We start from the raw sequence: 55,365 nt of genomic DNA, 5'->3' as shown, positions 1-55,365 counted from the left end.
GGGCAGGGTGCCCTTTCGCAATCGAGGAAACGAGATGACTGCTCCCAACGCTTCCGTCGCCGTCGGTTCGGTGACCTTCGCCAATTCCGCGCCGCTTGCTCTGATCGCGGGTCCCTGCCAGCTCGAGACACGCCAGCATGCCTTCGACATGGCGGGCGCGCTGAAGGAGATCACCGGGCGGCTCGGGATTGGCCTCGTCTACAAAACCTCCTTCGACAAGGCGAACCGCACCTCCCTTGGCGGCAAGCGCGGCGCCGGGCTGGAGACCGCGCTTGCCGTCTTCGCGGACCTGCGCGAGGAGTTCGGCCTGCCGCTGCTGACCGACGTGCATACCGAGGAGCAGTGCGGCCTCGTCGCCGACGTGGTCGACATCCTGCAGATCCCGGCCTTCCTTTCGCGGCAGACCGACCTTCTCGCGGCCGCTGCCGCGACCGGCAAGGTCGTCAACGTCAAGAAGGGTCAGTTTCTCGCACCTTGGGACATGAAGAACGTCGTCGCGAAGGTGACCGGCTCCGGCAATGCCAACGTGCTGGTGACCGAGCGTGGCGTTTCCTTCGGCTACAACACGCTCGTTTCCGACATGCGCGCGCTGCCGCTGATGGCGGAGATCGGCGCGCCGGTAATCTTCGATGCGACCCACTCCGTGCAGCAGCCGGGCGGGCAGGGCGGCTCGACCGGTGGCGACAGGCGTTTCGTCGAGACGCTGGCGCGCGCCGCCGTTGCGGTGGGCGTTGCCGGCGTGTTCATCGAGACGCACCAGGACCCGGACAACGCGCCTTCCGACGGGCCGAACATGGTTCGGCTGGACGACATGCCGCGCCTGATCGAGACGCTGATGGAGTTCGACCGGGTGGCGAAGAGCCGCTGAAGCCACGCACCACCTGCTCCGGAACCTCGCGCTTCCTGCGACATTGATTAAGCGGGGAGCGCAAAGAAAGGAGCAGCAGAAATGACCACTCCTTCCGGACATACAGAAGCGATCCGTGCCTCGCGCGTGATCGGCACCGCCGTCTACAATACCGAGGGCCAGAACATCGGCACGATAGAGGACGTGATGCTCGACAAATTGTCGAACAACATCATGTACGCCGTGATCGGCTTCGGCGGTTTCCTCGGCATCGGCGAGAAATATCACGCGATCCCCTGGTCGACGCTCGACTATGAGAAGGGCCGAGGCGGTTATGTCGTGCCGTTCAGCCGCGACCAGCTCGAGGCCGCACCCGTGCACAGCATCGAGGAACTGACGGGCGACGACGGCAAATCGGTACGCGACGCGTCCTACGAATATTACAAGGTGCCGCCCTACTGGTATTGAGGCATCGGGTGAAGGAATTCCCATGATCGGCCCCGCGAGCGATCGCGGGGCTTTCCGTTGGTCCCGGCTCATTGCCACTTCGGGACTGTTTCGCTAAGAGGACGCAGCCTGAAACCCAGCCTGAAGGGATGCCTCCGACATGACCGCAATCACCGACATCATCGGCCGCGAAATTCTCGACAGCCGCGGAAATCCGACCGTGGAAGTCGACGTCATCCTGGAAGACGGTTCGATGGGCCGCGCGGCCGTGCCTTCGGGCGCCTCGACGGGCGCGCATGAGGCGGTCGAGCTGCGTGACGGCGGAGCGCGCTATCTCGGCAAGGGCGTCGCGGGCGCGGTCGACGCGGTCAATGGCGAGATCTTCGAAGCCATCGGCGGCCTCGATGCCGAAAACCAGATTCAGATCGACAAGACGATGATCGAGCTCGACGGCACGCCGAACAAGGGCCGTCTCGGCGCCAACGCCATCCTCGGCGTTTCGCTCGCGGTCGCCAAGGCAGCGGCCGAGGCCGCCGGACTGCCGCTTTATCGCTATGTCGGCGGCGCCGGCGCCCATGTCCTGCCGGTGCCGATGATGAACATCGTCAATGGCGGCGCGCATGCCGACAATCCGATCGACTTCCAGGAATTCATGATCATGCCGGTGGGCGCGGAGAGCTTCCGCGAGGGCCTGCGCTGGGGTGCGGAAATCTTCCATACCCTCAAGAAGGGCCTGAAGGACGCCGGCCACAACACCAATGTCGGCGACGAAGGCGGCTTCGCGCCGAACATCAAGAGCGCGCAGGCCGCGCTCGATTTCGTCATGGCCTCGATCGAGAAGGCCGGCTACAGGCCCGGCGAGCAGGTAGCCATCGCGCTCGACTGCGCGGCGACCGAGTTCTTCAAGGACGGCAATTACGTCTATGAGGGCGAGCGGAAGACGCGTGACGGCAAGGCGCAGGCGAAGTATCTCGCCAAGCTCGCCGCCGACTATCCGATCATCTCCATCGAGGACGGCATGGCCGAGGACGACTGGGAAGGTTGGAAGATGCTGACCGACCTCGCCGGCAAGAAGGTGCAGCTCGTCGGCGACGACCTGTTCGTCACCAACTCGGCGCGGCTCAAGGACGGCATCCGAATGGGCGTCGCCAATTCCATCCTGGTCAAGGTGAATCAGATCGGCTCGCTGACCGAGACGCTCGACGCCGTCGAAACCGCCCATAAGGCAGCCTATACCGCGGTGATGTCGCATCGCTCCGGCGAGACAGAGGATTCAACCATCGCCGATCTTGCCGTCGCCACCAATTGCGGACAGATCAAGACCGGCTCGCTTGCCCGTTCCGACCGGCTGGCGAAGTACAACCAGCTCCTGCGCATCGAGGAAGACCTCGGCGCTCAGGCACGCTACGCCGGTACGTCCATCCTGCGCGGCTGATTGTTGCTTCCGCCGCCTCCTTCATGAGGTGGCGGTAACCGGCCCTTAAGCATAATCGTGCCATATGCCGTTGCACGATTTGTGGAACAGGGCCGATGTGGACACGTCAACGGAAGAAGAGAAACACCGGCGCGCTGATCGTTCCCGCGGTCGCCGCGCTGTTCCTTTCCTATTTCGGATTTCACGCTTTCCACGGTGAATACGGCATCTATTCCAAGTACCGGCTGGAAGAGCGCGTCGCGCAATTGCAGACGAATCTCGACCGGGTGAAGGGTGAGCGCATGCGGCTTGAGCGCCGCGTGCAATTGCTGCATGATGGCACGCTCGAGAAAGACATGCTGGACGAGCAGGCGCGTCGTGCCCTGAATCTCTCCCTTCCGGACGAGGTCACGATCATGCGGCCTTCCGCGCGCTGATTAACCTGAATTCGGTTAATCCTGCAAAAGACGTGCAATTATAAGAATTTAGATGCATGCGAGCCATGCATTTTCTGCATAGCGGATTGCAAGTCTGCGTGCTAGCCTCCGGTCAAATCGGGGAGGCTCCCGTCTTCCCCCTTAGTCCGCGAAGAGACGCATCAGGGAGTGATCCATGGCGACAGCCGCTAAGAAAACGTCCGCCAGAATCAAGGCGGACGGAAAATCTCTGGCCATCAAAGTGCCGCCACCGGCGAAATTCGACAAGGAGCAGGAGCTCAGGGCCTATCGCGACATGCTTCTGATCCGCCGTTTCGAGGAAAAGGCGGGCCAGCTTTACGGCATGGGGTTCATCGGCGGCTTCTGCCACCTCTACATCGGCCAGGAAGCGGTCGTTACCGGCATGAAGATGGCGCTCGTCGAGGGCGACCAGATGATCACCGCCTATCGCGATCATGGTCACATGCTCGCCATGGACATGAGCCCGCGCGGGGTGATGGCCGAACTGACCGGCCGCCGCGGGGGCTACTCCAAGGGCAAGGGCGGCTCCATGCACATGTTCTCCAAGGAGAAGAATTTCTACGGCGGACACGGTATCGTCGGCGCGCAGGTGTCGCTCGGCACGGGCCTCGCCTTCGCCAACCGCTATCGCGACAACGACAATGTCTCGATCACCTATTTCGGCGACGGCGCCGCCAACCAGGGCCAGGTCTATGAGAGCTTCAACATGGCGTCGCTGTGGAAGCTGCCGGTCGTCTATGTGATCGAGAACAACCGCTATGCGATGGGCACGTCGGTGTCGCGCTCGTCCGCCGAGACCGACTTCTCGCAGCGCGGGCTTTCCTTCAGGATCCCCGGCATCCAGGTTGACGGCATGGACGTGCGCGCCGTCAAGTCGGCTGCCGAGCTTGCCGTCGAGCACTGCCGCTCCGGCAAGGGGCCGATCATCCTCGAGATGCAGACCTACCGCTATCGCGGCCATTCCATGTCCGACCCGGCGAAATACCGTTCCAAGGACGAAGTCCAGAAGATGCGCTCCGAGCACGATCCGATCGAGCAGGTGAAGGCGCGCCTCCTGGAAGCGAAATGGGCCAGCGAGGACGATTTGAAGGCGATCGACAAGGAGGTCCGCGACATCGTCCAGGATGCCGCCGAATTCGCGCAGAACGATGCGGAGCCGGATCCGTCCGAGCTCTACACCGACATTTTGCTCTAAGGGGGAGGCGGACAATGCCGATCGAAATTCTCATGCCCGCTCTCTTGCCGACCATGGAAGAGGGCAACCTGTCGAAATGGCTCAAGAAGGAGGGCGACAAGGTTGCCCCCGGCGACGTGATCGCCGAGATCGAGACCGACAAGGCCACGATGGAAGTCGAGGCTGTGGACGAAGGCACGCTGGGCAAGCTCCTCGTCGCCGAGGGTACCGAAGGCGTCAAGGTCAACACGCCGATCGCCGTGCTGCTGCAGGAAGGCGAGAGCGCGGACGCCGCTACGGCGAAATCCGCGGCCGACGGCGCCGCCTCGAAACCTGATGCCGACACGCCCGCGGCAGCTTCCGGCGACGCCGGCGGCAAGGCCCGCGAAGCCGACGATGAGCCGAGCGTGAAAAAGGATGCCGCCAAGGCACCGGCCGCCCCCAAGGCGGAGATCGCGGCCGACCCGGACATTCCGGCCGGCACCGAGATGGTCCAGACCACCGTGCGCGAAGCGCTGCGCGATGCCATGGCCGAGGAGATGCGTCGGGACGAGGACGTCTTCGTCATGGGCGAGGAGGTCGCCGAGTATCAGGGCGCCTACAAGATCACCCAGGGCCTTCTGCAGGAATTCGGCGCAAGGCGCGTCGTCGATACGCCGATCACCGAGCACGGCTTCGCCGGCGTCGGCGTGGGCGCGGCGATGGCCGGCCTCAAGCCGATCGTCGAATTCATGACCTTCAACTTCGCCATGCAGGCGATCGACCAGATCGTGAACTCGGCCGCCAAGACCCTCTACATGGCCGGCGGCCAGATGGGCGCGCCGATCGTCTTCCGCGGCCCGAACGGCGCGGCCGCCCGCGTCGCCGCCCAGCATTCGCAGTGCTACGCCGCCTGGTACGGCCACATTCCCGGCCTGAAGGTGGTGATGCCTTACACGGCCGCCGACGCCAAGGGCCTGCTCAAGGCCGCGATCCGCGACCCGAACCCGGTGATCTTCCTCGAGAACGAAATTCTCTACGGCCAGACCTTCGACGTGCCGAAACTCGACGATTTCGTGCTGCCGATCGGCAAGGCGCGCATCCACAAGCAGGGCAAGGACGCCACCATCGTCTCGTTCGGCATCGGCATGACCTATGTGGTCAAGGCCGAGGCGGAATTGCGCGAGATGGGCCTCGACGTCGAGATCATCGACCTGCGCACCATCCGGCCGCTCGATTTCGACACGATCATCGCATCCGTCAAGAAGACCAACCGCCTGGTCGTGGTGGAAGAGGGCTTCCCGCAGTCGTCGGTCGGCGACCATATCGCCAGCCAGGTCATGCAGCGCGCATTCGACCATCTCGATGCGCCGGTGATCACGATTGCCGGCAAGGACGTGCCGATGCCTTACGCGGCCAATCTCGAAAAGCTTGCGCTGCCGAATGTCGGCGAGGTCGTCGAGGCGGTCAAAGCCGTCACCTACCGGGCCTGAGGAGGAGATCGCGATGCCAATCGAAATCACCATGCCGGCCCTTTCGCCAACCATGGAGGAGGGCAACCTCGCCAAATGGCTGGTCAAGGAAGGCGACAAGGTTTCACCGGGCGACGTGATCGCGGAGATCGAGACCGACAAGGCGACGATGGAAGTCGAGGCCGTGGACGAGGGCACCGTCGCCAAGCTCGTGGTGCCGGCCGGCACCGAGGGCGTCAAGGTCAATGCGCTGATCGCCATTCTCGCCGAGGAAGGCGAGGATGCCGATGCCGCGGCGAAGGGTGGCGGGAAAGCCGAGGCGGTGCAGGAGAAGGCCGAGGCAAAGGAAGCCTCCGCGTCCGCTCCTTCAAGCCAAGATGAGAAAAAGGAGCCTGCGCCGACAACAGCCGGAAACGGTGCGGAGGCATCCTCTCCCCAACGGGGAGAAGGTGGCGCGCGCGGCGATGGAGCCTCGAAAGACGGCCGCGTCTTCGCCTCTCCGCTCGCCCGCCGTATCGCGAAGGATGCGGGCATCGACCTCGGCTCGATAGCCGGTTCCGGTCCCAAGGGGCGCGTGGTGAAGGCTGATGTTGAAGCCGCGGTCTCCGGCGGAGCTGCAAAGGCGGCGCCCGCCGGCAAGGCGGACCTGGCCGCACCGGCAGCCACGCCGAAGCCGATGTCCGACGATGCCGTGCTGAAACTCTTCGAGGAAGGTTCCTACGAGCTCGTCCCGCACGACAACATGCGCAAGACGATCGCCCGCCGCCTGGTCGAGGCGAAGTCGACGGTTCCGCATTTCTACCTCACGCTCGATTGCGAGATCGATGCGCTGCTTGCCTTGCGCAAGCAGCTCAACGACGCCGCCCCGATGACGAAGACCGACAAGGGCGAGGTTCCCGCCTACAAGCTTTCGGTCAACGACATGATCATCAAGGCCATGGCGCTTGCCCTGCAGGCGGTGCCGGACGCCAACGCATCCTGGACCGAGGCGGCGATGGTCAAGCACAAGCACTCCGACGTCGGCGTCGCGGTCTCCATCCCCGGCGGGCTGATCACGCCGATCGTGCGCCGCGCCGAGGAGAAGACGCTGTCCGTCATTTCCAACGAGATGAAGGATCTCGCGGGCCGTGCGCGCAACCGCAAGCTCAAACCCGAGGAGTATCAGGGCGGCACGACGGCGGTGTCCAATCTCGGCATGTTCGGAATCAAGGATTTCGCGGCCGTCATCAACCCGCCTCATGCCACCATATTGGCGGTCGGCGCGGGCGAGGAGCGCGCGGTGGTGAAAAACGGCGAGATCAAGATCGCCAACATGATGTCGGTCACGCTGTCGACCGATCATCGCGCGGTGGATGGTGCATTGGGCGCCGAACTGCTGGTCGCCTTCAAGCGCTACATCGAAAATCCGATGGGGATGCTCGTTTAGACGCCGGCATGGCGCCGGCGTCAGGTCCGATCGATTGCCGGTCGGTCCTGAACGCGGAGGAAGTGCAATGGCCATTACGGAGCAAGCTTCGAAACTGCGCGGATCATGGATATGGATGGCGCTTTTCGCCGTCATCTGTCTCATCGGCGGCGTGATCGCATTGCTGAACCCCTTCGCCGCGACGCTGGCGGCCACCTTCATCGCCGGATGGACGTTCGCTTTCCTCGGCGCACTCCAGATCATACAGTCCTTCCAGGTCAAGGACTGGCCCGGTTTCGTCTGGGCCATCCTGTTCGGCATCCTCACGCTCGTCGTGGGCATAAGCCTCATCACCAATCCGCTCGCCGGCATGATCTCGCTGACCCTGCTGGTGGCGGTGCTGTTCCTCGTCATGGGCATCGTCAAGATCATGTATGCGTTCTCGCTACGCCCGATTTCCGGATGGGGCTGGGCGCTGGCGTCGGGTGTCATCTCGCTGGCCCTGGCCGCGATGATCTTCGCCAATCTGCCGGAGGCGGCGGCTTCGGTGCTCGGCATCCTCCTGGCGGTGGAACTCATTTCGAACGGCGTTCTGTTCATGCTGCTCGCGCTCGGGTTCAGGAAGATCTAGGCGGCAAGCGTCGACATGAAACTGAAAAAGGCGGTCGTGGAATGAAAACCATCCTCTGCTACGGCGATTCGCTGACCTGGGGCTATGACGCGGAAGGACCGGGGCGTCATGCGCTGGAGGATCGCTGGCCGACTGTGCTCCAGCAGGGCCTGGGCGAGGCGGTGCGTGTCATTCCGGAGGGGCTGAACGGACGCACGACCGCCTTTGACGATCATCTTTCCGGCGCCGACCGCAACGGCGCCCGTCTGCTACCGACGATCCTGACGACGCATTCCCCGCTCGACCTGGTGATCCTGCTGCTCGGCACAAACGACATGAAGCCGTTCATCTGCGGCCATGCGATCGGCGCCCGCCAGGGCGTGCAGCGGCTCGTGGAGATCATCAGGGGGCACACCTATCCGTTCGACGCCGCGGCTCCGGAAATACTGATCGTCGCGCCGCCGCCGCTGCGGGAGACGGGCGACCCGGACTTCGCGGCGCTGTTCGGCGGCGGGATCGAAGCGTCAGGCATGCTCGCGAGCCTCTATTCGGACCTCGCCGACATCACCGGCTGCGGCTTTTTCGACGCGGGTTCGATGGCAAGGACGACACCGGTCGACGGCGTTCATCTCGACGCGGCCAATACACGTGCGCTCGGCAAGGGGCTGGAGCCCATCGTGCGCATGATGCTGGGACTTTAGGAGAACAGGCGTGGCTGAAAACTACGACGTCATCATCATAGGCTCAGGCCCCGGCGGATATGTAGCCGCCGTCCGCTCGGCCCAGCTCGGCTTCAAGACCGCGATCGTCGAGCGCGAGCACCTCGGCGGCATCTGCCTCAACTGGGGCTGCATCCCGACCAAGGCGCTGCTGCGCTCGGCGGAGATCATGCACTACGCCGAACATGCGAATGATTACGGGCTCAAGCTCGAAGGCAAGGTCTCGGCCGACGTCAAGGCCGTGGTCGAGCGCTCGCGCGGCGTCTCGGCGCGCCTCAATGGCGGCGTCGGCTTCCTGATGAAGAAGAACAAGGTCGACGTCATCTGGGGAGAAGCGAAGCTCGCCAAGGGGCAGGGTGGCGCGCCGCAAGTGGTTGTCTCCAAGAGCTCGAAGAAGCCGATGGAGCCTCAGCACCCGGTCCCGAAGGGCGTGAAGGGCGAAGGCACCTACACCGCGAAGCACGTCATTCTCGCCACCGGCGCGCGACCGCGCTCGCTCCCGGGCATCGAGCCCGACGGCAAGCTGATCTGGACCTATTTCGAGGCCATGGTGCCGAAGGAAATGCCGAAATCGCTGATCGTCATGGGCTCGGGCGCGATCGGCATCGAGTTCGCCTCCTTCTACCGCACCATGGGCGTCGACGTGACCGTCGTCGAGATCATGCCGCAGGTCATGCCCGTCGAGGACGCCGAGATTTCGGCCCTCGCGAGGAAGCGGTTCGAGAAGCAGGGCATGAAGATCATGCTGGAGGCCAAGGTCGCCAAGGTCGAGAAGGGCGCGAACTCCGTCACCGCGCATGTCGAGACGAAGGACGGCAAGGTCGTGAAGATCACCGCCGACCGTTTGATCTCGGCCGTCGGCGTGCAGGGCAATATCGAGAATCTCGGCCTTGAGGAGCTCGGTGTGAAGACCGACCGCGGCATCGTCGTCACCGACGGCTACGGCAAGACCAATGTCGAAGGGCTCTACGCCATCGGCGACGTTGCGGGGCCGCCGATGCTCGCCCACAAGGCCGAGCATGAAGGCGTCATCTGCGTGGAGAAGATCGCGAACGTGCCGGGCGTGCACGCGCTCGACAAGCTGCTGGTTCCGGGCTGCACCTATTGCAATCCCCAGGTCGCTTCGGTCGGCCTGACCGAGGCGAAGGCCAAGGAGCAGGGCCACGACATCCGTGTCGGACGCTTCCAGTTCGCCGCCAACGGCAAGGCGATCGCGCTCGGCGAGGACCAGGGCCTCGTCAAGACGATCTTCGACAAGAAGACCGGCCAGCTTATCGGCGCGCACATGGTCGGTGCCGAGGTCACCGAGCTTATTCAGGGATTCGTCGTCGCGATGAACCTGGAGACCACCGAGGAGGAGCTGATGCACACCGTCTTCCCGCATCCGACGCTCTCGGAGATGATGAAGGAGAGCGTGCTCGACGCCTACGGACGCGCGCTGAACGCCTGAAGTCCTCGATGCCGAATCTCAGCTCATACATGCAAGGACGGGCCCGGACAGGCGCGGGAGAATGCGTTTTTGCAAGACCGCCATTCGCGGTGGCGGCCTTACATTCGAGTGCCGCAATCACTATAACACGGCAAAGGAGATTCAAGGTCTCCGGCCAGATTCTCGTGCGGAGTTGTGATGGTCACCGTTCTTGATACCGTTTCGACAAAGCCGCGTGTCCGCCACCCGGAAAAAGCACATCGTCCCGACCAGGAGGTGCTGCGCAAGCCGGAATGGATCCGCGTCAAGGCGCCTACCTCGAAGGGCTATCTCGAGACCCGCGAGATCGTGAAATCGCACAATCTCGTCACGGTCTGCGAGGAAGCCGGCTGCCCGAATATCGGCGAATGCTGGCAGAAGAAGCATGCCACCTTCATGATCATGGGCGAGATTTGCACGCGCGCCTGCGCCTTCTGCAACGTCGCGACCGGCATTCCGACCGCGCTCGACCCGAACGAGCCTGAGAACGTAGCCCGCGCGGTGAAGCAGATGGGCCTCAACCACGTCGTCATCACCTCCGTCGACCGCGACGACCTCGCCGATGGCGGCGCGCAGCATTTCGTCGACGTGATCCTGGCGATCCGCGCGGCTTCGCCCGAAACGACGATCGAGATCCTGACGCCCGACTTCCTGAGGAAGGACGGCGCGCTCGAGACCGTGGTCGCGGCCAGGCCCGACGTCTTCAACCACAATCTCGAGACCGTTCCCTCGAATTATCTCACCGTGCGTCCGGGCGCGCGCTATTTCCACTCGATCCGGCTGCTCCAGCGCGTCAAGGAGCTCGATCCGTCGATCTTCACCAAGTCGGGCATCATGGTGGGCCTGGGCGAGGAGCGGAACGAGGTGCTCCAGCTCATGGACGACCTGCGTTCGGCAAATGTGGATTTCATGACGATCGGCCAGTATCTGCAGCCGACGAAGAAGCATCATCCGGTGAAGAAGTTCGTCACGCCCGAGGAGTTCAAATCCTACGAGACGGTCGCCTACACCAAGGGATTCCTCGTCGTCGCGTCGAGCCCGCTGACGCGTTCGTCGCACCATGCCGGCGACGACTTCGCCAAGCTGCGCGCCGCCCGCGAGGCGAAGCTGAAGGCGTCCGCCTGACCCGATGCCCAAGCACGAAACCACGCGAAAGGTATCCCATTCGCCGGATGAGATGTTCTCGCTCGTCGCCGACGTGGAGAGCTATCCGCAATTCCTGCCCATGTGCGAGGGTTTGAGCGTGCGCTCGCGGCGCGAGCGTGACGGCATCACCGTTCTCGTCGCCGACATGACCGTCGGCTACAAGGCGATCCGCGAGACCTTCACCAGCCAGGTGGTCTTGAAACCGGCCGAAAGCCTCATCGACGTGAAATATCTCGACGGGCCGTTCAAATATCTGGTGAATCAGTGGCGTTTCGACCCGATCGATGACGGCGGCACCGAAATCCACTTCTTCATCGACTATGAGTTCAAGAGCCGGATGCTGGGCGCGCTGATGGGGGCGATGTTCGACCGCGCCTTCCGCATGTTCGCGGAAGCATTCGAGAAGCGCGCCGACGTCGTCTTCGGTCCAGTGCGGCGAAACGCACTCTGATTCTTACAAACTCAGTTCGCTGTGCGAGCCAAGTCGACGAGTTGTAGCGTTTCAGCGTCGGATTTGCGGTAGATTAGCACCAGATCAGGTCTGATATGACAGTCCCGGTGATCGCCCCACTCGCCGGTCAGCGGGTGATCACGGAATTTCGCCGGCAACGGTTCGTCAGCCGCCAGACGGGCAATGACAGATGACAGCTCCGTATCCAGCGTCGTGCGATGCTGTCCCTTTTTCTCGCGTTTGTAATCTTTCTTGAAACGACTGGTCCATTCAATCGCCCGCATTGAGTTCGTCCAGAAGACCCGCGACAGAACTGACGCGGCGCAGCTTGCCAGCGCGCGCCTCCTTCATAGCCTCGACGGTCTCCTCGTTCGGCACCAACGGATCGAACGGCAGCGCTTTGTCCGCAACGGTGCGCACAAGCATCATCCGAAAGGCGTCGGAGACGGTCAGGCCGGACGCTTCCAAAATTGCAGCAGCTTCTTCCTTGATCCGCTCGTCGATCCGAGCGCGTACAACAGCGTTGGCAGGCATGGCGATTTCCTCTTTTGTTGACGCCAATATGTGGGCTACATTGTAGCCCATCAAGCCTGAAAAGTAAGTTATCCGTTGCTGAGCGGCCTTTAGCTCTCTTTTGCCGCGTCACGCAGGAGCGTGAGTGCGAAATCCCGCGCTCCTTGCCGGATGGCGGCGCGTCCCTCGTCGGCGAAACGCTGCTCGAAAGCCTCCGGCGCCTGGTGGCGGCGCGCAATGGCGAACCAGACGAGGCCGACCGGCTTTTCGGCCGAGCCGCCCCCGGGACCTGCGACCCCCGTGATGGAAACCGCGACGTCGGCCAACGAGCGGGCGAGCGCGCCTTCGGCCATCTCCAGCGCCGTTTCGCGCGAAACGGCGCCATGGGCGGCGAGCGTGGCGCTCGACACGCCGAGCAGGTCCATCTTGGCCTCGTTGGAATAGGTGACGAAGCCGCGGTCGACCACAGCGGAAGAGCCGGCGTGATCGGTAACGGCGGCCGCGACCATGCCGCCGGTGCAGGATTCGGCGGTGGCGAGCATCAGCTTCCGGGCGAGATAGGTTTCGAAAACCTCGCGCGAGATGTCTGTCGTCATTCCGGCAATCCTCCAGGATAGACGACGGTCGCCGTGGCGATGGCCGCGATGCCTTCCTTGCGCCCTACGAAGCCCAGCTTCTCGTTGGTCGTGGCCTTCACCGACACCCTGTCGGCGGAAATGCCGAGCATGCCGCAGAGCGCGGCCGTCATCGCCTCACGATGCGGGCCGATGCGGGGCGCCTCGCAGATCAACGTGACATCGGCGTTTGCGATCCGTCCGCCGCGTTCCCTCACGATACGAACAGCCTCGGCGACGAAGATTTTCGAGGCGGCTCCTTTCCAGCGCATGTCCGAGGGCGGGAAATGGGTGCCGATATCGCCTGCTCCGCAGGTGGCCAGCAGCGCGTCGGTCAGTGCATGCAATCCGACATCGGCGTCGGAATGGCCTGAGAGGCGCTTGTCGTGAGGGATTTCCACCCCGCACAGCGTCACGTGACTGCCTTCCTCGAAGCTGTGGACGTCATAGCCATTGCCGGTTCGCACGTCCGGAAAGAAAGCGGTCTGGGTGATCATGCGTGCCTTCGCGATCTCGATGTCCCTGGCCCATGTGAGCTTGACGTTGTCCGCCGCTCCTTCGACGATGCGCACGGGGATACCCGCCCATTCGGCGATCGCGGCGTCGTCGGTGAAATCCTGCCTTCCGGCCGCATGGGCGCGCTCGTGCGCCTCCAGGATCGGCGCGAAGGGAAAGCCTTGCGGCGTCTGCGCGGCGTAGAGGCCGGCCCGCGGCACCGTCTCCGTCACCAGCTTCGCCTCGCCGGCGCGCTTCAGCGTGTCCGAAACGGGCAGGGCGGGGAGGCTGCCCCGCTCCGGCTCGACACCCTCGACCACACGGTCGATGAGGGCCGCTTCCACGAAGGGCCGGACCGCGTCGTGGATGAGCACGGCATCGAGTTCCTCGTCTCGCAATGCGAGCAGCGCGAGGCGCGTCGATGCCTGGCGCGTCGCGCCGCCGTAAACGACAATCACCTTCGAGGCGAATTCGCCGGCTGCGCTCGAGAAGAGGTCTTCGTCCTGCGGATGGATCGCCACGGCTACACTGGCAATCGCCGGATGGCCGAGAAAAGCCCGCAATGTGTGGCGGATGACGGGTTCGCTTCCAAGCAGGCGATATTGTTTCGGCCCCTCGATCGATTGGCCGGCCCGTTCGCCGCGCCCGGCCGCAACCAGAACCACGCCTATCTTTCCGTTCTTCATTACCGTGCGGCGCCTTGATTTCATGCTGAAAAGACGATTAGTGACCCGCCCTGCAAAAGGCCAGAGCAATTCCCTTTCGCCCATGGCTTTTGCCTATTTCGCAGTTGCACAATGGGAAAAAACTGGTTAGCTATTAGGCAATTGGCCTTTTTGCTTGGTTTTTGTGCATGCCTTCTCCCGCGGATTTGCTCGAACCGTTCGACCTCGGTCGAAACAGGATAGGCAATCGCCTCTTTCTAGCGCCGATGTCCGGAATAAGCGACGAGCCTTTTCGCCGCCGCGCGATCGGGCATGGCGCGGGACTCGTCGTGTCCGAAATGGTGGCGAGCTGCGAACTGGCCAAGGGCAAACAGGAATCGGCGCGTCGCATCCGCCGGCCGGACGTGCCGGTCCATGTCGTTCAGCTTGCCGGCCGCGAGGCGCAATGGATGGCGGAAGGGGCGAGAATCGCAGCGAGCGAGGGCGCGGACGTCATCGACATCAATATGGGGTGCCCGGCCAAGAAGGTGACGGGCGGCTATTGCGGCTCCGCGCTGATGCGCGATCCTGACCACGCGCTTTCGCTGATCGAGGCCGTGGTCGAGGCCGTCGACGTACCGGTCACGGTGAAGATGCGCCTCGGCTGGGACGAGGATGCGCTCAACGCCCCGCTGATCGCCCGGCGCGCGGAGCAGGCCGGGGTGCGCATGGTGACGGTGCACGGCCGCACACGCTGCCAGTTCTACAAGGGCAGGGCGGATTGGCGCGCCATCGCCTGCGTGAAGGAAGCCGTTTCCATTCCCGTCGTCGCCAATGGCGACGTTCAAAACCTTGCTGAAGCAGTTGAAATCCTTTCCCAATCCGGCGCCGACGCGGTGATGGTGGGGCGCGCGCACTACGGTGCGCCCTGGCTTGCCGGCGCGATCGCCGCCGAGGCCGCTGGCAAGAGCGCGCCCGGCGTCCCCACTGACGGGCGGAGCCTCGCAGGCTATGTCGCCTCGCACTACGAGGACATGCTCGCCCTCTACGGCATCGAATCCGGGCTGCGCCAGGCCCGCAAGCATCTCGGCTGGTACATAGACCGCCACGCGCCATCCGCCGACGCCCACGCGCGGCGGCTGATCATGACCTCGACCGATCACCGGCAGGTCATGAGCGAGCTCGCGCGCGTCCTGGTCTCGGCCTTCACGGAACCCGAATCGAAGAAAGCCGCATGAACACCCCCACCAATGCGGATGCAGCCAGCATCGTCCTCAACACCATCCGCCATCCGGTCATCATGGTCGGGCCGGATGGCAACATCACCTTCGCCAATGCCGACGCGGAGGATTTCTTCCGCTCCAGCGCCGCCATGCTCTCGCACTATACGCTCGAGCGCTTCGTCCCCTTCGGCAGCCCGCTTCTGGCCCTGGTCGAGCAGGTGCGGGAGCGCCGCGCGCCGTTCAACGAATATCGCGTCGACATCTCGTCGCCGCGGCTCGGCGCGGAGAAGATCGTCGATCTCTATGTCGCGCCGGCGCCCGAACTGCCGGGCTCGGTCGTGGTGATGTTCCAGGAGCGCTCGATGGCCGACAAGATCGATCGCCAGATGACGCATCGCGGCGCGGCGCGCTCCGTCACCGGGCTTGCGGCGATGCTTGCCCACGAAATCAAGAACCCGCTCTCCGGCATCCGCGGCGCCGCGCAACTTCTCGAAAGCGTCGTTTCGGACGAGGATCGCGCGCTCACCCGGCTGATCACCGACGAGACCGACCGCATCGTCTCCCTCGTCGACCGAATGGAGGTGTTTTCGGACGAGCGGCCGATCGAGCGCCAGCCCGTCAACATTCACGTCGTCCTCGACCATGTGAAGGCAATCGCCAAGAACGGTTTTGCAAGCAAAATCAAGGTAATGGAGGACTATGATCCATCTCTTCCTCCGGTTTACGCGAATCGCGACCAGCTCGTCCAGGTGTTCTTGAACCTCGTCAAGAACGCCGCCGAGGCGCTCGGCAACGAGCCCGGCGGCGAGATCACGCTTTCGACCGCATTCCGGCCGGGCATCAGACTCTCCGTGCCCGGAACCCAGGATCGCGTCTCGCTGCCGCTCGAATTCTGCGTCCACGACAACGGCCCGGGCGTGCCCAACGACATTCTGCCGATCCTGTTCGACCCGTTCATCACGACGAAGCCGAACGGCTCCGGCCTGGGGCTGGCCCTGGTGGCGAAGATCGTCGGCGAGCATGGCGGCGTGATCGAATGCGATTCCTCCGCGCGGGGCACGGTCTTCAGGATCCTGATGCCGACCTGGCGGGAGCCGCGCGGATATGAAGATATCTATCAGGAAGGACGTATGGCATGAGCATGCGCGGAAACATCCTCGTCGCGGATGACGATGCGGCCATCAGGACGGTGCTCAACCAGGCGCTGTCGCGCGTCGGGCACGAGGTGCGCGTGACTTCCAACGCCTCGACGTTGTGGCGCTGGGTTTCCTCTGGCGAGGGCGACCTCGTCATCACCGACGTGGTGATGCCGGACGAGAACGCCTTCGACATGCTGCCGCGCATCAAGAAGGCGCGGCCGGACCTGCCGGTCATCGTGATGAGCGCGCAGAACACGTTCATGACCGCGATCCGCGCCTCGGAGACCGGCGCCTACGAATATCTGCCCAAGCCTTTCGATCTCACCGAGCTTCTGACGATCGTCAACCGCGCGCTCTCCGAGCCGAAGCGGCATTCGCCGGAGCTGCGCGCCGAGGATCAGCCGGACCACATGCCGCTGGTCGGGCGTTCGCCCGCCATGCAGGACATCTACCGGATGCTGGCGCGGATGATGCAGACGGACCTGACGGTGATGATCACCGGCGAATCCGGGACCGGCAAGGAACTCGTCGCCCGGGCGCTGCACGAATACGGCCGCCGCCGCGGCGGTCCTTTCGTTGCGATCAATATGGCCGCCATTCCGCGCGATCTCATCGAATCGGAGCTTTTCGGCCATGAGAAGGGCGCCTTCACAGGCGCGCAGAACCGTTCCACCGGCCGTTTCGAGCAGGCCGAGGGCGGCACGCTCTTTCTCGACGAGATCGGCGACATGCCGATGGAGGCGCAGACGCGGCTGCTGCGCGTGCTTCAGCAGGGCGAATACACCACGGTCGGCGGACGTACGCCGATCCGCACGGACGTGCGCATCGTCGCCGCGACCAACAAGGACCTGCGCACGCTGATCAACCAGGGGCTCTTCCGCGAGGATTTGTTCTACCGCCTCAACGTCGTTCCGCTGCGGCTTCCAGCGTTGCGCGAGCGCTCCGAGGACGTGCCGGACCTCGTGCGGCATTTCTTCAAGCAGGGCGAGAAGGAGGGCCTGCAGGCCAAGCGCATCTCGCCGAACGGCATCGAACTGATGAAGCGCTATTCCTGGCCGGGCAATGTGCGCGAGCTGGAAAACCTCATTCGCCGGCTCGCCGCGCTCTATCCCCAGGACGAAATCTCCTCGGAGATCATCGAGGCGGAATTGCGCACCGGCGCGACGCCGCCGTCGGCGCAGGGGCCGTCGATCCTCCCCGACGATCTGTCGATCGGCCAGGCGGTGGAGCATTACCTTCAGCGCTATTTCACCGGCTTCGGCGGCGAACTGCCGCCTCCCGGCCTCTATCAGCGGATCCTGGCGGAGGTGGAATATCCGCTGGTGCTGGCGTCGATGACCGCGACGCGCGGCAACCAGATCAAGGCGGCCGAGCTTCTGGGGCTCAACCGCAATACGCTTCGCAAGAAAATCCGCGAACTTGGGGTTAACGTCTACCGCGCCTCGAAGTAGCCTTAAACGCCGTCTCAAGGAGGCCGGCGGGACGATTGAGCTTGTTGCACAATCGCCACAATGTGTTGCATACATGCAACGCGACCGAAGGCTGATTTGACCCGATGACGTTACACACCCACGCCATGCCCGCGTCGGCGCTTCCCGAGGGGAATCCCCCGGAAGCACGCCGCCTCATGGCGCTGCCGGGTATCGTCGCGGTCATCGGCGCGCTGATCGCCTCGGCGCTTTCCTTCGCGGTGCTTCTCGGCCTCACGCCGATCACGCCGGACCTGACGACCACCAACACGCTGATCGGCATCAACGCCGCCTTCATCCTGCTTCTGCTCGCGCTGATCATCCGCGAGGCGCACCGCATCTACATGGCCAGGCGGCGGGGCAGGGCTGCCTCCAGGCTTCATGTACGCATCGTCACCATGTTCTCGCTGGTGGCGGCCATTCCCGCGATTCTCGTCGCGATCGTCGCGGCGGTCACCCTCGATCTCGGTCTGGACCGCTGGTTCGAGTTGCGCACCAAGGTGATCATCAGCTCCTCGCTGTCGATCGCGGAAGCCTATGTCAATGAGAATGCCCGCAACCTGCAGGACACGACGCTGTCGATGGCCTACGTGCTCGACGCCAACCGCGCGCTTTACGGGCTCGACCGCACCGGCTTCCGCACGCTGATGTCGCAACAGGCGAAGGGCCGGGCGCTCGCCCACGCGGCGCTGATCCGTTCCGACGGCTCCTTCATCATGCAGGCCGAGACCGAGGCGGATTTCGATATCCCGACGCCGCCGATCGAAGCGGTCCACACCGCGTCGGACGGGCTTCCCGTCCTCATCCCGCCTTTGCTGCGCAACATCGTCGGCGCGATCATCAAGCTGCGCGATATCGATGACGCCTATCTCTACACGATACGCCTCGTCGACCCCGAGGTGATCAAGGCGCGCCAGATCGTGCGCGCCAATACCGACGAATATCGCGGGCTCGAGCAGAACCGGCTCTCCACGCAGGTCGCCTTCGCGCTGCTCTATCTCAGCGTTACCCTGATCATCGTTCTTGCCGCGGCCTGGACGGGCATCGCGGTCGCCGACCGTATCGTCCGGCCGATCAGGCAATTGATCGGCGCGGCCGACGAGGTCGCGACGGGAAATCTCGACGTCGCGGTGCCGGTGCGCCCGACGGATGGCGATGTCGCCTCGCTGGGCGACACTTTCAACGAGATGATCCTGCAGCTCAAGTCGCAGCGCAACGAGTTGATCACCGCCAAGGACCAGGTGGACGAGCGTCGGCGTTTCTCCGAGGCCGTCCTGGCCGGCGTCACCGCGGGCGTCATCGGCGTCGATGCCCACGGTACGGTCACGATCGTGAACCGTTCGGCCGAGGCGATGCTGGCGATCCGCGCCGATGGCTCCATCGGCCAGAATCTCGGCAACCTGCTGCCGCATGTCGGCCGCATATTCGAGAACGGCCGCCGCTCCGGCCGGGCGGTCTATCGCGAGCAGGCGACCTTCTATCGCACGGGTGCGGAGCGCACCTTCAACGTGCAGATCACGACGGAGGAGGGCAGGTCCGAGTCCCAGCCCATGTCCTATGTCGTGACGATCGACGACATCACCGACCTCGTTCAGGCTCAGCGCTCCTCGGCCTGGGCCGACGTCGCCCGCCGCATCGCGCACGAGATCAAGAACCCGCTGACGCCGATCCAGCTTTCCGCGGAACGCATCAGGCGCCGCTTCGGCAAGGTCATCACCGAAGATCGCGAGGTCTTCGACCAGTGCACCGAGACGATCATCCGCCAGGTGGGCGATATCGGCCGCATGGTCGACGAGTTCTCCGCCTTCGCGCGCATGCCGAAGCCCGACATGCAGTTGATCGACCTGCGCGACCCGCTTCGCGAAGCGTCGTTCCTCGTCGAGGTCAGTCGCAGCGACATCGAATTCATACGCGATTTCGGCGACAAGCCGCTGATGGGGACCTTCGACACGAGGCTTCTCAGCCAGGCTTTCGGCAATCTCATCAAGAACGCGGCCGAGGCCATCGAGGGCGCCGAGCGGGAAATCGGCCAGACCGGCGCCATCCTGGTGCGCGCCAGACGCGCCGGCAGCCAGATCGTCGTGGACGTGATCGACAACGGCAAGGGCCTGCCGCGCGAAAATCGGCAACGTCTGCTCGAGCCCTATATGACGACGCGGGAAAAAGGCACCGGCCTCGGTCTCGCAATCGTCAAGAAGATCGTGGAAGACCATGGCGGGCGGCTCGAACTGCACGACGCACCGGGCGATTTCCACGAGGGCCGGGGGGCCATGATCCGTATTGTGCTTCCGGCGGTCGATGCCGGATCGGCAAACGGGCCTTCGACGGCGAAGGCAGAAGAGAGGACGGAAAAGGTAAGAAATGGCGTCTGACATTCTAATCGTCGATGACGAGGAGGATATCCGCGAGCTCGTTGCCGGCATCCTCGGCGACGAGGGTCACGAGACCCGCACGGCCTTCGATGCCGACAGCGCGCTTGCCGCGATCGCCGATCGCGTGCCGCGGCTGGTTTTCCTCGACATCTGGCTCCAGGGATCGCGGCTCGACGGCCTCCAGCTTCTCGACGAGATCAAGAAGCAGCATCCCGACCTACCGGTGGTGATGATATCGGGCCACGGCAATATCGAGACGGCCGTCTCAGCCATCCGGCGCGGTGCCTATGATTTCATCGAAAAGCCTTTCAAGGCGGATCGGCTGATCCTGATCGCCGAGCGCGCGCTGGAGACCTCGAAGCTGAAACGCGAGGTTTCCGATCTCAAGAAGCGGTCCGGCGTGACCTTCGACCTCATCGGAATGTCGGCCGCCATGTCGCATCTGCGCCAGACGATCGAGCGCGTCGCGCCGACCAACAGCCGCGTCATGATCATCGGGCCATCGGGCTCCGGCAAGGAGATGGTGGCGCGGGCGATCCACGCCCTTTCGGCGCGCAAGAGCGGCCCCTTCGTCAGTGTCAACGCGGCCTCGATCACGCCCGAGCGCATGGAGATCGAGCTGTTCGGCACCGAGGCGAATGGTGGCGAGCGCAAGGTCGGCGCCCTGGAGGAAGCTCATCGCGGCATTCTCTATCTCGACGAAGTGGCCGACATGCCGCGCGAGACGCAGAACAAGATCCTGCGCGTCTTGGTCGACCAGCAATTCGAGCGCGTCGGCGGCACGAAGCGGGTGAAGGTCGATGTGCGCATCATCTCCTCCTCCGCCCAGAACATCGAGACGATGATTCAGCAAGGGCGTTTTCGCGAGGATCTCTACCACCGCCTCGCCGTGGTGCCGGTGATCGTGCCGCCGCTGTCGGAGCGGCGCGAGGACATTCCCTATCTGGTCGATCATTTCATGAAGCAGGTGGCCTCGCAGGCCGGCATCAAGATGCGGCGGATAGGCGACGACGCCATGGCGGTGCTTCAGGCGCACAACTGGCCGGGCAATATCCGCCAGTTGAAGAACAATATCGAACGTCTGATGATCCTCGCTCGCGGCGACGATGTCGAGGCGCCGATCACCGCCGACCTCCTGCCGCAAGAAATAGGCGACGTCATGCCGCGCGCGCCCAACCAGTCCGACCAGCACATCATGGCGCTGCCCCTGCGCGAGGCGCGCGAACTCTTCGAGAAGGAATATCTGCTTGCGCAGATCAACCGCTTCGGCGGCAACATCTCGCGCACGGCCGAGTTCATCGGCATGGAACGCTCGGCGCTGCACCGCAAGCTGAAGTCGCTCGGAGTTTGAGATGCGCGTCATCATATGCGGCGCCGGTCAGGTCGGTTACGGCATAGCGGAGCGGCTGGCGGCGGAACAGAACGACGTCTCCGTCATCGACACGTCGCCCGAGCTCATCCGCAGCGTCAGGGATTCGCTCGACGTGCGCGGTTTCGTCGGGCATGGCTCGCATCCCGACATTCTGGAAGCGGCCGGAGCGCAGCAGGCCGACATGATCATCGCCGTCACCCTGCACGACGAGGTCAACATGGTCGCCTGCCAGGTTGCCCACTCGCTGTTCAACGTGCCGACCAAGATCGCCCGCGTGCGTGCGCAATCCTACCTGCAGCCGCACTATATGGACCTGTTCTCGCGCGAGCACCTGCCGATCGACGTGATCATCTCGCCGGAGCTCGAAGTGGGCGAGATGGTGCTGAGGCGCATCGCCTTTCCCGGCGCGACCGACATCGTGCGCTTCGCCGACAACAAGATCATCATGATCGCCATCGAGTGCATGGAGGAATGCCCGGTCATCAACACGCCGCTGGAGCAGTTGTCGGAGCTTTTTCCCGACCTGCCGTCCACCGTCGTGGGTGTCTCGCGAGACGACACGCTCTTCGTGCCTCATTCCGGCGACCAGCTCTTTGCCGGCGATCTCGCCTATGTCGTGACGTCCAAGGAGCAGGTTCGCCGCACGCTCGGCCTGTTCGGCCACGAGGAGCAGGAAGCGACGCGGATCGTGATTGCCGGGGGCGGCAATATCGGCCTCTATGTCGCGCGCACGATCGAGAACCGCCAGAGCCGCACCAAGGTCAAGATGATCGAGAGCAACCGCGACCGCGCCGTGGCGATCGCCGACGGCCTCCGGCGCACCGTCGTCCTTCACGGCAGCGCGCTCGACCAGAAAATTCTCCAGGAGGCCGACATCCAGGAAGCCGACCTCATGGTCGCGCTGACCAATGACGACCAGGTGAACATACTCTCCGGCGTGATGGCCAAACGGCTCGGCTGCAAGGCCAACCTGGTCCTCATCAACAACCCGACCTATCACGACTTCACCGACATGCTCGGCATCGACGCGCATGTGAACCCCCGCTCGGTGACGATCTCGCGCATCCTGCAGCATGTGCGGCGAGGACGCATCCGCGCCGTGCACAGCATCCACCGTGGCGCGGCTGAAGTGATCGAGGCGGAGGCGCTGGAGACCTCGCCGCTCGTCGGTTCGCCCTTGCGCGAACTGGCGCTGCCGCCGGGCATGCGGCTCGGCGCGATCTACCGCAACGGCGAGGTGATCAAGCCCGACGGCTCGCTCGTCATCAAGCCAAAGGACCGCGTGGTGATGCTCGCCATGGCCGAATCGGTCAAACAGGTCGAGCAGATGTTCCGCGTCAGTCTCGAATTCTTCTGATCGCCGTCCGGCGACACGCAATTTCCAAGGAGAGGGATGAATGCCAAGGATAGCCTATGTCAACGGGCGCTATGTGCCGCACTCGATGGCTTCGGTGCATGTCGAGGACCGCGGCTATCAGTTCGCCGACGGCGTCTACGAGGTATGCGAGGTCGCGCGCGGCAACATCATGGACATGACGCGGCATCTCGACCGGCTGAGCCGCTCGCTGAGCGAGCTCAGGATCGACTGGCCGATGACGCGGGCGAGCCTCGAGTTGGTGATGAAGGAGGTCGTACGCCGCAATCTGGTGACGAACGGCCTCGTCTACCTGCAGGTCACCCGTGGAGTGGCGCCGCGCGACCATTTCTTTCCGGCGCAGGGCACGGCCTCGGCGATCGTCATCACCGCCAAGCGCGGCGATCCGCGCGCGGCGGCGAAGCGGGCGGAGCAGGGAATCAGGGTGATCACCGTTCCCGAAAACCGCTGGGAGAGGGTGGACATCAAGTCGGTCGGCCTCCTGCCCAACGTCCTCGCCCGCCAGCAGGCGCGCGAGGCAGGCGCCCAGGAGGCCTGGTTTGTGGATGAGGACGGGACGGTGAAGGAGGGCGCGGCGACCAATGCGTGGATCGTCACCGTGGACGGAACGCTCGTCACCCGCCCGGCGGATTTCGGCATCTTGCGCGGCGTGACCCGCACGACCGTGCTCGATATCGCCCGAAAGCTCGGCTTGAAGGTCGAGGAAAGGGGATTTTCGGTCGAGGAAGCCAAGGCCGCGAAGGAAACCTTCATCACCGCCGCGACGACCGTGGTAATGCCTGTCGTTGCAATCGACGGCGATCCGGTTGCCAACGGACATCCGGGTTCCGTCACACTTTCCCTCCGCGAAGCCTTTTTTGACGTTGCGGAAAAGACTCCAGCCTGTTAACGCCTGTGGCGAAAGGGGCCGGCGAAACGAATTCGCTTACCGCGAATGGTGGCGATAAGGCGGTAGTGTGCTTGACATGGGCCGATTAATTTGGCGCTACTAGAGGCACACCGCAGGGGATCGGCGAAAGACAAGAAAAATGGCGGAACGTACGCAAAATCTGCAGGACTTGTTCCTGAACTCAGTTCGCAAGAGCAAGAACCCTCTTACAATCTTTCTCATCAACGGCGTGAAGCTGACCGGGGTCGTGACCTCGTTCGACAATTTCTGTGTGTTGCTGCGCCGCGACGGGCATTCGCAGCTCGTCTACAAGCATGCCATTTCCACCATCATGCCGAGCCAGCCGGTTCAGATGTTTGATGGCGAGGAAAACGGCCGGGAAGGCTGATTGGCTCCATCGAAGCGGGCAGGGCGCAACGCTGACGGCGCCGAGGCGGGCGGTACCCCGCCGGCGGTCGCGTTGACGCGCGCCGTCATCATCGTTCCCGTCCTGACCAGGCAATCCAGGAATCAGGACGACGCGACCGCCGGACGGCCGCGTCTGGCGCGTTCTCCTCAGGCCCGCCTCGAGGAAGCGACCGGTCTTGCCGCCGCCATCGACCTGGAAACCGTCCATCGCGAGATCGTGACGGTCAACGACCCGCGTCCGGCGACGTTGCTTGGCGCGGGCAAGGTTGCCGAATTCGCGGAGATCATGAAGGAGCGGAAGGCGGAACTGGTCGTCGTCGACCATCCGCTGACGCCGGTCCAGCAGCGCAATCTCGAAAAGGAACTCAACGCGAAGGTTCTGGACCGCACCGGCATCATTCTCGAAATCTTCGGCAGGCGCGCGCGCACCAGGGAAGGCACGCTCCAGGTCGATCTCGCCCATCTCAATTACCAGAAGGGGCGACTGGTCAGGAGCTGGACGCACCTGGAGCGCCAGCGCGGCGGCGCCGGCTTCCTCGGTGGCCCGGGCGAAACCCAGATCGAGGCCGATCGGCGCATCCTTCAGGAGAAGATCGTCCGGCTGAAGCGCGAGCTCGAAACCGTGCGGCGTACGCGCGACCTGCATCGTGCGAAGCGCAAGAAGGTGCCTTATCCGGTCGTCGCCATCGTCGGCTACACCAATGCCGGCAAGTCGACGCTGTTCAACCGACTGACGGGTGCCTCCGTGCTTGCCGAGGACATGCTGTTCGCCACGCTCGACCCGACATTGCGCCGGGTGAGGCTGCCGCACGGGACGACGATCATCCTTTCCGACACGGTCGGCTTCATTTCCGATCTGCCGACCCATCTGGTCGCCGCCTTCCGAGCCACGCTCGAAGAAGTGGTCGAGGCCAATCTGGTCATCCATTTGCGCGACATTTCCGACCCGGACACGGCCGCGCAGGCGGAGGATGTCGAGCGCATCCTGCTGGACCTCGGCATCGACGCCGGCGATGCGTCCCGCGTGCTCGAAGTGTGGAACAAGGTCGACCGGCTCGAGCCTGCCGACCGCGAGCGTCTCGCCGAGACCGCGCGCGCCGATGGTTCTCATCCGGTCGCCATATCGGCGATCTCGGGCGAGGGGACCGATCGCCTGCTGGCGATCGTCGAGGAGCGGATTTCGGGCGAGGTCGCGACGATAACCGTGGTGCTGAAGCCCGAGGAGATCGGCGAGATCGACTGGCTCTACCGCAATGGCGAAGTGATCGAAAGGAAGGACCTGGAGGACGGCGGCGCCGAAATCCTGCTCAAGGCAACGGCCGATATCCGCCGCGAGATCGAGGAGCGGCTGGCGACGCGCAAGGGCTGAAAGCCTACTTGCGCTTCGCCTCCTGCCAAAGCGCTTCCATTTCCTCCAGCGACGCCTCTTCCAGCGTGCGTCCGGATTGTTTCAGCGCTTCCTCGACCTTGTGGAAACGCGAGCGGAATTTCTCGTTGGTGCGGCGCAGCGCCGTCTCGGCGTCGATCTTCAAATGACGGCCGAAATTGACGAGCGCGAACAGCACGTCGCCGAATTCCTCCAGCACGGCATCCTCGTCCGCTTCCGCCATCGCCTCGCGGAGCTCGCCGATTTCCTCCTCGATCTTGTCGAGGATCGGCTGCGCCTCCTGCCAGTCGAAACCGACCTTTGCCGCTTTTTCCTGCAGTTTGAGCGCCCGTGTCAGCGCCGGATGGGCGAGGGGGACGCCGTCGAGGAAACCCTTGCCGTGGTCTTCCGGGTCGAGTCCCCTGGCAAGTCGCGCGGCGCGCTTTTCCGCCTTTTCCTCGGCCTTGATCCGCTCCCACGCGCCCTTCGCCATGCCGGCTTCGCGCGCGGTTTCGTCGCCGAAGACATGCGGGTGCCGGCGGATCATCTTCCGGGTGACCGCCTCGACGACGTCGCCGAACGCGAATTCGCCGGCCTCCTCGGCCATGCGGGCGTGATAGACGGCCTGCAGCAGAAGATCGCCAAGCTCCTCGCGCAGATCGTCCATGTCGGCGCGGGCGATCGCGTCGGCAACCTCGTAGGCCTCCTCGAGCGTATAGGGCGCGATCGTCTCGAAATTCTGCTCCAGATCCCATGGGCAGCCGGTCTTCGGCGTCCGCAGCGCGGCCATGATCTCGATGAGGCGGGTGATGTCCTTGGAAGGTTTCATGGGAGGAAACTAACGGCGCGGGCCGCATTGTCCAATCGCCACGTCGCGCCGGCATCCATTATCCCCAGGCGCGAGGCTTCGGTGCGAGGGAGCCGTCGATGGACCCTTGGCCGGATATTTTGCGGCATCGACAAAGCGAGGTTAGAATGCTGCGCCCATGAATTCGGCATACGCGGACGAAAGGGCCGGCGCATCCTGGACGCCCGAAATCGCAAACATTCCGGCCACTTGATTTTAAAGGAGGCGCAGCATGGACCGATTCACCGGCGGCTGCCTGTGCGGCGACGTTCGAATTGTGGCGTCTGGACGACCATACCGGGTCGGCCTTTGCCACTGTCTCGACTGCCGCAAGCATCACGGGGCGCTTTTTCACGCTTCCGCGATATTTCCTCAGGATGCGGTGACGATCGATGGAGAAACACGCGACTATGCCGGGCGATTTTTCTGCCCTCGCTGCGGATCGACCATTTTCGGACGCACGGCGGACGAAATCGAAGTGAACCTCGGATCCTTGGACGCTCCCGACCAATTGACGCCGACCTACGAAAGCTGGACCATTCGTCGCGAGTCCTGGCTGCCGCCATTTCCGATCGAGAGGCGATACGAACGCGACCGTGATGCCACGGGTCGCTTTGAAGAGTAGGCCGCACGGATGGATGCTAGATGAAATCCGCGGCGAGGCGGCTGGACGGTCCATGGTCGAGAAAAATCATATAATATAGATTATGGAACTCGCTTGGACGAAAATGCGCTCAGGATCGGCATTAAGTTATTTTGTTCAACCGGTTACGTATGAAATTTCAATCGCCATGCCGTCGTAACCCGGCTCAACCTCGTCGGGCGTCTCCCGCGCGACCGTCGCGTAGTCGAGCGGAATGTGCATGTGCGTCAGCACGGCCCGCTTCGGCGCCAGCCGCTCGATCCAATCCAGCGCCTCGGCGAGCGAAAGATGGCTCGGATGCTGCTTGTACTGCAGCGCGTCGATCACCAGCACGTCGAGGCTCCGCAGCCGATCGGCGGTCGCGGGCGGAAAATCGCTGACGTCCGAGCAATAAGCGAGATCGCCGATGCGGAAGCCGAGCGAAATGATGTCGCCGTGGATCTGCGGCAGCGGCTCGAAAATGATCGGGCCGCCCGAACCGTCCACGGTGAAGGCCACGTCGTGGGCGATCGTGTGCGGCTTTACGATCGGCGGATAATTGCTGCCCGGCGGCGTCTCGAAGCAATAGCCGAACGCTTCCCTCAACCGCTCCAGCGTGGGCATGTCTGCGTGGATGTCGACGAGGCGCCGCTGCGCCAGGAAATACCCGCGCAGATCGTCGATCCCGTGGATATGGTCGGCATGCGGATGAGTGTAGACGACGGCGTCGAGATGGGTGACGTTTGCATCGAGCATCTGCTCGCGAAAATCAGGCCCCGTATCGATCGCCACACGCGTGATGCCCGCCGGCGATATCCGCTCGACCAGGGCTGCGGCGCGGCGGCGCCTGTTCTTCGGGTTCGACGGATCGCAGGCACCCCAATCGCCGACGATGCGCGGCGTTCCCGGTGACGAACCGCATCCCAGAATGGTCAGGCGGATCGTGTCGGCCATCTACGGCCGTTCCATCTTGCTGAAAAGCCGGAAGAAATTGTCGGTGGTGATTCGCGCGATCTCATCATCACCGACGCCGATCGTCTGGCCAAGCACATGCGCGGTGTTCGTCACGAAGGCAGGCTCGTTGCGTCTGCCGCGATGCGGCGTCGGCGCGAGATATGGCGCGTCGGTCTCCACGAGCAGCCGGTCGCGAGGAACGTCCTTGGCGATGTCCCTCAATTCCTCCGATTTGCGGAAGGTCAGTATCCCGGAAAACGAGACATAGCCGCCGAGCCTGACGCCGGTTTCGGCAAGCGTCCGGCCAGAGGAAAAGCAATGGAGAATGAACGGGAAGGGTCCCTTCCCCGTCTCCTCCTCCAGGATCGACGCCATGTCCTCGTCGGCGTCGCGCGAATGGATCACCAGCGGCAATCCGGTCGTCCGCGACGCCGCGATATGCGTTCGCAAACCCTGCGCCTGCGCATCGCGCGGCGCGTGGTCGTAAAAATAGTCGAGGCCCGCCTCGCCGATCGCCACGACCTTCGGATGCCCGGCGAGCCGCACCAGTTCCTCCGCGGTCACGTCCAGTTCCTCGGCGGCATTGTGCGGATGCGTGCCCACCGAGCAGAACACTTCCGGATAGGCCTCGGCGATCGCGCGAATCTGGTCGAACCAGCGCACCCGCGTCGAGATCGTCACCATGCGCCCCACCCCCGCGGCGAGCGCACGCGCAACGATCGCGTCGCGCTCCTCCGCGAAATCCGGAAAGTCCAGATGGCAATGGCTGTCGACGAGCATCGCCTGCAAAGCCTCAGGCCGCCGCTTCCGGCTCGACATAGCGCGGGAAGACGGCTTGCGGCGCCGGCAAGGCGTCGCCCGATGCCAGCCCGTGCTCGTCGCCCAGATGTGCGAAGTCGCGCCGTTCCTCGGGCACGGCGAGAAGATCGAGCAGCCTGTCGGCCGAGCCCGGAATGAACGGCCGGCAGAGAATGCCGATCCGCCGGATCGTCTCCGCTGTCGTCCACAGCACCGTCTCCATCCGCGCCGGGTCGGTCTTGCGCAGCGCCCAGGGCTCCTGCCCCGCGAAATAGCGATTGGCCTCGGCCACCACCGCGAAGATCGCGGCAAGCGCCTGGTGGATCGCCTGCTCCCCCATCGCCTTGCGTGCCGTGACGAGCGCGGCTGTCGCCTGGTCGAGGATTGCCCGATCGGCCTCCCGCGGCTCGCCGCGCGCCGGCACCCTGCCCTCGCAATTCTTCGCGATCATCGACAGCGAGCGCTGCGCCAGATTGCCGAGATCGTTGGCGAGATCGGCATTGGTGCGGTTGACGATCGCCTCGTGGCTGTAATTGCCGTCCTGCCCGAACGGAACCTCGCGCAACAGGAAATAGCGGAGCTGATCGAGCCCGTAATGCTCGGCGAGTTGTAGCGGATCGATGACGTTGCCCACCGATTTCGACATCTTCTCGCCGCGGTTGAACACGAAGCCGTGGCCGAAGACGCGCTTCGGGAGCTCGATGCCGGCCGAAAGCAGGAAGGCCGGCCAGTAGATCGTATGGAAGCGCGTTATGTCCTTGCCGATGACGTGCACGTCGGCGGGCCAGTACTTCCAAAGCTCAGCCTTTTCATCGGGATAGCCGACGGCCGTGATGTAGTTCGTCAAGGCATCGACCCAGACATACATCACGTGCTTCTCGTCGCCGGGAACCGGAATTCCCCAGTCGAAGGTCGTGCGTGAGATCGACAGATCCTTCAGTCCCGAACGCACGAAGCTGACGATCTCGTTGCGCCGTTCGACAGGCCCGATGAAATCGGGACGCTCCTCATAGAGCTTCAGCAGGCGATCCTGATAGGCCGAAAGCCGGAAGAAATAACTTTCCTCCTCGACCCACTCCACCGGCGTGCCCTGCGGCCCGTAGCGAACGCCGTCGTCGCGCAGCTCGATCTCTTCCTCGCCGTAATAGGCCTCGTCGCGGACGGAATACCAGCCCGCGTAACCACCCTTGTAGATGTCGCCGCTGGCCTCCATCGCCTTCCAGATCGCCTGCGAGGACCGATAGTGGCGCTCCTCGGTGGTGCGGATGAAATCGTCGTTGGAGGCATTCAGCGCCTCGGCCATGCGCTGGAACTCCGCCGCGTTGCGGTCGGCGAGCTCGCGCGGGGTGACGCCCTCCTTGCGCGCCGTCTGCAGCATCTTGATGCCGTGCTCGTCGGTGCCGGTGAGAAAGAAGACGTCCTTCCCGTCGAGCCGCTGGAAGCGCGCGAGCGCGTCCGTGGCGATCAGCTCATAGGCATGGCCGATATGCGGCTTGCCATTGGGATAGGAAATGGCGGTCGTGATGTAGAATTTTTCGCGTGACATGAATGTGCGTTTTCCGGCGGAACTCGTTGGCGGTCAGATAGCGCATCGCGTCTCGCATGGCTATCCCGGTGATCGGATTGATCAGTCGCGGAAGGACTCGCACATTCGCCGCAGCAGCCCGACGACGTGCTGCTTCTTGTCGAGATTATAGGTTTCTGTCTCGATGACGGCCTGGTTCATATCGCCCCAAAGATCGGAGAATTTGACGGCCGCGTCAAGATGGCCGGTTTTCCCTGCCGTTCCGGCGCGCGCCGAAACCATGTCCAGCACCGTCTGGTTGAATATCTGGAACTGGACCGTGCCGTCCCTGCCGGCAACGGCGTCGGCGATGCGATATGCCGCCGTGGCGTCGAACATTGCAGCGTCGACCACTTGCTCGATGGCTTCCGTGATCTCCAGGCCGCCATATTGCGTCAGGAGCAGCGCATCGCGCACGCTGCCCCCTGCCCTGGCGGCAAGCGCGGCCTTGCCTTCGGCGTCGGCGGGCACGCCGGCTTCCATGGTTTCGAGAACGGCGATGACCTCCCGCGGCTCGAGCGGCTTGAGCTTGATGACCTGGCATCGCGATCGGATGGTGGGCAGGAGCCGTCCCAGCGAATGGGCGATCAGGATGAACAGCGTGCGCGGCGGCGGCTCCTCCAGGCTCTTCAGAAGTGCGTTCGCGGCGTTGGTGTTCATGTCGTCGGCCGGATCGACGATCACGATGCGATAGGCGCCGTCGTGCGAGGTCATCGACAGAAAACGGTTGACGCGGCGGATCTCGTCGACCGTCACCACCGTCTTGAATGCCTTGGTCTTCTCGTTCATCGGCCGCGTCAGGTGCAGCACCGAAGGATGCGCGCCTTGCGCGATCAGCCGGTGGAGTTGCGACGAGGGGTCGGGCCGTACGAGTGTCGCCGGCGCATCGGCCGGGTCGGGATGCGCGAGCAGGTGATGCGCCAGATGAAAGGCGAGCGTCGCCTTGCCGATGCCCGTCGGCCCCGCGATCAGCAAGGCATGATGCAGCTTGCCCGCGGCATGGGCGCCGGCGAGCAGGCAGGCAGCCTCCTCGTGGCCGACGAGAAGCGGATTTTCCGCCGGCTCGGGAATGTCGGGCAGCGTGTCGAACTGTTCGGGCGCGATGCGTGTGAAACTCATGCCGCCCCCGCTTCCGCTTTCCGGGTCTCGCGCCTGCCGATCGCCGCCAGGGCCGCGGCCGCGATCTCGTCGGCGACCACGGCCTTGTCGCGTTCGGCATTGAACACCACGCAACGCTCCGGCTCGTTTCGTGCGATCTCCAGGAACGCCTCGCGCCGGCGTTCGTGCACATCCAGCGCTTCCTTCTCGTAACGGTCGGCGGCATCGTCCCCGCGCCTGGCGGTGGCACGGCGCAGCCCCTCGACCGGATCGAGATCGAGGATGATCGTGAGATCCGGGATCATGCCGTTCACGGAAACCTTTTCCAGCGACTTCATGAAGTCCGGGTCGATGTTTCCGGTTACACCCTGATAGACGCGCGACGAATCCATGAAGCGGTCGCAAAGCACGATCCTGCCCGTCTCGACCGCAGGCCGGATCACCTGCTCGACATGGTCGGAGCGGGCGGCGGCGAAGAGCAACGCTTCCATTTCGGGACCGAAGGGCTCCGCCGCACCCGACAGAAGCACGTGGCGCACCGCTTCCGCCCCCGGTGAGCCGCCCGGCTCGCGGGTGACGAGGACGTCATGGCCGACGTCGCGAAGCGTCTCGGCAAGCGTCCTTATCTGCGTGGACTTGCCGGCCCCCTCGCCTCCCTCGAATGTGATGAACGTTCCGCGCACCCGGATGCCTCTTGGCCGACCGCCGCCGCGCTCGACGGCGCCCGATCGGGATGAATTGACCTGACGATCTATGTGTTCGCCGCAACGGTCATATTCAACCCGCCCGGACCTGTCCACAAGCGGAGCCTGAATGCTTCAGCGCATCCAGCCGACCAGCAGTTCCTCGATCGCGTCGAGCGCGCGCTGGTGTATCTTGCCGACACCGACGGTTTCGGCCGCGTAGACGGGTGTCTGCTGGCTCAGCATGTCGCCGATCCACACGCGCAATTCGCCGATCCTGGCGCCCTCCTCGACGGGAGCTTCCACCGGCCCTTCATAGACGATACGGGCCACCAGCCTGTCGCGATTCGCCACCGGCACGAAGATCGAGACCGGCCCATCGGCGCGCAACGCCAGGCTCGACTTCGTCCCGCCATAGAGCTTCGCCTCGCCGACGATCTCGCCTTCCGAAAAGAGCTCGTTGCGCTCGAAGGCGCGCAGCCCCCATTCCAGCATCCTGCGCGCTTCCTCGGCGCGTTCCCTGTCGCTCGCCATTCCGCTCATCGCCATGAACAGGCGTTTGCCGTCGCGGTTGACGGAGCCGACGATGCCGTAGCCGGACTCCTCGGTGAAGCCGGTCTTCATCCCGTCGGCGCCGATATCCATGCGCAGAAGCGGGTTGCGGTTGCGCTGCAGGATCTTGTTCCAGGTGAAGTCGAGCTGCGAATAGTATTTGTAGAAGTCCGGATATTCCCGCCACATGTGCAGGGCGAGCTGCACCAGCTCGCGCGCGGTGACCACCTGTCCTTCGGCCGGCAGTCCGGTCGCATTCTTGAAGGTCGATTTCTCCAGGCCGAGCGCCCTCGCCCGTTCCGTCATCAGCCTCGCGAAATTCTCCTCCGACCCGGCAATGCCCTCCGCGATGATGATGCAGCCGTCATTCGCCGATTGGACGATCACGCCCTGGATCAGATCCTCCAGCCTTATCGAGGAACCGAGCTCGGCGAACATGGTGGATCCGCCCGACATCGCCCCGCCGGTGCGCCATGCGTTCTCCGATACCCTGAACTCGTCCTCCAGTGTCAACTGGCCGGATTTTAGGGCGCTAAAGACCAGCTCCATCGTCATGATCTTGGCAAGCGAGGCCGGCGGGATCGGCGCGTCGGGATCCTTGGAGAAAAGCAGCGTCCCCGTCTCGGCATCGATCATGTAGGCCGTGCGGGCCTTGGTCTCGAAGAGATCCTGCGCCACGGCCTTGTCAGGCTGCGAGGCAAACATTGTCAATAAAAACAGGGTCGTAAGAAAGAACCCTATGGTACGCATGGAACACCGCCTGCCTAATTCATAGGCAAAGTGTACCAGCTACCGGCCAGGTATCAACGGCCTCTCACAAAATATGAACGAGTGTAACGAAAAAGGCTCAGTCGCGGATGGTCATCGCATCGGCGGCACCGGCCGCCCACGCCTGGCGAAGCATGTCATCGGTGGACAGTCGGCCGTCGCCGAAGAGGCTGAGCGTATAGGCATCCGCCCCATTGCCTTCTATGCGTGCCGAACCCGCGGCCGAAAGCGAACGCGCCATTGCCTCCGCCTCGGCAAGGCTCGGATAGGTCCCAACCGCGATATATTCCGGCGAGACACTTGATGTCCCGGCCGCGGCCTGCGGATTGAGCCGTCTCCATGAATTGGCAACGTCGTCGGCGCTCATGCGCCCGCCTGCGAAGGCCGAAAGCGCCTGCGATGCGCCGCCGACGCGCTCGTCCGCGTAGGAAAGCGCCATCGACGCCTCCCGTCCGCTCGAAGCGAGAACGGCATCGGGACGTTCCGGGGCGATCGGCCCGAATGCGGGAAGCGTGATTTCGTTTCCGGCAGGCGTCGCCGGTGCCGGAACGGGCGCCCGCGCCTGACCGGGAAACGGCACCGCCGAAGCCGCCACCGGCGCCGTCGGCGTCGCGCCGTTCATGGCGATCATCACACCCGTGGGAAGCCCGTCCGAGGGATCGGGGCCTGCTCCGCCGTTGGGTCGGTAGGAAGCCACGAGGAACTGCTCGTCCTGCCCGTGCAGCGGCGCCCGGCCGAGATACTCCACTTCCACCTTGGCGACGCCATGGTGCTGATAGTCGAGCAGTTCGGCCGCGCGGCGCGACAGGTCGATGATGCGGCCGCGCTCGAACGGGCCGCGGTCGTTGACGCGCACGACCACCGAGGAACCATTGTCGACATTCGTGACGCGTGCATAGCTCGGCAGAGGCATCGTTGGATGCGCCGCGGTGAGATGCGTCATGTCGTAGACTTCGCCGTTGGCGGTCAGCCGGCCGTGGAACGCGTCACCGTACCAGGAAGCGGCGCCGACCTTTTTGTAGTCCTTGTCCTCCTTGGGATAGAACCACTGGCCCTTCACCTTGTAGGGCTTGCCGATCTGGTCGCGGCCGCCGCCGCGCGGCAGATTGCTTTTCAGGTTGCTGACGCGCGGACTGGCTTTCACGCCATAGGCGGATTCGGAGAAATATTCCTTGCTGCGCTTCTTGGAGGCAACCTGGGTGGGCGCCGTGGAACAGGCGGTAACGGCGAATGCCGACGCGGCAAGGAGCAGCACAGCGGAACTTCTTCCGGTCAGCCGGCGCGAAACTGTCATGCGCTAAAAGTCCCCGATTCCCTCGATGCGGTACGGCGAAGCCGACGGTCTCTCCGCCGCCTGCGGCTTGCCTGCATGGCCGGCTTCCCGCGCCAGATGCGCAGGAAATCCTTATTACCATGTTAACTGATTGTGACGGGAAACGGGCAAGAATATGGCATTCCACCCGGAAGGTCATTCGCCGTCCGTGGCGGATTTTTCCGTTAGGGCCAAAGAAAAACCCGCCGCGGGGAGGAGGATCGCGGCGGGTTTGATAGGAAAGCAACGAGGGAGGAGGTTCGTTGCTTTGATGCCGACGTTCTGGGAGGAGGAATGAACGTCAACAACCCTTACCTATTTCGGACTCTTCGATTTTGCAATGCAACAAATTGCATAGCTCGTATGCGGCAGCGACATGGGCCGAAGTTTCTCCCTCCCCCGTCCGGCGGTTCCGGCCCACGCATCGCCAAGATTCGATGCTTCAGTGTCGTTCAAGCAGGAGGTCGGGCTATAGAACAGCTTCGTCTAGCGCTTGCCATCGTTCTGACGCTGGCGCCGATATTGGCGGCAGCGCAGGAAAGCGGCCGCGAAGCCGTTGGCGAACGGATCGAGGAGATCGTTCGTGAAAACTTCTACGATGCGCAGCGCGCGGAGAGTTTCGCCCTGCCGGACGCCTCCCATGGTGACGCGGAATCCTTCCACGCTATCGTTGCGGAGGCGCTGGTCGGCCTCGGCGCATCCCATACCGGTCGCTACGAGCCGGACGAAATCGACTATCACGAACTGCTCGACATATTCCGTTTCGCCGTTCGAAAGGATCTCCGCCGGCTGTTTCCACCCGATGGCGAAGTCAGCTATCCCGGCATCGGCCTGATCGCGAAGGAAGTCGGCGGCAGCCTGTTCGTCACCGACGTCTATCATGCCGGGACCGCCGCGCGCGCCGGCGTGCGCGAGGGCGACGAGCTTCTCGCGGTCGACGGCGAACCCTACGGTGAGATCGCCTCCTTCGAGGGTAAGGCCGGCAAGGACGTCACCTTGCGGCTGCGGCGAGAGTCCGAAGCCGAGCCCGTGGACCTGTCAGTCGAGGTGGAGGCGATACGGCCGAACGAGATGTTCACCGCCTCGATCTCGAAAAGCATCCGCACCTTCGAACACGAAGGGGCGAAGATCGGCTATATACGCCTCTGGTCCTTCACCTCGGCGGAGACGCGTGAACTCGTCAACGAGGAGATTGGAACCGGGCGGCTTTCCGCCGCCGACGGGCTGATCCTGGACCTGCGCAGCCGCTGGGGCGGCGCGCCGCTCGATGCGGCCGAGATCTTCCTCGGCGGCACACCGCCCACGGAGTTTCGCGACCGTGAAGGCAACCGCTTCGCGGGCAACGTGCGCTGGCGCAAGCCGGTCGTCGCCATCATCGACGAAGGCACGCGAAGCGGATTGGAGGCCTTCGCCTATGCGCTGAAGACGAATGGCATCCCGCTCGTCGGAGCCCGCACGGCCCGCGCGGTGCTCGCTGGCACGGCCTTCATGCTGCCCGACGACAGCCTGCTCCTGCTGGCGGTTCGGGATGTCGTCACCGACGGCCGGCGACTGGAGGAAACCGGCGTCGAACCCGACATTCCGGTGGAACGCGACATTCGTTACGAGAACGGAGACGATCCACAATTCGACGCCGCGCTGCGGGCACTGGCGGAGAGACTGTGACAAAGGCAGCGCGCCTCGCCCCGCGGTCGGGCGTCAATTCTCGATCCAGTCCTGCATGATCCACTCGGCGAGACTGGCCCATTTGCCTTCGAACATGGCATCATGCGACCAGAGTTCCACCGTGCCATCCGGCAAAAGGCAATAATAGTCGGCGTTGTCCGAGCAGATCGGCATCCAGTCCTCGGGAACGCCGGCCTGCCTTGCTTCCTGGAGCACCTTCACGAAGCTGCCCCGGCGACCGACCCGCTCATGAGCCAGATCGACCAGCACCCGACCGAGGGATATGGTGTTTCCCGCGCGTTGAACGAAATAGCTGTAGTCGTCGCCAATCGTGAAGCCGCTGATGGATTCGGCATGTCTGATTGCAACGTCGGACGGCAGTGAAACCGCCGGCGGCAGCCGGTCGTTGCGATCGAGAAGTTCGTCCACCGCCCTGATTATTTCCAGACTCGGCATTTCCACTCCCAACGCTTAGGTTCTCTGCGAGAAGGTTCCAATAGCAGACTATTGCCTGCGCCTTTCAAAGAAACGGAATGATCCATGACGAGGAAAGACAATGCAGACCTGATTAACAGAATTGCAGGCGGCATCGCGGCAGAACCGGCGCTTTCCGCTCTGGCGTGGATCGAGGCATCCATCGTCTTCTCCTTCGAGCCGGACGGCTTTTGCTCGGGGCACTTCGGCTATGCTTACGATGCCGAGGGAATGCCGAACCCTTTTACGATCGATGACATACGGGTCGAGGAGGAGGCCGCGGCGTATCGCGAATGGCTGAAGGATGGCAAGCACGAAGGAATTTCGCAGATGCTCTTCCAGTTCAATCGTGACACCAGGCGTTACAACGTGGAATTCGCGTATGGTATGGACCCCCGCTGGCGCGTGACGCCCTCCAATATTGATGAGATCGTCAAGGCCTTGCGCCCCGGCCTCGGATAATCCGTGTCTTTCATCCGTGTCTACGGAAGCCGCCGCAATAGATCATGGTCGGCGTCGAGCGAAACGTGAAGTCGAAGCCGCCCAGCGCCCGCTCATGGACGATGATCAGCGTGTTCGATCCGGACAATGCCGCACCCCTGCATTCGGCGACATCATCGGGATCAAGGAGCGAGGCGAGATAGCGCCAGTTGACGCCGGAGCGGCCCTCGCCGTCGCCCCAGATCGTTTCAACGAAATCGCTGTCGAGATAAGTGAAGCCTAGTTCAGTCCTCATGAGCCATGACGGATTGCGATCCTCCCAGGTCGCGTATTCCTCGTCCGATGCCTCCTCGCCCGGCTCAGGCTCCCATTGCTTTTCCGTGAAGGCGACGGCGTCCGCCTCGCTTGCGAATGATGCGAGGAAAACGTGGAGACGATGAAGTTCAGCTTCCATTGGCGCGTGCCCATGCGAGCGCTTCTGTCGTCTGCTGCGGGTTTTTCAGCTTGGCGATGCGCCGCAGTTCCCTGTCCTTGAACGGATTGCCGGAAATATGAAGGCCGCACGGCCCGCTGCCCGCCCTCTCTTCGAGCTTGGTGAGCTCGCCGAGCTCCTTCGGCAGCGTTTCGAGCTTGCAGCCCTGGAGTTCGAGGCTGATCAGCTTGCCCAATCGCCCCACGCTGGGAGGGAGCGCCGTCAATGGGTTGCCCTCGAAATCGAGCTGGATGAGTTCGTTCAGGGAAAAGACCTCTTCCGGGATATTATGCCGGAACGAATGGCCGAGAAGCAGGACGCGCAGGTTGGGGAAATTGGCAAGATAGCCCTCCGGTATTTCGAGCCATTCCGTGCGATCGAAGCCGAGCGTCCTGATGCTTGTCGCCGGCCTTTCGAGGGCGGGTAGATCGACGAGCGCGCTGCGACCGAGATAGAGCCCTTCCAGACCGTTCATGAGGAAGAGCGATGCCGGAATATTGCGCAGCGGATTGGCAAACAGCGAAAGGTGCTCGAGCCGAAGCGTCTCCACGAGCCGTTCCGGTATGGTCTCGATCCTGTTGTTGTCCAGGAACAGGAACTTGATGCCTTCCGAGCGATGCAGCTCATCGGGAATCTCACGCAGTTTCAGGCCATTGAGATCCAGCGTGTCGTGGGAATGGCGGCTGAGGAGGTAGTCCAGCTCGTCGTCGTCCGGCCATTCCTCCAGCGTCGAAGGGTCGGGCCGGCCCGCCTCACGCCAGGCGATGCGGTCGAGCGCGAGCTGATGGCCCTGCGCCGGCGTCAGATCATCGGGAAGCTCGATCGCCCAGGGCGCGATGCGCTGCCGCCTCGCGGCAGACATTCTGGATGGCTCCTCCATCTTTGCCTTTCCGTGCAAAACCCTCTTGCATCATCTCATCGTGGCAGGTCGTCGGCCTTTCGAAGGGATAGACATAAAGGAAACAGATGCGGCAATGGAAGACGCCGCGCGGCTGATTGGCAAATTCGCCGGCGGCGCAAGAGCAGAAACCCGCAAGCGGCCCGCTCAGATCATCCCGCCATTGGCGCGCAGCACCTGGCCGTTGATCCATCCGCCGTCAGGGCCGGCGAGGAAGGCGACCGCGGCCGCTATGTCCTCGGGCGTGCCGAGCCGCTCGAGCGGGTTCATCTTCGACATGCGCTCGATCAACTCCGGCGACTTGCCGTCGAGGAACAAGGCCGTCGCGGTCGGTCCGGGCGCCACCGCGTTGACGGTGATCGAGCGGCCGCGAAGTTCCTTGGCGAGAATGCCGGTCAGGGCCTCGACGGCGGCCTTGGTCGCGGCATAGACGCCGTAGGTTTCGAGCTTCAGCCCGACCACGCTGGTCGAGAAGTTCACGATGCGGCCACCGTCGCGCAAGCGCTTGGCAGCCTCGCGCAGCGTGTTGATCGTGCCCTTGAGGTTGATGGCGATTTGACTGTCGATCAGGGTGTCGTCGCCGTCCGCAAGCTTCGCCAGCTTCATGATGCCGGCATTGTTGACGAGAATATCGATGCCTCCGAAGGCGGCCTCGACGCCGTCGAACATGCGGGCAACCGCCGCCGCATCGCTGACATCGGCCTGGATGGTAAGCGCCGTGCCACCGGCCTTTTCGATCTCGGTCGCGAGTTCCTCGGCCGCGCCGACCGAGCCGGCGTAATTGATGACGACCGTGTGGCCGTCGGAGGCGAGCCGGCGGGCGACAGCCGCACCGATGCCGCGCGAAGCTCCCGTGACGAGGGCGACCTTCTTGCTGTCGGTCATGATGTTTCTCCTTGATGCTTTGCGCTTGACGCGCCGGACGAGGAGGAAGATGCCTCTTTTCTCCAGGCGGATAATCGGCCATTATTCAGCATCACTATTCCAAAAATGAGAACAAACAGGCGAAAGCGCCATGGACCGGCTGGATGCGATGCGACTGTTCACGCGGGTCGTGGAGCGGCGCAGTTTCACCCAGGCCGCCCAGGATCTTGGAATCCCGCGTTCGACGGCCACGCAGGTCATCCAGCAGATGGAGAACCGGCTGGGCGTGCGTCTGCTCCAGCGCACGACGCGCACGGTGCGGCCGACGCTCGACGGCGAAGCCTACCACCGGCGCTGCATCGCAATCCTTGCCGATATCGAGGACGCGGAAGGCGCCTTTGTCGGCTCCCGGCCGAAGGGCCTGCTGCGCGTCGATGTGCATGGCACGCTCGCGCGGCATTTCCTTTTGCCGGCGCTGCCGCAATTTCTGGAAGCCTATCCGGGAATAGAGCTCCATATGAGCGAGGGAGACCGGTTGGTCGATCTGGTGCGCGAGGGCATCGACTGCGTGCTGCGCGTCGGCGTGCCGCAAGACAGCGACATGATCGCGCGTCGGGTCGCGATGCTGGAGGAAGTCACCCTTGCTGCGCCGGCCTACATCGAGAGGTTCGGGACACCGGACGACCTCGACGATCTCGCCGGCGGGCACCGGATGATCGGCTTTCACTCCGACGCGGCGGGCGGCTTGCTGCCGCTTGAATTCACCACGGGGGGCAAAATCCGCAATGTGACGCTGCCGGCCGCCATCTCGGTCAACGCAGCCGAAAGCTATGTTGCGGCGGCGAAACTGGGGTTGGGGCTAATCCAGGTGCCGCGTTATCACGTCGAGGCCGCGCTCGCCTCGCGCGAACTGGTGGAGTTGCTGCCCGGCTTTCCGCCGGCGCCCACGCCGGTTTCCCTGCTTTATCCGACGAGCCGGCAGCTTTCGCCCCGGGTGCGGCTGTTCATCGACTGGGTCATCCGGCAGTTCCGGGCTCGCACCTAGGTGGTTTGTGACCGACCTCCCCTTACGAATAACGGCGGCTCAGGTATTCTGAAGAGCCTGGGATGGAGGATTCATGGCATGGCGAAGCTCGTCTTCGGAATGAACCAGTCACTCGACGGCTATGTCGACCACGAGAAATTTGCGCCGGATCCCGCGCTCTTTCGCCATTGGATCGAGCATGTGCGCGGCCTGACGGGCAGCGTGTACGGCCGCCGCATGTACGAGGTCATGCGCTATTGGGACGAAGACCGTCCCGAGTGGACCCCTGAACTGCGCGAATTCGCGACGGCATGGCGGAGCCAGCCGAAGTGGGTCGTGTCGAGGACGCTGGAGTCGGTTGGCCCCAACGCCACGCTTGTCTCGGGTGACCTCGGAACGGCGATACGCGACCTGAAGACTCGGCTCGCCGGCGAGATCACCGTTTCCGGACCAGACCTGGCGCAAAGCCTGACCGATCTCGGTCTTGTCGATGAGTACCGACTCTACTTCCATCCCGTCGTGCTTGGTCACGGCAAGCCGTTCTTCGCCGGCCCCCGGCCGCGGCTCCGCCTCGTGGCCAGTGATTTGATCGGCGAGGACGTGATCAGGCTGACATACGTTCCTGCCTGATCACGCAAGCCGCCCGACGGATCGCGCGAGGCGGCAGGTCGCCCTTGCGGCCGCAAGCGCCGGTATCGCGCAGCGCCGTCCATCGCGCCGGGCTCGAGAGAGATCGATTCACGGGCGTGGGATCGGCGGCCCGCCACGCCGTCGGTGGGCGGTGCGGCGATCGGATTGGCGTGAGAGCGAATGGCTGCAATGGTGGAAGCGGTCTTCCAGTATCGCAAAATCTGGCGCGCAAGTCGGACCTTTGCACTTGACTACTGCGACCGAAATTCCCCTGAAAAATCAACGACGGCGATTTTGTTGCAAACTTAGGGTTCCGCGACATTCGCCTTGAAACTCCGGGACCGCGCGCAGCGGTCCCGGAGTCATGTGATTAGAACGTCAAACCACATGCCTGACGGATAGCGACCTGAACCGGAGAGGGGGTCAAGGTCGGATCAAACTCGCCTTTCGGCAGGAGCGGCGGTTGCGCCATGAAGCGCGGCCGCTGCCCCCGGTGAGGTTGTGCGGCATGGACCAGAAATGGGTGGCACAGATAGACCGTGCCTGCCGCTCCCGTCGCCAGTTCCACTTCACAACCTTCTGTCGAAGCGTAGCCATTGGCCGATAGCTGCCGTAGAGTTGCGCCCGCTTCGCCACAGGGCAGCAGTTCCCGCGCAATGACGGCATGTGAGCCTTTCCGTATCCTCGTTGGCGCATCGTCGGGGCCAACATCCGAAAACAGGAACAACATCAACAATGCGCGCCCACTGCTCTTCACGTTGGCCCGCCACTCCATGAAATCCAGATTGTCGGTGCCAAAGCTTACGTCCACATGCCAGCCATCATCACCGGGGGATTCTGGTGAGGGAAAGCGGATGGGAAATGTTCCGAGACCCTTGGGGGCAAGCCAGCGGCCCTCCCCTGCAAGCTGATCGTAGGCTTTGTGCAGTTGCAGCGTGTTGGCGGCTTCGATGAAGGGGGGCGAGGACTTGGACCCCACCCGAATAACGGGTTGATTCCATTTTTCGGGCTCGTCCGGGGACAACCCTATATCGGCCCACAATTCGTCCCTGCCTTGCTTCGCAAGATCGGCGCTGAAAGCATTTTCTATTTTGACGAAACCATCGCCGATGAAGTCCTGGACCTGGCCGGGAGTCAGGCCGATATGCTCGGTTTTAGGCATTACACATTCTCCGTTCGGCTGCCGCGTCAAGCGGAGCCGTTTTGATCTGGCTGACGCAAAAGCGCCGGAACGACTTTCGGTCGTTCAGATCAGGGGAAAGAATGTGGACATGAACATCATGGAAAAAAGCATATCTTGAAGGGAGATCGGCAACAACCGCCTCTCGCAAAATTCCCAAAACATGCAACAATTTCAGCCATCTTTGCGTTCGCTTTAAGAGACGTCATTCATAACGATGAACGGCCGCAATGGGGGTCGCTTGCCGCCGTCGCTGGACTCCACGATATATCGGACTGTAGCGTAGAAGCGGTGATCGGCGGCGATATCGCACCATGGAGGGCAATCGGCGGTGTTTGGCGGAGGGAGTGGGATTCGAACCCACGGTGACATCGCTGCCACGCCGGTTTTCAAGACCGGTGCCTTAAACCGCTCGGCCATCCCTCCGGTAGCGTGCGCATCGGTTGTATGCGTCAAGCGAAGGCGCAATTCAAGCTGAAAGCATCCTCGGGAAGGCGACGGGCTCGGGCTTCCGGTCATCCCGGCGGGCGCGTCTCGGCGGCAGCCCTCGCACCGGAGAATTCCATCTGGAGATCTCCGTCGCTCCGCGAAATTGTTTCGTTGTCTTCCTGGATCATTTTCTGAAATCCGCAACGCTATCCGCGCTCATCGAACGCAGTCGGAGCAGTTCAAAAAACATGTCATAAAGACATGTAAGCAATCTTGACCGCCAGATTCCAGCCAACATGTTGACCCATCTGGCAATCGCCTTCTCAATGCCAGGTGCGGGCGGCTGAAATCTGTGAGGGACTTATGAAATACGGAATTCTTCTGCCGGCAATCGGATTGATCATGGTTGCACTCTCGGCCTGCACCGAACCCCAGGACGGTGGCGGAGCCGCCGGCGGTGGCGGTGTCGAGCAGCCGGCCGAACCCGCAGCTCCGGCAAACTGATCCGGCAACACGAGAAAGGCTCCAGGCGAAACGCCTGGAGCTTTTTTCTCCCATCCTCATGCAGCTGAAAAATTAACTACCACAAGAAGCTGATTTCATTACGAAAATGTAATGACCGCATTCAGTTTCGGTTCATCTGCCGGCGCCTAGGTTCCCCGCATCGACAACGAGGAACCAGACAGATGTTCAAGCGCACAGTCCTTGCCGCAATTGCCGTGTCCATGCTCGCCGTGCCAGTGGCTCAGGCACAGCAGCGACACGACGGGCCGCGCCACGGCCAGCATTACAGCCACTCCAAGAAGCCGGGCTTCCACGCGCCGAAGAGGCACGAAGCGCGCAAGCATGCTCCCAAGCGGCATCATTGGGCAAAGGGCAATCGCCTGCCGGAATGGCAGCGCAGGCAGGCCGTCCGCGACTATCATCGTCACGGGCTGAAGCGTCCCGGCAGGGGCCAGCAATGGGTGAAGGTCGACAACGACTACCTGTTGGTCAGCCTGGCAAGCGGCATCATAGCCGGCATCATCGCCGCCCGCTGAGCGCCGGCGCCACGGATTCACCGAAAAAGCAAAACCCGGCCTCGGCCGGGTTTTCGCGTTGTGTCGCCCTGTCTTCGGGCGGAGCCGTCAGGCATCGTCGGCAAACTGCTTCTGGAAGAAAGGCGTCGCCATGGCCATTGCCTGGTCCTTTTCCATGAAGCTCCTGAACTTCGGCCGATCCTGCATCCGCGCGAGATAGTCCCGAAACACCGGCCTGTCGGGAAACACTTTCAGCACGTCGAGCGTATAGTGGATGCCGCTGGCAAGCTGCGTGTCGACGGCGGTGAAGCGGTCGCCGATCGCATATTCGTTCCTCGACAGTTGCTTCTCCACATTCGCCACCATGTCCTCGAACGACCCGAAGGAAAAGGCCGAGCAGCGATATTCCCAGCCCTGCGCCCTTGCCGCGACGGCAGGGTCGAAAACCGCGTCGCAATAGACGAGCCAGGTGAGATACGGACCTCTCGACGGATCGCCGATCGCGGGCGCAAGTCCTGCCTGAGGAAATGCATCCGCCAGATAGGTGCAGATCGCCGCCCGCTCGGTGACGACGATGCCGTCATGCTCGATCGCGGGAACCTTTTTGTTCGGCTGTATCGACCGGTAATCCTCCGGCACCCCTCCTTCGGCGCGAATGTCGACGTGCTCAATCTCATAGTCGACGCCAAGCTCCTCGAGCAGCCAGAATGTGCCGGACGAGCGCGACCAGGGCGCGTGATAGAATTTCAGCATCGGTTTCCTCCTCTCTGCGGTTTCGACATTGCCGATCCTAGCAGCCCTCTCCTGACAGCCGACTGTCAGCAGCAACCCCGCCGGCAGATCGCGGAAATGCAGTTCACGACAAAAAAAGGGCGCCGCTGCGGCGCCCTTTCCCGTAAACTGGTGCGTGGGATCAGTTCGGCAGCTTGTCGTCCACGCCCTTTACGTAGAAGTTCAGGCCGAGCAGCGTCGGATCGTCCGCGCTCTCGCCTTCCTTTAGCCACTCCGTGCCGTCCTGCTTGGTGATCGGGCCGGTGAACGGCTTCAACTCGCCGGACTTGATCTTGGCCTCGGTCTCCTCGGCGGCCGCCTTCATGTCGTCGGGCATGTTGGTGTAGGGCGCCATTTCGAGGATGCCTTCGGCAAGGCCGTCCCAGGTCGCTTCGCCGCCCTTCCAGGTGCCGTCGAGAACCGCCTGGATGCGCTTCACATAGTAGGGGCCCCAGGTGTCGACGATGGCGGTGAGCTGGGCGTTCGGGCCGGCCTGGATCTGGTCGAAGGCCTGGCCGAACGCCTTGATGCCGCGCTCCTCGGCGATCTGCATGGGCGCGGCCGAGTCGGTGTGCTGGGTCAGGATGTCGACGCCCTGGTCGATCAGGGCCTTGGCGGCGTCCGCCTCCTTGCCCGCGTCATGCCAGGTATTGACCCAGATGACCTTGAGCTTGAAGTCCGGATTGACGCTCTGCGCGCCGAGCGTGAAGGCGTTGATGCCCTGCACCACCTCGGGAACCGGGAAGGAGGCGATATAGCCCGCGACGCCCGTTTTCGACATTTTCGCGGCGATCTGGCCGATGATGTAGCGGCCCTCGTAGAAACGCGAATTGTAGGACGTCACGTTCTCCGCGGTCTTGTAGCCGGTGGCATGCTCGAACTTCACGTCGGGAAACTTGGACGCGACCGCGATGGTCTGGTCCATGTAGCCGAAGGAGGTCGTGAACACGATCGCGCAGCCGGAGCGGGCGAAGCGCTCGATCACGCGCTCGGCGTCCGGTCCTTCCGGCACGCTTTCGACATACTGCGTCTCGACCTTGTCGCCGAGTTCCTTGTCGACGAGCTGACGGCCGATGTCGTGCGCCTGCGTCCAGCCGCCGTCTGTCTTCGGACCGATATAGACGAAACAGGCCTTGATCTTGTCCTGGGCAATAGCGGGAGCCGACACCGACAAGGCCAGCGCGGCGGCGGCCAATCCCAATAGGGTCTTCCTCATTTCGAATGGTTCCTTTCGTTCAGATTTGGTTCGAGCTTACCCGTCTTTATGATTTTCGTTGCGGTCGTCCCTATCTTTCAGGCACGAAGGGCTGGCCGAGCGACGCCGGCGTGTTCATCAGGGTGAGCCGCCTGTTGCGCGAGATTAGAACAAGAACCACGATGGTCGCCAGATAGGGCAGCGACGAAAGTAGCTGCGAGGGGATGCCGAAGCCGAGCGCCTGCGCATGAAGCTGGCCGATCGTGACCGCGCCGAAGAGATACGCGCCGGCAAGCACGCGCAGCGGCCGCCAGGAGGCGAAGACCACCAGCGCGAGAGCGATCCAGCCACGCCCCGCGGTCATGTTCTCCACCCATTGCGGCGTGTAGACGAGCGACAGATGCGCGCCGGCGAGGCCAGCGCACGCGCCGCCGAACATCACCGCCAGATAGCGATAGCCGATGACGGAAATGCCGAGCGCGTGCGCCGAGCTGTGGCTGTCGCCGATCGAGCGCAGCGTCAATCCGGCCCGCGTGCGGAAGAGGAACCAGGAAACGCCGAGGGTGAGCGCGATCGACATGTAGAAGATCGGATCCTGCCCGAACACAAGTCGGCCGACCAGCGGCAGGTCGCTCAGCACCGGCAGGTCGAGCACGGGCAGCTTGCGCCCCGCCGAGCCGACGAAGCTCTCGCCGATCATGCCGGATAGCCCGAGCCCGAGAAGGGTGAGCGAAAGGCCGGTCGCCACCTGATTGGTGGCGATGCTGAGCGTCAGGAACGCGAACAGCAGCGACATGACCACTCCGGCGAGAATTCCCCCGAAGACGCCCATCCAGGGCGAGCCGGTGAGCGCCGCGGCGGCGAAGCCGCACACCGCGCCCATCACCATCATGCCTTCGACGCCGAGATTGAGGACGCCGGATCGTTCGACCACGAGTTCGCCCATCGCCGCGATCAGCAGCGGCGTGGCGGCCGTGGCGATGGTAAGCAGGATGCTTTCGGCGATGCCCATCGATCAGGCCTCCTCGACCGGTTTCTGCGCGGGAGAGCCGATGAAGCGGACCCGATAGTGGATGAGCGTGTCGCAGCCGAGCACGAAGAAGAGCAGCATGCCCTGGAAGACGCGCGCCACCTTGTCGGATACGCCGAGCGATATCTGCGCCGCCTCGCCGCCGAGATAGGTGAGGCCGAGCACCAGGCCGGCCGCGACGATGCCGAGTGGATTGAGCCGGCCGAGGAAGGCCACGATGATCGCGGTGAAGCCGTATCCGGGCGAGATCACCGGCCGCAACTGACCCATCGCGCCGGAAACCTCGGAAATGCCGGCCAGCCCCGCCAATCCTCCGGAAAGCAGGAAGGCGAAGAAGATCAGCTTCGGCCGCGAGAAGCCGGCGAAGCGCCCTGCCCGCGGGCTCTGGCCCATCACCTTCACCTCGAAGCCGGTCAGGGTGCGCGACAGGATGAACCACAGCGCGACCGCCGCGATCAGAGCGAAGACGAAGCCCCAATGCGCCCTTCCTGAAGCGGGGAGGATTTCGGGCAGGATCGCATGAGCGTGGAACCGGACCGTCTCGGGGAAGTTGAAACCGGCCGGATTGCGCCACGGGCCGCGCACCAGCCAGTCGAGGAAGAGCTGGGCGACATAGACCAGCATCAGGCTGGTCAGTATCTCGTTGGTGTTGAAGCGAACCTTGAGGAAGGCCGGGATCGCCGCGTAGGCGGCGCCGCCCGCGATGCCCATGACGAGCATCAGCGGCAGCACGAACCAGTACTGGAATTCCGGAAACATCACCGGCAGCATCGAGCCGACGACGGCGCCCATGATGAACTGGCCTTCCGCGCCGATGTTCCAGTTGTTGGAGAGGAAGCAGATCGAGAGCCCGACCGCTATCAGGATCAGCGGCGCCGACTTGATCGCCAGTTCATGCAGGGACCAGGTCTCGAGCAGCGGGTCGACGAAATAGTAATAGAGCGCGGTGGCGGGGTTTTTGCCGAGGAAAGCGAAGAGGATCGCTCCGGCGAGGATGGTGAGAGCCAGCGCGATGAAGGGTGAAAGCGCGCTGAAGAGAGCCGATCTCTGCTGGCGCTTGACGAGTTCGATCCGCATCAGGCCACCTCCTCGCCAAGGCTGGCGGGCGACGAGGCGTCCGCGCCGCCCATCAGCAAGCCGATCTTCTCGTAGGTCGCCTCGGCGATCGGGATCGGCGCGGAAAGCTTGCCGTCATGCATCACCGCGATCGCGTCGGAGATTTCGAACAATTCGTCGAGGTCCTGGCTGATGACGAGGACCGCCGAGCCGCTCGCGGCCAGGTCGATCAGCGCCTGGCGGATGCGCGCCGCGGCCCCCGCGTCGACGCCCCATGTCGGCTGGTTCACCACCATGATCGATGGGCGGCGGTCGAGTTCGCGCCCGACGATGAACTTCTGCAGGTTTCCGCCGGAAAGCGCCGCCGCCTCGGGGTCTTCGGCGCTCTTGCGCACGTCCATTTCCTTGACGATGCGCTTCGAGGTCTCGGCGAGCGTGCCGGCGCGTATCAGCCGGCCGCCGGCCAGGAACGCCTTGGCGTCGGTCCTGAAGCGCGAAAGCAGGAGGTTTTCGGAAAGCCGCATCCGCGGCGCGGCGCCGTGGCCGAGACGTTCCTCCGGCACGAAGGCCGCGCCCAGCAGCCGCCGCCCGGAAATGTCGAGCCGGCCGGCATCCTTGCCGCGCAGCTTCACCACATCGGCCTCGGCCTGCAGCGCTTCGCCGGAAACCGCTTCGAAGAACTCGCCCTGCCCATTGCCCGCGACACCGGCGATGCCGATCACCTCGCCAGCATGCACGACAAGCGAGACGCCCCGCAGCGGAATAGAAAAAGGCGTTGCAGCTTGGCGGTTTAGCCCGCGAACCTCGAGCAGCGCCTCACGCGTTTCCGAGACATCGACCGGCTCGTGCACGACGCTCTGGACCTCGTTGCCGACCATCATCCGCGCCAGCGACGACGCCGTTTCCTTGCGCGGGTCGCAATGACCGACCACCTTGCCGTGCCGCAGGACGGTGGCGCGATCGCAGAGTCGCTTCACCTCCTCCAGCCGGTGCGAGATGTAGAGGATCGACTTGCCTTCCGAACGCAACCGTTCAAGCGTCTCGAAAAGCTTTTCCGCCTCCTGCGGGGTCAGCACCGAGGTGGGTTCGTCGAGGATGATCAGCTCCGGTTCCTGCAGCAGGCAGCGAATGATCTCGATGCGCTGGCGTTCGCCCACCGAAAGATCGCCGACCAGGGCATGAGGATCGAGCGGCAAGCCGTAGGCGCGGGAGAGCTCACGCGCTTTTTCCGCGATCTCGCCAACGCCGATGCGCCTGTCCAGCGAGAGAAGGATGTTTTCGGCCGCCGTCAGCGCCTCGAACAGCGAGAAATGCTGGAACACCATGCCGATGCCCAGCTTGCGCGCCACCGACGGGCTGGTCACCGCGACAGGCTCGCCTTTCCAGAGGATTTCGCCCGAATTCGGCTCGAGCGAGCCGAACAGCATTTTCACGAGCGTGGACTTGCCGGCGCCGTTTTCGCCGAGAAGCGCGTGTATCTCGCCCTTTTCGATCGTCAGGTCGATGCCGTCGCAGGCTTTCAGACGGCCAAAGATCTTCGTGAGGCCGCGAACCTCGAGGAGGTCCCGGCCCTGGGTCATGCGCGTCTGTTCCACGGCGCTCCCATTCGATTCATCTTGTGTTTTTGTTCCCAGGGGCATCGTAGGCAGGTGCGACGACGAACGCAAAGCACAACCGCTTTTGAAAGTGCTTCAAGTTTTTCAGCGAAAAGCGCCCTACGGGATCAGGATCGTCGTGCCAGTTGTCCTGCGTCCTTCCAGGTCCTCATGCGCCCTGGCGGCGTCCTTCAAGGCATAGCGCTGGTTGATCTGGATGTTGACGAAGCCTTTCTCGACAACGTCGAACAGCGCTTTCGCCGACCGCTCCAGCTCGTCGCGCTTGGCGATATAGGTGAAGAGCGTCGGCCGGGTGGCGTAGAGCGAGCCCTTCTGCGACAGGATCGCCATGTTGAAGGGCGGGATCGGTCCCGAAGACTGGCCGAAGCTCACGAACATACCGCGCGTGCGCAGGCAGTCGAGCGAGCCCTCGAACGTGTCCTTGCCGACGGAATCGTAGACGACGTCGCATTTCCGTCCCCCGGTGATCGCCTTCACCTCATCGACGAAGTTCTTCTTCGAATAATCGATGACGTGGTCGTAGCCATGCGCCTTGGCGAGTTCCACCTTCTCCGGCGAGCCGGCCGTGCCGATCACGGTGGCGCCGAGATGCTTCGCCCATTGCCCGAAGATCAGGCCGACGCCGCCGGCGGCGGCGTGGTAGAGCACGATGTCGCCGGCCTTGACCGGATAGGTGCGCCGCAGCAGATATTCCGCCGTCATGCCCTTCAGCATCATCGCGGCAGCCTGCTCGTCGGAGATGCCGTCGGGCAATTTCACCAGCCGGTCGGCGGCGATCACCCGCTCCTCGGCATAGGCACCCACCGGGCCGCAATAAGCGACCCGGTCGCCGGGCGCCAGCCAGTCGACGCCTTCGCCGGTTTCGAGCACGATGCCGGCGCCCTCGCCGCCCGGCGTCATCGGCAGGCCCGCCGGCGCGGGATAGAGGCCGGTGCGGTAGTAGACGTCGATGAAATTCAGGCCCACGGCCTTCTGGCGGATGAGCGCCTCGCCCTTGCCGGGCTTGCCCGGATCATGGTCCTCGTAGGACAGGACTTCCGGCCCGCCATTCTTGTGGATGCGAATTGCCTTAGCCATTTCAGACCTTTTTCAGACCGAGTTTCGGGAAGAGCTGCATGATGCCGCCGATGACGAAGAGATAGATCCCCGTCGCTCCGATCACGATCTGGACGGGCAGCGACGCCTGCATGTCCTGCAGCAGGGCGACGAGCGAGAACAGGCACCATCCGAAGAACACGCCGAGATTGAGCGGCCGCAGCCGCTCGACGCGCACGGGATGCAGGAAGTTGATCGGGACGAAGGAAAGGATGGCCGCGATCACCACCACGGCGAAGGAGATGTACTCGCCCGGCTCGATCACGAACAGCGTGAAGACGAGCATGTTCCAGACGACCGGAAAGCCCTTGAAGAAGTTCTCCTTCGTCTTCATCCCGGTGTCGGCGTAATAGATGGCGCTCGAAACCACGATGATCGCGGCGGAGAGGAAGGAAAGCCCCTCGCCCATGAACCCGCTCTGATAGAGCGCGAACGCCGGGATCAGCACATAGGTCACGTAGTCGATGATGTTGTCGAGGAGCTCTCCCGACCAGGTCGGCAGCACTTCCTTGACTTCCAGCTTGCGGGCGATCGGCCCGTCTATGCCGTCGACGAAAAGCGCCAGCCCCAGCCACAGGAACATCGCCGTCCAGCGCTCCTCGCTCGCCGCGACGAGGGAAAGGAAGGCGAGGAACGATCCGGAGGCGGTCAGGAGATGCACAGAGAAGGCGCGCGCCTGCGGCCACGTCACCTTCTTCCTCGGCCGCGGGATCCGGTCCGTCAGTTTCTTGCGGGGTGCATCGGCGGTCATGGCCCTCGCCAATCGAGCTTGCAGATTTCGGCTGAACGCCCGGCGAAATTCCAGTTGCGGCCGAAAGCGCGCATGCGGCTCTTTTCGGACTTCGCAACGATGATCTCGGGCGCGATCCAGTATTCGGAATTGGTGATGACGGTGTCTTCGTCGCGGTTCTTGCCCGGAACGGGCGTCACCGCGCCGTCGATGATCTTGGGTATCGAGAACAGGCGCGTCTTGTCCTTCACCTCGTAGCTGATCGGCGCACGTTCCATGCCGAGAAAATTGCCGACGAGGATCGAAAGCAGCGACGTCGTTCCACCGGCCTTGCCGGAGAAGATCTTGCCGAACGCCTTCTGCGCGTAGATCGAGGCGCGCTCGTCGATGAAGAGGCCGGCCGTCCAGTTGCCGCGGCTCATATAGCCGGGAATTTCCATGACGAGGCCGAGATTGAGGCCGGAAAGGTCGACATCGCCATAGTGGCCGGCATCGATGCGGAAGCCCGCCCAGGTCTGGCAGTATCCCTCCGTGGGCGGATGCGAGCCGAGCGACAGGACGCACGGACAGAACACCGTGCAGTTGCAGGAGAGTACGAGCTCGCCCTTCATCGCCCAGTCGATATCAGCCATTCCGCATCGTCCTCCTCCGCTAAAGCGAAATAAACAGCAGTGCCGCCGACCATACAAGCAGGATCGCGCCGGCGATGCGCGTGGATAAACTGCCCGCGATCTGTTTTTCAACCAGGCTGAACATGCCGACAAGCGCCATCCAGAAGATGTTCATGGAGCCGACCGCGAACATCACCAGCATCAACGCCCAGCAGCAGCCGAGGCACCACATGCCCTGCTCCGCCCCGAGCACGAAAATGCGCGAGCGTTTCGTGCTCCATCTGGAGAAAAGCACGCCGAACGGATTGCGGCACTTTTCGAGGCAGGCATGCTTGAGCGAGCTGAATTGATAGAGGCCCGCGACGAAGAGAGCCGCCGCGCCGGCCGTGCCAACCACTGGCGCGGCCGCCCCCGTGGAAGCGCCCAGCGCCGCGAGGAGCGCGCTTAAAAGGGCGAAGCCGAAGGAAGCCGCAAGCCAGACGGCGAGATACCCGCAGACGAGCACGACCGGATGAACCGCCCTTTCGCCCTTTCCGGCGGCGGTATCGGCTATCTCGCAATAGGTTCGTATCATCGGCGCGGCCGACGGCAGCATCATCGCGATCGCCATCAGGAACCACATCGCCGTCAGCGCCGCGATCCCGCCGGGGCTCGGATCTTGCGCCGGCGCGGGCGTCAGGCAGAGCAGGAAGAACCGCTCCATGAAGGCGGGCAACGGGATCTCCGGCAGGATTTCGAGGAGGAAGCCGCCCGGGCCCTGCTCGAGCGGCGCGATCCTTGCCGCCTGCGCCGCCATTGCCGCCAGGACGGCCCAGGCCAGGACCGCGGCGAGCACGACCGCGATGACGACGGGAACGCCCGGACGCACCGAGACGCGAGCCGTCGCGCGACCCGCGGCATCCAGATTGTCGAAGCTTTGCTCGCTGCGGTGCATAGCAATCGCAATGAGCCAAATCGACACGTTGATCAATCCCGCTGTGCCGCCCTATATCGGGATTGAACAGCTAAGACGAGCTGGAGGCGACGACATGGAACAGGCAAGCATTGCGGGCATCCTCGTGGCGGGGACCGGCCCGGCCGGACTGATCTCGGCGCTCGCCCTGACGAAAGCCGGCTTTTCCGTCACGCTGATCGGCCCGCCCGCCCGCACCGACGACCGGCGCACGACGGCGCTGATGGCACCGTCGTTGCGGTTCCTGGAAGAGCTGGGCGTGCTCGGCCAATTGCGAGGCAAGGCGGCGCCCTTGCGGGCCATGCGCATCGCCGACGCGACCAACCGCATCCTGCGCAGCCCGACCGTCACTTTCCGCGCCTCGGAGATCGATGAGGAGGAGTTCGGCCTGAATGTTCCGAACGGCCACCTCACCGAGGTGCTCGCGAGCGCTGTCGTCGCGGAACCGCTGGTTTCATGGAAGACCGGCCTCGTCGAGGAGTGGCAACCACAGGAGGATCGCATCGTTGCGAGGCTGGAAGGCGGCAAGACCGTCTCCGGCCTTCTTGCGGTGGCCGCCGATGGCCGCATGTCGCCGGCGCGCGCCGCCGCCGGCATAGAGATCCGCTCGCGCGGTTCGGGGCAGTCGGCGCTGGTTCTGAGTTTCGCCCACAGTCGCGACCACGGCTTCGTCTCGACCGAATTTCATACCGAAACGGGCCCGTTCACGCAGGTTCCGTTGCCTGGAAAAAGGTCGAGCCTCGTATGGGTCGTGCGACCGGAACAGGCGGCCGACCTTTCCATGAAGGACGACGCCGAGCTTTCGCGCCTGGTGGAAGAGCGCATGCAGTCGATGCTCGGCCGCGTCGAGGTCGAGCCGGGGCGACAGGTCTACCCGCTTTCCTCCGCCCTGCCCCAACGTTTCGCGCAATCGCGCATCGCGCTTGTCGGTGAGGCGGCCCATGTGTTTCCCCCGATCGGCGCGCAGGGGCTCAATCTCGGCATCCGGGACGTTCAGGAACTCGTCGGCATCGCCGCCGACAACAGGGACGATCCCGGCGCGCCCGAAGCGCTCGCCGACTACGACCGCAGACGCCGGCCCGACATTCTCGCCCGCGCCGGCGCGGTCGACATGCTCAACCGCTCGCTGCTCTCGAACCTCCTGCCGGCGCAATTTGCCCGCAGCGCCGGGCTCGCGCTGCTCGGCCGCGTCGCCCCCTTGCGCGCCTTCTTCATGCGCGAGGGGCTGAAGACCGGCAGCGGCTTCGGCAATTTGTTCTCGGCGTTAGGGAAATAGATCGGGCGGGATCGTCCCGCTCTTGATCAGGTAGAGTATCCCGGTGACGGTCGCGACCGACAGCAATGTCGTCACCAGAACGCTCGCCGACGCGCGTTCCACCCACACGCCGTATTGCTGCGCGATGACGAAGACGTTGGTTGCCGTCGGCAGGGCCGCGAGCAGCACCGCCGAGAACATCCAGATAGGCGAGAAATCGCCGATGAGGCTGAGCACGACGTAGCAGATCAGAGGGTGCAGGATCAGCTTCAGCGCCGCGATCACGCCGAGATCGCGGGGGACCCGCTTCAACGGCCGCAGCGCCAGCGTCACGCCCATCGCGAACAGGGCGCAAGGAGCGGCCGCCTGCGCGAGATATTCCAGAAGCCGCGAGACGGGCGCCGGCGGCTGGAACTGCGCCCACGCCGCGAATATTCCGATCGCGGTCGCTATGATGAAGGGGTGGAGAACGATCTTGCGGATCACGTTCAGCGCGAGCTCGCCCGGCCTGCCCTTCTCACCGCCCGCCAGCGCCATCATGAAGGGTGCGACGGCGAAATGAAGGGCGTTCTCGAAGCAGAAGATCAGCGCGACCGGCACCGCGGCCTCCGAGCCGAAGGCGAGCAGTGCGATGCCCGGCCCCATATAGCCGATATTGCCATAGGCCGCCGCGAGCGCCTTGACCGTGCTTTCGGCGATGCCGTCGCGGTTGACGAACATCGACAGGACGAACATCAGCGAGAAGACGATGTAGGTGGCGAGTGCTGCGCCGAAAATATAGCGCCATTCGGTCAATTGCTCGATCGGCGTGCGCGACAGGAGCTGGAAGAAGAGCGCCGGCAGCGCCAGGTAGATGATGAAGGTGTTCATCCAGCCGAGCGCCTCGACCGGCTGCCTGGTGATCCGCGCCACGAAGGCGCCCAGGAAGATCAGGCCGAAGAACGGCAGAACCAGTCCGATGATGTCCGACATGACCACCTGCGAGATGATTGTCGCCCGGCGCTAGCGTGCCATCGCCTCGATCGTCAACCCCTGGTTAGCCCTCCGCGTCAGCCGGGATTGAATTGCGCACCGGCTTGCTCCAAATAGAAGTCGAGGTTCAGGATATGAATGAAATAAAGACTGCCAAGTTTAGAATCGGCCAGGTCGTGCGGCACCGGATCTTCCCATTTCGCGGCGTGATCTTCGATGTCGACCCAGAATTCGCGAACACCGAAGAATGGTATGAGGCAATTCCCGCCGAGGTTCGTCCCCGCAAGGACCAGCCGTTCTACCACCTTCTGGCCGAAAA

At 63.6% G+C, this 55,365-nt stretch carries 55 protein-coding genes, 1 tRNA gene and 1 pseudogene (1 of these 57 only partly in view); 29 read left to right on the top strand and 28 right to left on the bottom strand.

Going from position 1 to position 55,365, the window contains the following annotated elements; genetic code table 11:
* Positions 1-34: 34 nt before the first annotated feature.
* The 12 genes from kdsA to XW59_RS10650 all read left to right on the top strand — a co-directional run bounded on the left by kdsA (position 35) and on the right by XW59_RS10650 (position 11,590).
* The gene (gene kdsA / locus XW59_RS10705; protein ID WP_047144919.1) at positions 35-868 is read left to right on the top strand and encodes a 3-deoxy-8-phosphooctulonate synthase; all 834 of its coding nucleotides are present in this window, start codon (positions 35-37) and stop codon (positions 866-868) included.
* Between the two features lie 81 nt (positions 869-949).
* Complete coding sequence (locus tag XW59_RS10700) at positions 950-1,315, top strand: PRC-barrel domain-containing protein (protein WP_047144918.1); 366 nt, start codon at positions 950-952, stop codon at positions 1,313-1,315.
* 139 nt (positions 1,316-1,454) lie between these two features.
* Positions 1,455-2,729 (top strand): phosphopyruvate hydratase, encoded by a 1,275-nt coding sequence (gene eno, locus XW59_RS10695; protein WP_047144917.1) that lies wholly within the window; start codon positions 1,455-1,457, stop codon positions 2,727-2,729.
* A 95-nt stretch (positions 2,730-2,824) separates the two neighbouring features.
* Positions 2,825-3,145: a septum formation initiator family protein gene (locus tag XW59_RS10690; RefSeq protein WP_047144916.1), complete on the top strand. Its 321-nt coding sequence runs from the start codon at positions 2,825-2,827 to the stop codon at positions 3,143-3,145.
* A gap of 175 nt (positions 3,146-3,320) precedes the next feature.
* Positions 3,321-4,361, top strand: coding sequence for a pyruvate dehydrogenase (acetyl-transferring) E1 component subunit alpha (pdhA, locus tag XW59_RS10685; protein WP_047144915.1), 1,041 nt, complete (start codon positions 3,321-3,323; stop codon positions 4,359-4,361).
* Between the two features lie 14 nt (positions 4,362-4,375).
* Positions 4,376-5,812 carry a pyruvate dehydrogenase complex E1 component subunit beta gene (locus XW59_RS10680; protein WP_047144914.1) on the top strand — a complete coding sequence of 479 codons (1,437 nt, stop codon included), beginning with the start codon at positions 4,376-4,378 and terminating at the stop codon, positions 5,810-5,812.
* Positions 5,813-5,825: 13 nt separating this feature from the next.
* Positions 5,826-7,217, top strand: a complete 1,392-nt coding sequence (locus XW59_RS10675) for a pyruvate dehydrogenase complex dihydrolipoamide acetyltransferase (RefSeq protein ID WP_047144913.1) — start codon at positions 5,826-5,828, stop codon at positions 7,215-7,217.
* Positions 7,218-7,284: 67 nt separating this feature from the next.
* Positions 7,285-7,827 (top strand): HdeD family acid-resistance protein, encoded by a 543-nt coding sequence (locus tag XW59_RS10670; RefSeq protein ID WP_047144912.1) that lies wholly within the window; start codon positions 7,285-7,287, stop codon positions 7,825-7,827.
* A gap of 41 nt (positions 7,828-7,868) precedes the next feature.
* The gene (locus XW59_RS10665; RefSeq protein WP_047144911.1) at positions 7,869-8,507 is read left to right on the top strand and encodes an SGNH/GDSL hydrolase family protein; all 639 of its coding nucleotides are present in this window, start codon (positions 7,869-7,871) and stop codon (positions 8,505-8,507) included.
* Between the two features lie 10 nt (positions 8,508-8,517).
* Positions 8,518-9,975 (top strand): dihydrolipoyl dehydrogenase, encoded by a 1,458-nt coding sequence (gene lpdA / locus XW59_RS10660; protein WP_047144910.1) that lies wholly within the window; start codon positions 8,518-8,520, stop codon positions 9,973-9,975.
* 177 nt (positions 9,976-10,152) lie between these two features.
* On the top strand, positions 10,153-11,118 hold the full coding sequence (gene lipA / locus XW59_RS10655; RefSeq protein WP_047144909.1) for a lipoyl synthase: 966 nt from the start codon (positions 10,153-10,155) through the stop codon (positions 11,116-11,118).
* A 4-nt stretch (positions 11,119-11,122) separates the two neighbouring features.
* Positions 11,123-11,590, top strand: coding sequence for a type II toxin-antitoxin system RatA family toxin (locus tag XW59_RS10650; protein ID WP_047144908.1), 468 nt, complete (start codon positions 11,123-11,125; stop codon positions 11,588-11,590).
* Positions 11,591-11,593: 3 nt separating this feature from the next.
* Here the strand turns inward: XW59_RS10650 and XW59_RS10645 are convergent.
* From XW59_RS10645 to XW59_RS10630, 4 genes and pseudogenes are all read right to left on the bottom strand, one after another.
* Positions 11,594-11,874: pseudogene (locus tag XW59_RS10645) on the bottom strand (type II toxin-antitoxin system YafQ family toxin).
* The gene (locus XW59_RS10640; protein ID WP_047144907.1) at positions 11,861-12,124 is read right to left on the bottom strand and encodes a type II toxin-antitoxin system RelB/DinJ family antitoxin; all 264 of its coding nucleotides are present in this window, start codon (positions 12,122-12,124) and stop codon (positions 11,861-11,863) included. The pseudogene XW59_RS10645 and the gene XW59_RS10640 overlap by 14 nt, the downstream one beginning before the upstream one ends.
* Positions 12,125-12,213: 89 nt before the next feature.
* The gene (locus tag XW59_RS10635; RefSeq protein ID WP_047144906.1) at positions 12,214-12,699 is read right to left on the bottom strand and encodes a CinA family protein; all 486 of its coding nucleotides are present in this window, start codon (positions 12,697-12,699) and stop codon (positions 12,214-12,216) included.
* Entirely contained in the window at positions 12,696-13,898 is a 1,203-nt protein-coding gene (locus tag XW59_RS10630) for a bifunctional 2-C-methyl-D-erythritol 4-phosphate cytidylyltransferase/2-C-methyl-D-erythritol 2,4-cyclodiphosphate synthase (RefSeq protein ID WP_246666051.1), read from the bottom strand. The genes XW59_RS10635 and XW59_RS10630 overlap by 4 nt, the downstream gene beginning before the upstream one ends.
* A 167-nt stretch (positions 13,899-14,065) precedes the next feature.
* Here XW59_RS10630 and dusB point away from each other — a divergent pair, with 167 nt between their 5' ends.
* The 9 genes from dusB to hflX all read left to right on the top strand — a co-directional run bounded on the left by dusB (position 14,066) and on the right by hflX (position 25,472).
* Positions 14,066-15,094: a tRNA dihydrouridine synthase DusB gene (gene dusB / locus XW59_RS10625; protein ID WP_047144904.1), complete on the top strand. Its 1,029-nt coding sequence runs from the start codon at positions 14,066-14,068 to the stop codon at positions 15,092-15,094.
* Positions 15,091-16,218, top strand: coding sequence for a nitrogen regulation protein NR(II) (locus XW59_RS10620; RefSeq protein ID WP_047144903.1), 1,128 nt, complete (start codon positions 15,091-15,093; stop codon positions 16,216-16,218). Before dusB ends, XW59_RS10620 begins: the two co-directional genes overlap by 4 nt.
* Entirely contained in the window at positions 16,215-17,669 is a 1,455-nt protein-coding gene (gene ntrC, locus XW59_RS10615; RefSeq protein ID WP_047144902.1) for a nitrogen regulation protein NR(I), read from the top strand. Before XW59_RS10620 ends, ntrC begins: the two co-directional genes overlap by 4 nt.
* 104 nt (positions 17,670-17,773) lie before the next feature.
* The gene (locus tag XW59_RS10610) at positions 17,774-20,059 is read left to right on the top strand and encodes a PAS domain-containing sensor histidine kinase (RefSeq protein WP_082137510.1); all 2,286 of its coding nucleotides are present in this window, start codon (positions 17,774-17,776) and stop codon (positions 20,057-20,059) included.
* Positions 20,049-21,410, top strand: a complete 1,362-nt coding sequence (locus XW59_RS10605; protein WP_047144900.1) for a sigma-54 dependent transcriptional regulator — start codon at positions 20,049-20,051, stop codon at positions 21,408-21,410. Before XW59_RS10610 ends, XW59_RS10605 begins: the two co-directional genes overlap by 11 nt.
* A gap of 1 nt (position 21,411) precedes the next feature.
* Complete coding sequence (gene trkA, locus XW59_RS10600; RefSeq protein ID WP_047144899.1) at positions 21,412-22,788, top strand: Trk system potassium transporter TrkA; 1,377 nt, start codon at positions 21,412-21,414, stop codon at positions 22,786-22,788.
* 40 nt (positions 22,789-22,828) lie between these two features.
* Positions 22,829-23,695: a D-amino-acid transaminase gene (locus tag XW59_RS10595; protein WP_047144898.1), complete on the top strand. Its 867-nt coding sequence runs from the start codon at positions 22,829-22,831 to the stop codon at positions 23,693-23,695.
* Between the two features lie 139 nt (positions 23,696-23,834).
* Complete coding sequence (hfq, locus tag XW59_RS10590) at positions 23,835-24,083, top strand: RNA chaperone Hfq (RefSeq protein WP_047144897.1); 249 nt, start codon at positions 23,835-23,837, stop codon at positions 24,081-24,083.
* 102 nt (positions 24,084-24,185) lie between these two features.
* A complete protein-coding gene (hflX, locus tag XW59_RS10585) occupies positions 24,186-25,472 on the top strand; it encodes a GTPase HflX (protein WP_246666054.1) in 1,287 nt (428 codons plus the stop codon).
* A 4-nt stretch (positions 25,473-25,476) separates the two neighbouring features.
* Here hflX and mazG read toward each other — a convergent pair whose 3' ends face one another.
* Positions 25,477-26,298: a nucleoside triphosphate pyrophosphohydrolase gene (gene mazG / locus XW59_RS10580; RefSeq protein WP_047144895.1), complete on the bottom strand. Its 822-nt coding sequence runs from the start codon at positions 26,296-26,298 to the stop codon at positions 25,477-25,479.
* A gap of 250 nt (positions 26,299-26,548) precedes the next feature.
* Here mazG and XW59_RS10575 point away from each other — a divergent pair, with 250 nt between their 5' ends.
* Positions 26,549-26,941 (top strand): GFA family protein, encoded by a 393-nt coding sequence (locus XW59_RS10575; RefSeq protein WP_047144894.1) that lies wholly within the window; start codon positions 26,549-26,551, stop codon positions 26,939-26,941.
* Positions 26,942-27,076: 135 nt separating this feature from the next.
* Here XW59_RS10575 and XW59_RS10570 read toward each other — a convergent pair whose 3' ends face one another.
* The 7 genes from XW59_RS10570 to XW59_RS10540 form a co-directional block, all read right to left on the bottom strand.
* The gene (locus tag XW59_RS10570) at positions 27,077-27,892 is read right to left on the bottom strand and encodes an MBL fold metallo-hydrolase (protein WP_047144893.1); all 816 of its coding nucleotides are present in this window, start codon (positions 27,890-27,892) and stop codon (positions 27,077-27,079) included.
* Complete coding sequence (locus XW59_RS10565) at positions 27,893-28,672, bottom strand: TatD family hydrolase (RefSeq protein WP_047144984.1); 780 nt, start codon at positions 28,670-28,672, stop codon at positions 27,893-27,895.
* A 13-nt stretch (positions 28,673-28,685) separates the two neighbouring features.
* Positions 28,686-30,236 (bottom strand): methionine--tRNA ligase, encoded by a 1,551-nt coding sequence (gene metG / locus XW59_RS10560; protein ID WP_047144892.1) that lies wholly within the window; start codon positions 30,234-30,236, stop codon positions 28,686-28,688.
* 81 nt (positions 30,237-30,317) lie between these two features.
* A complete protein-coding gene (locus XW59_RS10555; protein WP_047144891.1) occupies positions 30,318-31,373 on the bottom strand; it encodes a DNA polymerase III subunit delta' in 1,056 nt (351 codons plus the stop codon).
* The gene (gene tmk / locus XW59_RS10550) at positions 31,370-32,035 is read right to left on the bottom strand and encodes a dTMP kinase (RefSeq protein WP_047144890.1); all 666 of its coding nucleotides are present in this window, start codon (positions 32,033-32,035) and stop codon (positions 31,370-31,372) included. The genes XW59_RS10555 and tmk overlap by 4 nt, the downstream gene beginning before the upstream one ends.
* 135 nt (positions 32,036-32,170) lie before the next feature.
* A complete protein-coding gene (locus XW59_RS10545; protein WP_047144889.1) occupies positions 32,171-33,292 on the bottom strand; it encodes a D-alanyl-D-alanine carboxypeptidase family protein in 1,122 nt (373 codons plus the stop codon).
* Positions 33,293-33,434: 142 nt separating this feature from the next.
* A complete protein-coding gene (locus XW59_RS10540) occupies positions 33,435-34,649 on the bottom strand; it encodes a septal ring lytic transglycosylase RlpA family protein (protein WP_047144888.1) in 1,215 nt (404 codons plus the stop codon).
* 540 nt (positions 34,650-35,189) lie between these two features.
* Here XW59_RS10540 and XW59_RS10535 point away from each other — a divergent pair.
* The gene (locus XW59_RS10535; protein ID WP_246666050.1) at positions 35,190-36,332 is read left to right on the top strand and encodes a S41 family peptidase; all 1,143 of its coding nucleotides are present in this window, start codon (positions 35,190-35,192) and stop codon (positions 36,330-36,332) included.
* Between the two features lie 33 nt (positions 36,333-36,365).
* Here the strand turns inward: XW59_RS10535 and XW59_RS10530 are convergent, their stop codons facing one another.
* Positions 36,366-36,788 carry an SMI1/KNR4 family protein gene (locus XW59_RS10530; RefSeq protein WP_047144887.1) on the bottom strand — a complete coding sequence of 141 codons (423 nt, stop codon included), beginning with the start codon at positions 36,786-36,788 and terminating at the stop codon, positions 36,366-36,368.
* 84 nt (positions 36,789-36,872) lie between these two features.
* Between XW59_RS10530 and XW59_RS10525 the strand changes: the two genes are divergently transcribed.
* Complete coding sequence (locus XW59_RS10525; RefSeq protein WP_052958080.1) at positions 36,873-37,268, top strand: hypothetical protein; 396 nt, start codon at positions 36,873-36,875, stop codon at positions 37,266-37,268.
* 10 nt (positions 37,269-37,278) lie between these two features.
* Here the strand turns inward: XW59_RS10525 and XW59_RS10520 are convergent, their stop codons facing one another.
* From XW59_RS10520 to XW59_RS10510, 3 genes are all read right to left on the bottom strand, one after another.
* A complete protein-coding gene (locus XW59_RS10520) occupies positions 37,279-37,701 on the bottom strand; it encodes a hypothetical protein (RefSeq protein ID WP_052958079.1) in 423 nt (140 codons plus the stop codon).
* Positions 37,691-38,581 (bottom strand): leucine-rich repeat domain-containing protein, encoded by an 891-nt coding sequence (locus tag XW59_RS10515; protein WP_047144886.1) that lies wholly within the window; start codon positions 38,579-38,581, stop codon positions 37,691-37,693. The genes XW59_RS10520 and XW59_RS10515 overlap by 11 nt, the downstream gene beginning before the upstream one ends.
* 183 nt (positions 38,582-38,764) lie before the next feature.
* Positions 38,765-39,502 carry an SDR family oxidoreductase gene (locus XW59_RS10510; RefSeq protein WP_047144885.1) on the bottom strand — a complete coding sequence of 246 codons (738 nt, stop codon included), beginning with the start codon at positions 39,500-39,502 and terminating at the stop codon, positions 38,765-38,767.
* 130 nt (positions 39,503-39,632) lie between these two features.
* Here XW59_RS10510 and XW59_RS10505 point away from each other — a divergent pair, with 130 nt between their 5' ends.
* Both XW59_RS10505 and XW59_RS10500 read left to right on the top strand, forming a co-directional pair.
* On the top strand, positions 39,633-40,526 hold the full coding sequence (locus XW59_RS10505; protein WP_047144884.1) for a LysR family transcriptional regulator: 894 nt from the start codon (positions 39,633-39,635) through the stop codon (positions 40,524-40,526).
* A gap of 78 nt (positions 40,527-40,604) precedes the next feature.
* Positions 40,605-41,135, top strand: coding sequence for a dihydrofolate reductase family protein (locus XW59_RS10500; RefSeq protein ID WP_047144883.1), 531 nt, complete (start codon positions 40,605-40,607; stop codon positions 41,133-41,135).
* Positions 41,136-41,505: 370 nt separating this feature from the next.
* Here the strand turns inward: XW59_RS10500 and XW59_RS10495 are convergent, their stop codons facing one another.
* A complete protein-coding gene (locus XW59_RS10495; protein ID WP_047144882.1) occupies positions 41,506-42,297 on the bottom strand; it encodes a phytanoyl-CoA dioxygenase family protein in 792 nt (263 codons plus the stop codon).
* Between the two features lie 354 nt (positions 42,298-42,651).
* Positions 42,652-42,741: transfer RNA gene (locus tag XW59_RS10490), tRNA-Ser, on the bottom strand.
* Positions 42,742-43,430: 689 nt separating this feature from the next.
* Between XW59_RS10490 and XW59_RS10485 the strand changes: the two genes are divergently transcribed.
* Entirely contained in the window at positions 43,431-43,784 is a 354-nt protein-coding gene (locus tag XW59_RS10485; RefSeq protein WP_047144881.1) for an RcnB family protein, read from the top strand.
* An 87-nt stretch (positions 43,785-43,871) separates the two neighbouring features.
* Here the strand turns inward: XW59_RS10485 and XW59_RS10480 are convergent, their stop codons facing one another.
* The 9 genes from XW59_RS10480 to XW59_RS10440 all read right to left on the bottom strand — a co-directional run bounded on the left by XW59_RS10480 (position 43,872) and on the right by XW59_RS10440 (position 52,828).
* Positions 43,872-44,516, bottom strand: a complete 645-nt coding sequence (locus XW59_RS10480; protein WP_047144880.1) for a glutathione S-transferase — start codon at positions 44,514-44,516, stop codon at positions 43,872-43,874.
* 160 nt (positions 44,517-44,676) lie between these two features.
* Positions 44,677-45,750, bottom strand: a complete 1,074-nt coding sequence (locus XW59_RS10475; RefSeq protein WP_047144879.1) for a BMP family ABC transporter substrate-binding protein — start codon at positions 45,748-45,750, stop codon at positions 44,677-44,679.
* Between the two features lie 70 nt (positions 45,751-45,820).
* On the bottom strand, positions 45,821-46,741 hold the full coding sequence (locus tag XW59_RS10470) for an ABC transporter permease (protein ID WP_047144878.1): 921 nt from the start codon (positions 46,739-46,741) through the stop codon (positions 45,821-45,823).
* Positions 46,742-46,744: 3 nt separating this feature from the next.
* Entirely contained in the window at positions 46,745-47,836 is a 1,092-nt protein-coding gene (locus tag XW59_RS10465) for an ABC transporter permease (protein ID WP_170990123.1), read from the bottom strand.
* Complete coding sequence (locus tag XW59_RS10460; protein ID WP_047144876.1) at positions 47,836-49,395, bottom strand: ABC transporter ATP-binding protein; 1,560 nt, start codon at positions 49,393-49,395, stop codon at positions 47,836-47,838. The genes XW59_RS10465 and XW59_RS10460 overlap by 1 nt, the downstream gene beginning before the upstream one ends.
* 135 nt (positions 49,396-49,530) lie before the next feature.
* Positions 49,531-50,508: a quinone oxidoreductase gene (locus XW59_RS10455; RefSeq protein WP_047144875.1), complete on the bottom strand. Its 978-nt coding sequence runs from the start codon at positions 50,506-50,508 to the stop codon at positions 49,531-49,533.
* Position 50,509: 1 nt separating this feature from the next.
* The gene (pcsA, locus tag XW59_RS10450; protein ID WP_047144874.1) at positions 50,510-51,277 is read right to left on the bottom strand and encodes a phosphatidylcholine synthase; all 768 of its coding nucleotides are present in this window, start codon (positions 51,275-51,277) and stop codon (positions 50,510-50,512) included.
* A complete protein-coding gene (locus XW59_RS10445) occupies positions 51,274-51,888 on the bottom strand; it encodes a DUF1326 domain-containing protein (RefSeq protein ID WP_047144873.1) in 615 nt (204 codons plus the stop codon). The genes pcsA and XW59_RS10445 overlap by 4 nt, the downstream gene beginning before the upstream one ends.
* Positions 51,889-51,907: 19 nt before the next feature.
* On the bottom strand, positions 51,908-52,828 hold the full coding sequence (locus tag XW59_RS10440) for a DUF2182 domain-containing protein (protein WP_246666049.1): 921 nt from the start codon (positions 52,826-52,828) through the stop codon (positions 51,908-51,910).
* A gap of 67 nt (positions 52,829-52,895) precedes the next feature.
* Here XW59_RS10440 and XW59_RS10435 point away from each other — a divergent pair, with 67 nt between their 5' ends.
* Positions 52,896-54,095, top strand: a complete 1,200-nt coding sequence (locus XW59_RS10435; protein WP_047144872.1) for a UbiH/UbiF family hydroxylase — start codon at positions 52,896-52,898, stop codon at positions 54,093-54,095.
* Here XW59_RS10435 and XW59_RS10430 read toward each other — a convergent pair.
* Entirely contained in the window at positions 54,084-55,046 is a 963-nt protein-coding gene (locus XW59_RS10430) for an AEC family transporter (protein WP_047144871.1), read from the bottom strand. The two genes, XW59_RS10435 and XW59_RS10430, sit on opposite strands and share 12 nt — an antisense overlap.
* Before the next feature lie 143 nt (positions 55,047-55,189).
* Between XW59_RS10430 and hspQ the strand changes: the two genes are divergently transcribed.
* On the top strand, positions 55,190-55,365 hold the 5' portion of the coding sequence (hspQ, locus tag XW59_RS10425; protein WP_047144979.1) for a heat shock protein HspQ. 148 nt of this gene lie beyond the right edge of the window; only the first 176 of its 324 coding nucleotides appear in the window; it begins with the start codon at positions 55,190-55,192; the stop codon falls past the right edge of the window.

The organism is Aquamicrobium sp. LC103, from assembly GCF_001014615.2.
GTDB lineage: Bacteria > Pseudomonadota > Alphaproteobacteria > Rhizobiales > Rhizobiaceae > LBCQ02.
The sequence above is the reverse complement of the archived record's forward strand: the minus strand, read 5'-3'. Positions and strand labels throughout refer to the sequence as shown.

What these genes read in the sequence shown, in the direction of transcription:
- XW59_RS10570 (WP_047144893.1), bottom strand. Translation starts at nt 27,892, where the DNA reads ATGGCCGACACGATCCGCCTGACCATTCTGGGATGCGGTTCGTCACCG.
- eno (WP_047144917.1), top strand. Translation starts at nt 1,455, where the DNA reads ATGACCGCAATCACCGACATCATCGGCCGCGAAATTCTCGACAGCCGC.
- trkA (WP_047144899.1), top strand. Translation starts at nt 21,412, where the DNA reads ATGCGCGTCATCATATGCGGCGCCGGTCAGGTCGGTTACGGCATAGCG.
- XW59_RS10650 (WP_047144908.1), top strand. Translation starts at nt 11,123, where the DNA reads ATGCCCAAGCACGAAACCACGCGAAAGGTATCCCATTCGCCGGATGAG.
- XW59_RS10565 (WP_047144984.1), bottom strand. Translation starts at nt 28,672, where the DNA reads ATGCTCGTCGACAGCCATTGCCATCTGGACTTTCCGGATTTCGCGGAG.
- XW59_RS10455 (WP_047144875.1), bottom strand. Translation starts at nt 50,508, where the DNA reads ATGGCTAAGGCAATTCGCATCCACAAGAATGGCGGGCCGGAAGTCCTG.
- XW59_RS10620 (WP_047144903.1), top strand. Translation starts at nt 15,091, where the DNA reads ATGAACACCCCCACCAATGCGGATGCAGCCAGCATCGTCCTCAACACC.
- XW59_RS10480 (WP_047144880.1), bottom strand. Translation starts at nt 44,516, where the DNA reads ATGCTGAAATTCTATCACGCGCCCTGGTCGCGCTCGTCCGGCACATTC.
- XW59_RS10605 (WP_047144900.1), top strand. Translation starts at nt 20,049, where the DNA reads ATGGCGTCTGACATTCTAATCGTCGATGACGAGGAGGATATCCGCGAG.
- metG (WP_047144892.1), bottom strand. Translation starts at nt 30,236, where the DNA reads ATGTCACGCGAAAAATTCTACATCACGACCGCCATTTCCTATCCCAAT.
- XW59_RS10675 (WP_047144913.1), top strand. Translation starts at nt 5,826, where the DNA reads ATGCCAATCGAAATCACCATGCCGGCCCTTTCGCCAACCATGGAGGAG.
- ntrC (WP_047144902.1), top strand. Translation starts at nt 16,215, where the DNA reads ATGAGCATGCGCGGAAACATCCTCGTCGCGGATGACGATGCGGCCATC.
- XW59_RS10670 (WP_047144912.1), top strand. Translation starts at nt 7,285, where the DNA reads ATGGCCATTACGGAGCAAGCTTCGAAACTGCGCGGATCATGGATATGG.
- XW59_RS10545 (WP_047144889.1), bottom strand. Translation starts at nt 33,292, where the DNA reads ATGTTTGCCTCGCAGCCTGACAAGGCCGTGGCGCAGGATCTCTTCGAG.
- XW59_RS10665 (WP_047144911.1), top strand. Translation starts at nt 7,869, where the DNA reads ATGAAAACCATCCTCTGCTACGGCGATTCGCTGACCTGGGGCTATGAC.
- XW59_RS10530 (WP_047144887.1), bottom strand. Translation starts at nt 36,788, where the DNA reads ATGCCGAGTCTGGAAATAATCAGGGCGGTGGACGAACTTCTCGATCGC.
- XW59_RS10445 (WP_047144873.1), bottom strand. Translation starts at nt 51,888, where the DNA reads ATGGCTGATATCGACTGGGCGATGAAGGGCGAGCTCGTACTCTCCTGC.
- XW59_RS10460 (WP_047144876.1), bottom strand. Translation starts at nt 49,395, where the DNA reads ATGACCCAGGGCCGGGACCTCCTCGAGGTTCGCGGCCTCACGAAGATC.
- pcsA (WP_047144874.1), bottom strand. Translation starts at nt 51,277, where the DNA reads ATGACCGCCGATGCACCCCGCAAGAAACTGACGGACCGGATCCCGCGG.
- XW59_RS10540 (WP_047144888.1), bottom strand. Translation starts at nt 34,649, where the DNA reads ATGACAGTTTCGCGCCGGCTGACCGGAAGAAGTTCCGCTGTGCTGCTC.
- XW59_RS10575 (WP_047144894.1), top strand. Translation starts at nt 26,549, where the DNA reads ATGGACCGATTCACCGGCGGCTGCCTGTGCGGCGACGTTCGAATTGTG.
- XW59_RS10475 (WP_047144879.1), bottom strand. Translation starts at nt 45,750, where the DNA reads ATGAGGAAGACCCTATTGGGATTGGCCGCCGCCGCGCTGGCCTTGTCG.
- XW59_RS10700 (WP_047144918.1), top strand. Translation starts at nt 950, where the DNA reads ATGACCACTCCTTCCGGACATACAGAAGCGATCCGTGCCTCGCGCGTG.
- XW59_RS10640 (WP_047144907.1), bottom strand. Translation starts at nt 12,124, where the DNA reads ATGCCTGCCAACGCTGTTGTACGCGCTCGGATCGACGAGCGGATCAAG.
- XW59_RS10610 (WP_082137510.1), top strand. Translation starts at nt 17,774, where the DNA reads ATGACGTTACACACCCACGCCATGCCCGCGTCGGCGCTTCCCGAGGGG.
- lipA (WP_047144909.1), top strand. Translation starts at nt 10,153, where the DNA reads ATGGTCACCGTTCTTGATACCGTTTCGACAAAGCCGCGTGTCCGCCAC.
- dusB (WP_047144904.1), top strand. Translation starts at nt 14,066, where the DNA reads ATGCCTTCTCCCGCGGATTTGCTCGAACCGTTCGACCTCGGTCGAAAC.
- XW59_RS10465 (WP_170990123.1), bottom strand. Translation starts at nt 47,836, where the DNA reads ATGCGGATCGAACTCGTCAAGCGCCAGCAGAGATCGGCTCTCTTCAGC.
- XW59_RS10495 (WP_047144882.1), bottom strand. Translation starts at nt 42,297, where the DNA reads ATGCCTAAAACCGAGCATATCGGCCTGACTCCCGGCCAGGTCCAGGAC.
- XW59_RS10690 (WP_047144916.1), top strand. Translation starts at nt 2,825, where the DNA reads ATGTGGACACGTCAACGGAAGAAGAGAAACACCGGCGCGCTGATCGTT.
- XW59_RS10435 (WP_047144872.1), top strand. Translation starts at nt 52,896, where the DNA reads ATGGAACAGGCAAGCATTGCGGGCATCCTCGTGGCGGGGACCGGCCCG.
- XW59_RS10630 (WP_246666051.1), bottom strand. Translation starts at nt 13,898, where the DNA reads ATGAAGAACGGAAAGATAGGCGTGGTTCTGGTTGCGGCCGGGCGCGGC.
- XW59_RS10555 (WP_047144891.1), bottom strand. Translation starts at nt 31,373, where the DNA reads ATGAGTTTCACACGCATCGCGCCCGAACAGTTCGACACGCTGCCCGAC.
- mazG (WP_047144895.1), bottom strand. Translation starts at nt 26,298, where the DNA reads ATGAAACCTTCCAAGGACATCACCCGCCTCATCGAGATCATGGCCGCG.
- hfq (WP_047144897.1), top strand. Translation starts at nt 23,835, where the DNA reads ATGGCGGAACGTACGCAAAATCTGCAGGACTTGTTCCTGAACTCAGTT.
- kdsA (WP_047144919.1), top strand. Translation starts at nt 35, where the DNA reads ATGACTGCTCCCAACGCTTCCGTCGCCGTCGGTTCGGTGACCTTCGCC.
- XW59_RS10470 (WP_047144878.1), bottom strand. Translation starts at nt 46,741, where the DNA reads ATGGGCATCGCCGAAAGCATCCTGCTTACCATCGCCACGGCCGCCACG.
- XW59_RS10525 (WP_052958080.1), top strand. Translation starts at nt 36,873, where the DNA reads ATGACGAGGAAAGACAATGCAGACCTGATTAACAGAATTGCAGGCGGC.
- XW59_RS10635 (WP_047144906.1), bottom strand. Translation starts at nt 12,699, where the DNA reads ATGACGACAGACATCTCGCGCGAGGTTTTCGAAACCTATCTCGCCCGG.
- XW59_RS10500 (WP_047144883.1), top strand. Translation starts at nt 40,605, where the DNA reads ATGGCGAAGCTCGTCTTCGGAATGAACCAGTCACTCGACGGCTATGTC.
- XW59_RS10680 (WP_047144914.1), top strand. Translation starts at nt 4,376, where the DNA reads ATGCCGATCGAAATTCTCATGCCCGCTCTCTTGCCGACCATGGAAGAG.
- XW59_RS10595 (WP_047144898.1), top strand. Translation starts at nt 22,829, where the DNA reads ATGCCAAGGATAGCCTATGTCAACGGGCGCTATGTGCCGCACTCGATG.
- XW59_RS10515 (WP_047144886.1), bottom strand. Translation starts at nt 38,581, where the DNA reads ATGTCTGCCGCGAGGCGGCAGCGCATCGCGCCCTGGGCGATCGAGCTT.
- pdhA (WP_047144915.1), top strand. Translation starts at nt 3,321, where the DNA reads ATGGCGACAGCCGCTAAGAAAACGTCCGCCAGAATCAAGGCGGACGGA.
- XW59_RS10505 (WP_047144884.1), top strand. Translation starts at nt 39,633, where the DNA reads ATGGACCGGCTGGATGCGATGCGACTGTTCACGCGGGTCGTGGAGCGG.
- XW59_RS10430 (WP_047144871.1), bottom strand. Translation starts at nt 55,046, where the DNA reads ATGTCGGACATCATCGGACTGGTTCTGCCGTTCTTCGGCCTGATCTTC.
- XW59_RS10520 (WP_052958079.1), bottom strand. Translation starts at nt 37,701, where the DNA reads ATGGAAGCTGAACTTCATCGTCTCCACGTTTTCCTCGCATCATTCGCA.
- XW59_RS10485 (WP_047144881.1), top strand. Translation starts at nt 43,431, where the DNA reads ATGTTCAAGCGCACAGTCCTTGCCGCAATTGCCGTGTCCATGCTCGCC.
- XW59_RS10510 (WP_047144885.1), bottom strand. Translation starts at nt 39,502, where the DNA reads ATGACCGACAGCAAGAAGGTCGCCCTCGTCACGGGAGCTTCGCGCGGC.